Source organism: Aliiroseovarius crassostreae, assembly GCF_001307765.1.
GTDB lineage: Bacteria > Pseudomonadota > Alphaproteobacteria > Rhodobacterales > Rhodobacteraceae > Aliiroseovarius > Aliiroseovarius crassostreae.
On record NZ_LKBA01000006.1, the window covers coordinates 626,109 to 681,700 of the forward strand.

Sequence of the window (55,592 nt, forward strand, 5' to 3'; positions counted from 1 at the left end):
CGACCGAATTAACATGGCAATGACGATGGCAGTAATGACAGAAAGTACAGCAATCAGCGCTATTCTTTTTTGCTTGTGCCAAGTTGTCCATATCCAAAAGTGGAACAGAGCCACCGCAATAAGCAGCGGCCACTGAGCACCCCACAATGCGAGGGAAGTTGTCCACATTGCCGTTGTCGTTTCTGCATTCAGTGCCAGAAACATTTGTTCGTTCCAATTGCTCATCAGTGTCTCCCCTCCTCTTTCATTCCCTGGCTCAAAGCTAACTGCCGCGACATAAGCTCACCGATACGGTTGATCTTGTGATCCGAGAGGCGCTCAAGCCCCATGTGAGCCAGACTTCGGGATCGACGTTGTTCATCTTGGCGATCTCAATGAGGGTATATGCGATGGCGGCAGCTTTGCCACCACCGACGGCCCCCATGAAAAGGTAGTTTTTGCGTCCAAGAGTGATGGGGCGGATCAAGCGCTCACATATGTTTTTGTCCAGCTCCAAGCGCCCATCACTGAGATAGGCGCGCGCCTTGGGCATGCGGTTCAATGCATAGCTGATCGCTGCGGCCAGTTTGATTTTGCCCGAGATTTTAGGGAGTTGGGTTTGCAGCCAGGCTTCCAACTCATTGAAGATTGGCTTCGCCTTCTCCTGGCGCAGGGCACCGCGCTCTTCAGGGGATTTGCCCTTGGCTTCCTTCTCAACCGCGTAAAGCTCCGCAATCTGCCTGATGGCGTGTTTTGCGATATCCGAGCCGGTACGCTCGAATTTGCGGTGAACATGCACCAAACAGGCTTGTTCATCGGCTTTGTCTTTACCAAACAGCCCGTTGCCCCCCGCATAGCCATCTGCATACACAGTGCCGGTATAGCCCGAGAGGTGATTGAGTAGGTGTTCGCCCTTGCGGTCCGTGCTGAACTGATACCACGCGCAGGGCGGCACGTCTCCACACCACGAACGTTCATCGCGCACATAACTCCAGAGCCGGGCGGTTTGGATTTTCTTGGGATTGAGCCTGCTTTGCAGTTTGCCGGACATGTCATCGACAAAGAGTGCGTGGCCCGCCCTGACCAGTTTGCCGACATGATCGGCCAGCGGCGTCTCATGCTGGTAGGGTAGAGATTGAACCTCTGCCATCAAACGCTCGCTGACAGCACGAGGCTCAGCGGGGTCTTCTGGCAAGGATTTGAGGGCATTCAACATGCGCGGCTTATACCGGAATGCGTTTCTGGATGGAATGCAAAACCGCGCCAAAGCCCATGTTTTTTCGGGCTTTATCCTATCCCACCGTGGTAGGCGTCCAGGTCTTCTGCGGCATACGCCAGTCGATACCTTCCAGCAGTATCGACAGCTGGGACAAGGGTGATGAAACGCGCCAGTTCGTGCTTGATCTGGGCATAGTCCGGCTGTTCCGCCAAAGGCGATGTGAACCGCGGCGGGTTTTACCGGAGGCTCCAACTCATGAGTAGGATGGAGCATCATGAACAAGACAACGAACAAGTATTCCCCGGAAGTGCGCGAACGAGCCGTGCGGATGGTTTTGGACAGTGAATGACTACCGGCTGACGCCGGTAGCATCATTTGGAGGAATGTAATTCCAGATACTGCATGATGATGTCGTCGGAGACATTGCCCGAAGTGGTGGAAAAGTACCCACGCGCCCAAAAGCGCCTGCCCCAGTAGCGTTTGCGCAGTTCGGGAAATTCCATCTGGATGCGGCGGGAGGAACGGCCCTTGATCCTCTGCATGACATCCGACAGCGACAATTTCGGCGGGATCGACAGGAACATGTGGACATGGTCTCGCGCCAGCACACCGCGCACGATGTGAACGCCCATTTCGGCGGAGTCCTGAATGCTACCGCCATCTTCAACGCCCGGATCGCCAAATCGCGCTTCATGCGATTGCTGACTGCCCAGCCGATCACACGCCGGGAATGCAGGCCCAGAACGACGGCCAGATACAGCCATCCCTCACGCGTCCCGACATAGCTGATATCGCCCGCCCATTTTTGGTTGGGCTGGTCAGCAGTAAAGTTGCGATCCAACAGGTTCGGCGCAATGTTGAACGTGTGAGTGCTGTCGGTTGTCACCTTGTGTTTGCGGGTTCTCACAACGGATATGCCGTTCTGACGCATCAAGCGGCCTACACGGCGGTGCCCGACGTTCAGGCCAATCTCTTTCAGCTCTTCCGTCATGCGCGCTCTGCCATAGCTGCCCAAACTGAGACGCGACTGCTCTTTGATATGTGCCAGCGTCACCAGATCGGACCGCTGCCTGCGGCTGGCGGGACGACTGCGGAAGGCCCGCAGACCACGTGAACTGACATCCATGACCTCGCAAAGACGGTTGGTCGGGAAATCGCGGTATGCTCTTCCCCTCTCGGGATCATGCTGCGCATGACCCTGCCGGGCAGTGGATGAACCTAAACCTCATGGCTTTTGGCCCGCGAAGAACTGCGTTGCTTTTTTAAGATCTCCCTCTCCTCCTTGAGGATGCGGATCTCGCGCCGAAGTCGTTCGTTCTCCCGCGCAAGCTCGAGGTCTTTGTCCGACACCACCTCAGTGTCGCGATGCGCCGTGCCCCACTTGTTCAATGTCGATAGGCCAACGCCCAGATCGTGAGCCACCTGTTTACCCACGTGAGCTTTCAACACTGTAAGCGTCTTACATGGCGATGCCGTCTGGCGAGAGCGGCATCCTCCCCAACTCCAGTAAGTAGGTGTCTTCTATTACCGCTGGACCGTGCAAAAATTGACGATTCCACGCTGCGCAAATCTGATGCGCCGTGAAAAGGCGTCCGATCAACCGAGCCCGAAATCTTCCCCAAACCGGTCGATCTGATGCATGCGCTCATGCAGGATGGTCACGATCCCGATGTCGCCATTCGATAGATGACGCCAGTAGACGAAATGACGCTCGTATCGAAAGAAGAACCCTTCAACACCAAACTCGGCTGGGATCGGTTTCGACGCGACACCGTGTGCTGCTATCTTGTCGAAGGCGGCGAACAGGCCGGTTATGTATATCTCGGCTTGATCATCTCCCCACCTGTCACGGGTGTAGCGGTAGATGTCATCGAGGCGATGGGACGCTCCTTCTTGAATACGAATGGCGGCCACGGAGTCAGGTCCGGTTCCGTGCGATCACCTCGGCTGCCGTCAGCGCCTGATACGACTCCTCCGAGGACGCGAAGGCATGGGTCAGCTCGCCCTTCAGCCGGTTGAAGGCTTCCTGCTCCACCCTCTCCTTGTCACGCCGGATCAGGTCACGGATGTACTCGCTGACGTTCTCATAGGACCCGTCATCGCCTACGTTGGCCGACACGAAGTCACTCAGTGCCCCACCAAGGCGGACGGTCATCGTGGTCGTTCGGGACATGGCACGGCACCTCTCATCTCACCCGTATTCAATATAACCAAAAACGCACACAAAACAAGAGTGAGCTGCACCCTGCTCCTGCAAATCATCGTTCGCCCCTCAATCGTCTGCCTCCTCGACAATGTGGCGGCCCGCAAGTGCAAGAACAACATAGAGCACAGCATCCGAATGCCGCGCGAGGGCGATCAGATGGTCGCCGCTCGGCCCCCGCTCACCCGAGAACCAGTACTTCACGGTGCGTTCGCTGGCACCCGTCCAGCGCATGGCCATTTTGATTGCCCTGTGTGTGTCGTCCAACTCCTCGTGCAGAGCCATCGCTATGGCGGTTCGATAATCGGTTGGTTCGTCGACCAGGTGCACAAATGTGCCCATTTTCGGCACAACTGTGCCCATCTTCACGCGCATTTTCACGTCCTTCTTCGTTAAACAATTGAAGAACTATGAAAACGGCGGGCGTCGATTTTGTCCGTTGCGGGTCATTGAACCGCGCTTGACGGACACTACTGATTTCAGGAGCGAAGTAATGAATTGGAATTTGAAAAATGACTGCCGGGCAAACGGAAAGTCCTTGCCCGTTTCAGGAAACGACTTTCCAGACGCGCTTGCGTCAGATGGAAAAATAGAAACCAAACAATGCTGAAAAGGAAAACCCGATTTGAATAACGGTCGATACAACAGCGAGGGCAAAGGTGACGAGGCCGGACAGGATATTCCGGCGGTCGCCTATGTGCGGATGTCGACTGATCACCAGAAATACTCTACGGAAAACCAGCTCGACATCATTCGGGGTTACGCCACCGCCCGGGGTTTGCAGATCCTGCGCATCTTCGAGGACTCCGGTCGGTCCGGGTTGCGGTTGGACGGCCGCGAGGCACTGCAGAAGCTGATGGCCGAGGTCCGAGCCGGTCAGGCGGATTTCAGGGCCATTCTGGTCTATGACGTCAGCCGCTGGGGCCGGTTTCAGGATGCAGATGAAGGTGCCTACCACGAGCATGTCTGCTCCCGTGCCGAGATCCGCGTCCACTATTGCGGCGAGCAGTTCGAAAACGATGGCAGCATCGGCTCCAACCTGCTGAAAACCGTCAAGCGGGTGATGGCGGGCGAATACAGCCGCGAGCTTTCGGTAAAGGTCTTCGCCGGGCAATGCCGCCTGGTTGAGCTTGGATACCGCCAAGGCGGTGCGGCTGGATATGGGTTGCGCCGGGTACTGATCGACGAACACGGCAACCCGAAGGGTGCCTTGTCCCGCGGCCAACAGAAGAGTTTTCAGACCGACCGTGTCGTTCTCGTTCCGGGCCCTGAGCAGGAACAGGATGTCGTGCGCCGCATGTACCGAATGTTCGTCGAAGATGGCCGCTCGGAGCGTGAGATTGCGGAAACCCTGAATGCCGAGGGGCATCTGACGGATCTTGAGCGGCAATGGTCCCGGGCATCGGTGCACCAGGTCCTGACCAACGAAAAATACATCGGCAACAACGTTTACAACAAGGTGTCCTTCAAGCTGAAGCACAAGCGAGTGGTGAACCCTCGCGAGATGTGGATCCGGGCCGAGGGCGCCTACCCCGCCATTGTGGACGAGGTGCTGTTTCTGCGCGCACGCGAAATCGTCGACGCGCGCAGCCAGCATTTCACGGACGCAGAACTGCTCGAAGCCCTGCGCGCCGTGCTGAAACAGAAAGGCGTACTGTCAGGACTGATCATTGATGAACAGGACAACGTGCCATCCTCCAGCGCGTTCCGGAGCCGCTTCGGCAGCTTGCTGCGCGCTTACCAGATGATCGGTTACGAGCCAGAGCGCGACTATCGCTACGTCGAGATCAACCGGGCCTTGCGGCAGGCCCACCCCGGCATCGTAGCCCGGATCCTCGACGGTGTCGCGGAACGTGGAGGACAGGCGGCGCAGGATCCGGACACCGACCTGATCCGCATCAACGACGAGTTCACGGCGTCGGTGGTGTTGGCACGATGTTTCGAGACGCAGGGCGGTTCCCTGCGATGGCGCATCCGTCTCGATACTGGCCTGGTGCCCGACATCACGATTGCCGTGCGAATGGACGAATTGAACGAAGCCCCGCGGGATTACTACCTACTGCCGAGCATCGACATGACCATGGCCAAGTTGAGGTTGGCCGAGCAGAACGGGCTGTCGCTGGACGCCTACCGCTTCGACACGCTCGACTATTTTTATGCGCTCGCTGGCCGGGCCCGGATCACGGAGGCCGCCTGATGCCAGACGACGCCCAAGACATCGCCCGGAAACAGGTCACTCTCATCCCCACCGACCGGATCCGCATCCTCAATCCCCGTGTGCGCAACCGGCGCACTTTTGAGGAAATGGTCGAGAACATCGCGAAAATCGGTCTGAAGCGACCCATCACTGTAGCGCAGCGCGCCGGAACAGACCCTGCGGAATATGATCTCGTCTGTGGCCAGGGGCGGCTTGAGGCGTTCATGGAGCTTCAGCAGCATGCCATACCGGCCATCATCATCGACGCCGACGAGAGCGATTGCCTGGTCATGAGCCTCGTGGAGAACTGCGCGCGCCGCCAGCACAACCCGATCGACCTGATGCGCGAGATCGGTAACCTGCGCAAACGCGGCTACAACGACCGCCAGATCGCCAACAAGATCGGCGTCACGCCAGACTATGTCGGCATGATTGCGGGGCTTCTGGAGCGCGGGGAAGAACGGCTGGTCTCGGCCGTCGAAACCGGCCTTCTGCCGCTGAACCTCGCCATCGACATTTCAAAGACAGATGCCGAGGGCGGGCAGCGCGCTCTGATGGACGCCTACACCCAGAAAAAGCTGCGCGGTAAGAAACTGGCCGCCGTGCGCCGTCTCATCCAGCAGCGCGACGCACAGGGTCCGCACCTTCATCGCAACCGATATGGCAGAAGCGACGGTGCCAAGCGGCCCCTGACCAGCGACGCGCTTGTACGTGCCTATCAACAGGAAGCGGAGCGACAGAAGGTGCTGATCAAGAAGGCCGAGCTGACGCAGGGCCGCCTGATGTTTGTCGTAGAGGCATTTCGCTCGCTGCGCGATGATGACCACTTCCTGACGCTCCTGCGCGCGGAAGGACTGGACACCCTACCCACATATCTCGGTCAATCGCTGGATGCGGGAGCGGCAGAATGAGCCGGGGCAAGCGCAAAACCCCGGACGCGGTCACGCTTGGCTTCGAGAGCGATTGCGTCACGGTGCCGGTAGAGGCCGTCCTGCCTGCGCGCGCCCTCAGCGCATCCGTCAAATCCAGCCGCAAGTACCGCCAGATCACCGCGTCGATCAAAGAGGTTGGCTTGGTCGAACCGCCGGTGGTCACGCGATCCGCGGGTGAGGAAGACACCTACATGCTGCTCGATGGACACATCCGGATCGAGGTGCTGAAGGATCTCGGCATCGAACGGGTCGAATGCCTGATTTCCACGGACGACGAGGCCTTCACCTATAACAAGCGGATCAGCCGTCTTGCGCCCATCCAAGAGCACAAGATGATCCGCAAGGCCATCGAGCGCGGTGTCTCCGAGGAAAAGATCGCCCTGGCGCTGGACCTCAACCCGCGCAGTATTGTGCGCAAAGCCAAATTGCTCGACGGGATCTGCGAAGAGGCCGTCGGCATCCTGAAGGACAAACACTGTGCGACCTCCGTGTTCGAAATCCTGCGCAAGATGAAAGCCATGCGCCAGATCGAGGCGGCAGAGCTGATGATGAACGCGAACAATTATTCTCCGGCTTACATCTCTGCAATTCTGGCGGGGACGCCCCAGGCGCAGCTGGTGGACACCAAGAAACCCAAGAAGATGAGGGGCATCACCCCCGAGGCCATGGCCCGCATGGAGCGCGAGCTGGCCCGGCTGCAGGAAGGGATCACATCGATCCAGGCCTCCTACGGCCAGGACCACCTGCAGCTGACCGTCATCAAGGGGTATCTGGCAAAGCTGCTCGGGAATGCCAGGATCGTCCGGTATCTGATGCAGCATCGGCCGGAGTTTCTGACAGAATTTCAAGCCATCACTGAGATGGCATCTGCCCCACCGCCCGAGGCGGAATAGCCAAAGCGGCCACAACTGATGGGGACCCGGACCCGACAAGCGCGGGGACCGCAGGAGACGCCGGACAGTGGGCCGGATCGAGCGCGGCGGTGGGGATGGCGGCAACCCACCAAATTTCGTGCGCGTAGCGGGTCCGTTACTTTCGCCTTCCCCAACTGGGTCCAGAATTCATAGTGGGCTTGGATCATGCAGGCCCTCAAGACTTCTCCGGGCGTTTGCTGGGCTTGGCTTCGCGCAGATAAACCAGCAGGTTCTTCAGCATCTCCAGAACCTCATCAAACGTGACGATCCGCACCCCGTGGGAGTTCTTTCGATATAGCTGAAACGACCTGCGCTGATCCTTGTCTGTGGGCATCGTGCCAACGATCAGAACACAATCAATCTCATAGTCCGCGACTTCGTTTTCCCCATGCCAGTCGTTGTCAGACTGATGCAACGGAAACTTGCGGGTGAAGTGATACCGCTGATCAAGAACCTGCGTCACGCCGCCTGACAGCTCATCATGCGGGCCAAAGACGCCATCCCGGCACCTCTTCACCACAGGCGACTGAGGCTTTTTAATCTCGACAAGCGCAGCGTTGTTGTTGACGCTGTTCTTGTACAGAAAGTCTCCGATCTTCTCGCCCTTTCCGTCTATGCGCCGCCCGCCGACATAGGACTGCCCATTGACACAAACCAACGGATACCCAAACGCGAAAGACAGCAGGAAGGGGTCATCCTCAAAGAATTTTTGCCACTTATTTTCGTTGTGGTTCTTGCCCATCAGCTCTTCGAACTCTTGGATCGCCAGCTCCAGCCGGGTCAGTTCCAGCTCTGAAATCAGCTGCTCGGTGGCTTCGGGGGCTTGCTGGGCGAAGGTGCGGGCTGAACGGCCAAGCTCCGTAACGAGCGCCTTCTGTGCCTCTGGGTCTCGGAAGTCTGGATCAGCGGCGTAGTTCTGGATGAGCTGCCGAATTTCGTTTCGACCGAGCCTGAATGGGCGTGGCTGCTTGCCTGCTTGCTCGGCCAGCGCGTTGAAAACCGTCGTATCCTTGACTTCGCTCTCGGCTTTCTTCGCCCTTTGGTCGATGCGCTTCTCCAAGCGCTGCAAGACGAAGGCAAGCTTTCCCCACAGGAGCGGGAAATACTGAACCCGGTAGTGGAAGCCGGAAATGCCGCCGCACACCGAGGGTGGGCACCTACCAAAGAACAGCTAGCCGTCATTCTGGATACGGTTGAAGGGCTTCTTCACCGGCTCTTGGTACTTCCTACTCTCGCCGAAGAACTGAAAGAGGCGGTTCCAGATCGTGGCGGCAATGCTTCTGCTAAACCCGGCAAGCCTGTTGTCACAGTGAAGGACAAAATCGACGCCGCGCCGAAAGACGTTCGTGCAACGTACGATGAGCTTGCGAAGAAACTGGTGGCATTGGCGATGACGTTTCATTGCATCCACAGAAACACTACATGGCCTTTCGACGGAACAGGAATTTCGCTTCGGTCCAAGTCTACAATCAAAAGCGCGTCGTTCGCGTGTATCTGAACCTTGACCCTGATACAGTCGCACTTGACGCTTCCATGATGCGCGACGTTCGCCAGATCGGGCATTTTGGGACTGGTGATCTAGAAATCACGCTAAAAAACAAGAATGACATCACCAAGATAGATACGCTCATTGCCGCTAGCTATGCGGCTTCATAGCCATACATGAACTATGGGTAGGGCGTGGGTAGAATTGCCGCGCATCCAATTCCTTCAATGAAATCAATGTATGGTGGCGGAGACGAAGGGATTCGAACCCTCGAGACCCTTCCGGGCCTACTCCCTTAGCAGGGGAGCGCCTTCGACCACTCGGCCACGTCTCCGTCGACCCGTTTAATGGGATGCGACGGGGGGGGCAAGAGGGAAAAGTGAGAAAACCATGAAGCTTGTGCAATCCCCGACTTTGCGGGTCAACCGTCAGGCCTGGACGGATCGCGGGGCGGGAGCTTATGTGCAAACTTCTCTGCTATTTCATCGGAAAGGAGGTATTGCAGCCCCTGCCCCAAAGCATGAGCCAGATCTGCCGGCAGTTTTTCTTCGATTTCAGAGATCATCAACCCGCCATAGATCTGCCACATCCTGGCCCGCAGATCGCGCCCCGCCGCTGTGATGCGCAGCACCCGGCCCCGTCCATCATTTTCCGCGGCGCATTGGGTAACCAGGCCCGACGCGACCATTCGCTTGAGCGTGCGCGACAGGTTGGGTTGATCAAACAGACTGAAGCTTTCCAGCTCAAACTGGCGCAGCCCCTTGTCGCCGCCATTTTTTTCAAGCGCCCACAGGACATCATACCAGCGTGCATTGGGCAGGCCGGCACGCTTGAGTGCAGCCTCAAACGTGCCGGTTACCTGTCGGTGTGCCAAGTTTAGCAGCACCCAGATTGCTGTTGTACTGTCATTTGGGTTTGGTGTGTCCATCTCACATTCCAGTTATGACACCCTCGTTTCGCTTGCAAGGGCACAATTATTTAGATACATGCACATGCATCTAAATAACACAACACTGCTTGGAGTGATTCCATGAAACAGATCCTGCTTGGCACCGCCCTTGCCTCTTTGACCTTCACAACCGCCGCCAGTGCGGACATCTACAAATTTGATCCGGGCCATACCGAAATCCATTTCTACTACAATCACGCTGGCCTTTCCGATCAGCACGGCCAGTGGAAAGTGATCGACGGAGAGGTGGATTTCGACCCGGCCAATGTCGAAGCCACCAAAGTCACCGTCACCATTGATCCGGCCTCGATCGACACCGGCGTGACCGCGCTGGACGAGCATCTGAAAAGCGCCGATTTCTTTGATGTGGAAACCTATCCCACAATCACCTTCACCTCGACCGGGGTAGAACAGACCGGTGACAACACCATCAACCTGACCGGCGACCTGACCATCAAGGACAATACCAAGCCGATCACGATGGCTTTCACCCTCAACCATAATGGCGCCCACCCGCTGGGGGAATTCGTCGAATTCTATCAAGGCGACTGGATCGGCGTGCAGGGCACGGGCGAGATGCTGCGCTCAGATTACGGGGTGGGCATGTTTGCGCCGCTGACCTCGGATGAGGTGCGCCTGGGCATTTCGGCTGAACTGCGCAAAGGCGGATGGCCGGAGTAATGATCCGCAACACGCATACCAGTTGGGGGGCGCCTGCGCGCCTCCTGCATTGGGCCACGGCCGGGGTGATCCTGTTTTGCCTCGGGCTGGGGATATACATGACACAATGGGTCACCGATGCGCTGACCCAGTTTCCACTGATCCAGACACATAAAAGCTGGGGATTTGTGGCCTTTGTTCTGGCGGGATTGCGCATTGTCTGGCGGCTGATGAATCGCGCGCCCGATATGCCCGACCACATGCCGGCCCATGAACGTCTGGCCGCCCATCTGGGTCATCTTGCGCTTTACGCCCTGATGCTGATCATGCCGCTTTCCGGCTGGCTCATGGCGTCGGCCTCTCCCTTGCAGGATACGTTTGGCATCAAGAACAAGGTGTTTGACCTGTTTGAGATGTATGACCCGTTTGTGCCGGGCGACAAGGCGCTGTCTGAACTGTTTTCAACGGTTCATTTCTATGCGGCATGGGCGCTGGTGGCCGTTTTGATCGGCCATATCGGGGCGGCACTCTATCACCATCTCTACCACAAGGATGACGTGCTGAAACGTATGAGCTTCGGACGGTTTGACTGACCCTGAAACAAAAATGGCCGGAGCAATGCCCCGGCCGTTTTCATTGATCTTGCGCCCGATCAGGCGTTGAACAGGAAGTGCAGCACGTCACCATCCTTGACCATATAGCTCTTGCCCTCAGCGCGCATCTTACCCGCTTCCTTGGCCGGCCCTTCGCCCCCCAAAGCCACGTAATCATCATAGGCAATGGTCTCGGCACGGATGAAACCGCGCTCAAAATCCCCATGGATCACACCAGCTGCCTGCGGCGCCAAAGTGCCTTCGCGGATGGTCCAGGCCCGCGCCTCTTTCGGGCCAACCGTGAAATAGGTTTCCAGGTGGAGAAGTTCGTAACCGGCACGGATTAGCCGGTCGAGCCCCGCCTCTTCCAGCCCAAGCTCCTCAAGGAACATCTCCATGTCATCCGCGTCGAGCTGGCTGATTTCCTCTTCGATTTTGGCAGAAATCACCACTGAGGCGGCACCCTGTTCTTCAGCCATTTTCGCAACGGCATCCGAGTATTTGTTACCGGTCGCCGCATCGCCCTCATCCACATTGCAGACATAAAGGATCTTCTTGGTGGTCAGAAGCTGAAGCATGTTCCATGCTTTGCGGTCCTCGTCGTCCACCTCAACCGTGCGGGCGGGCTGACCGTTTTCCAGGGCCGCCATGGCCGCCTTCATCAACCGCTCCTGCTGAACCGCTTCCTTGTCGCCCCCACGCACCTTGCGCACGATGTTCTGAAGGCGCTTTTCGATCGATTCCATGTCGGCCAGCATCAGCTCGGTTTCGATCACTTCCGCGTCTTCGACCGGGTTCACGCGGCCTTCGACATGGGTCACATCGCCATCATCAAAACAGCGCAGGACATGGGCAATGGCATCCACTTCGCGGATATTGGCCAGAAACTGGTTGCCAAGACCTTCCCCCTTGGAGGCCCCTTTCACGAGCCCCGCAATATCGACAAAGGTCATCCGGGTGGGAATGATTTCCTTGGACCCGGCAATCGCCGCCAGCTTGTCCAGACGGCTGTCCGGGACCGCCACTTCCCCCACATTGGGTTCGATGGTGCAGAACGGAAAATTGGCCGCCTGTGCCGCAGCCGTTTTGGTCAGCGCATTGAAAAGCGTCGACTTGCCCACATTCGGCAGGCCCACGATGCCCATTTTGAAACCCATCACGGCCTCCGTTCATAGTATAACACGTATCTGTCGCCATAATTCGGCTGGACGCGTTCTAGGGCTTTGACCGTCAGGGCGCAAGTGGGCTGGCCCCACAGGAGAGGCAACGTTCCATGAAAATGCCCCCCTATGTGACCTTCAACAGCACATGCCGCGACACCTTTGAAACCTGCGCCCGCATTTTGGCGGAGAGGAGCTGTTTTTCCAGCTTTATGATGAAATACCCGGCGCTGAGACGCGGCCCAGGGCGAGCCTGCCCCTGCATGGACAGGCGCCCCCTTGATACGAAGACAAAAGACAGCCGGGATTGATTTCCCCGCCCGCTTCCGGCACATCGGTGAAGAGACAAGAACAGGGAACCACCGATGACACGCCCAGCAACCCGTATTGACGCCAAATTCGCCGAGCTGAAAGCTCAGGGCAAAAAGGCATTCGTTTCCTATACCATGGCCGGGGACCCGGACGTGGCCACGTCACTTGAGGTCATGAAAGGCTTGCCGGGGGCTGGCGTGGACGTGATCGAGCTGGGCCTGCCCTTCACAGACCCGATGGCAGATGGCCCGACCATCCAGCTGGCGGGGGGGCGTGCGCTGGACGGGGGCATGACCCTGCAAAAGACACTCGATATGGCGGCAGAGTTTCGCAAGAGCGACGACACCACCCCCATTGTGCTGATGGGTTATTACAATCCGATCTACAACCGCGGGGTCGACACGTTCCTGAAAGACGCCAAAGCCGCAGGCATCGACGGGCTGATCGTGGTGGACCTGCCGCCCGAAGAAGATGACGAGCTGTGCATCCCGGCGCAGGCCGCGGGCCTGAACTTCATCCGCCTCGCCACCCCCACCACCGATGACAAGCGCCTGCCCACCGTGCTGCAAAACACCTCGGGCTTTGTCTATTACGTCTCGGTCACCGGCGTCACCGGGTCGGCCGAAGCGCAAGCTGTCGACGTTGCCCCGGAAGTGGCCCGGATCAAGGCCAAAACCGATCTTCCCGTGATTGTCGGCTTCGGCGTGAACACGCCCGAGAAGGCCGAAGCCATTGCAGGGGCCGCCGATGGCACCGTGGTCGGGAGCGCCATCGTCAGCCAGATCGCCGCCGGGAAACCGGTGCGGGACGTGCTGGAATTTGTCAAATCCCTGGCCGACGGCGCCCATCGCGCCTGATCCGGCGACAGATACGCATGCTGCCCCCGGCGCTTCAGACGGGGGCAGGTTTTTTTAGGTGGACCGGGCAATTCCTCGCCGCCACCTTCTCCCCCCCTTCAAAGATGACCTCCTTTGACCGCAGCCCCCTGTGCCGCCCCGATCCGGGCGACACAGGGGGCTGTGGCTGGCCCAAGTCGTATGACATGGCTTTGCGCGCGAAACCCATGAGCCCATTTCCGCACGCGACCCCGAAGGGAAACAGCAGGCGAAAACCGCAGGACAGAAGAGGATTGCATAACCACATCTCAAGTGGTAAATAATTTTTACCAATTCAAGAAATGAGCCGATCATGCCCCTTCTCAACCCTGTCATCACCGAGGTCGAAGACCTGAAACGGATCTACAAACGCCGCGTCCCGAAGATGTTCTATGATTACGCTGAAAGCGGGTCCTGGACGGAACAGACCTTCCGCGAGAACACATCGGACTTCAACCGGATCTACTTCAAACAACGGGTCGCGGTGGATATGGACGGGCGGTCGACCAGGACGCAGATGATCGGGCGGGATGTGGAAATGCCTGTGGCACTTGCGCCGGTGGGGCTGACTGGCATGCAATGCGCCGATGGCGAAATCAAAGCGGCGCGCGCTGCGGAAAAATTCGGTGTGCCTTTCACCCTCTCCACCATGTCGATCTGCTCGATCGAAGATGTGGCGGAACACACCAACACGCCCTTCTGGTTTCAGGTCTACACGCTGAAAGATGATGATTTCATGCAACGTCTGTTTGATCGCGCCAAGGCGGCGGGATGTGACACGGTGGTGATTACGGTTGATCTGCAAATGCTGGGCCAGCGCCACAAGGATCTGAAAAACGGTCTGTCAGCCCCCCCCAAGCTGACGGTGAAATCGGTGGCCAACATGATGACCAAAGTGCAATGGGGCCTTGGCATGCTGGGCACCAAGCGGCGGTTTTTCGGCAATATCGTGGGGCATGCCAAAGGGGTCGAAGATCCCTCATCGCTCGCCACCTGGACCGCCGAGGCCTTTGACCCGTCCCTGGATTGGGACCGCATCCGCCAGTTCCGAAAAATGTGGGACGGCAAGCTGATCATCAAGGGGATCATGGAACCGGTGGACGCGCTGGAAGCCTGTAACGTCGGGGCGGATGCCATTATTGTCTCGAACCATGGCGGGCGCCAATTGGATGGAGCACTGTCTTCGATCCGTGCTTTGCCTGCCATTCTGGACGCGGTGGGCGACAAGATCGAAGTGCATATCGACAGCGGTATCCGCTCGGGGCAGGACGTTCTCAAGGCCGTCGCCATGGGGGCCAAAGGCACGTATATCGGCCGTGCCTTTGTCTATGGCCTCGGCGCGCAGGGCGAGGCCGGCGTGACCAAAGTCCTTGAAATGACAAAGAAAGAGCTGGAGGTGTCGATGGCATTTTGCGGCCATACGGACATCAACACCGTGACAAGGGATATCCTTTATGTCCCCAAAGGATTTTCGGGCGACTGGGAGTAGCCACCCCTCACGGATTTCCCAATCGACCCCCTGCCTGAGCCATCAGGCGGGGTTTTTCGTCTGACCGTCAGCGACCGTGCGGGCCAGATCCCGCAATAGCGCCATCGCCTCTTCGGCACGGTGTTCCGGCACGAACAGATGATCATGATAAAACCCGGATACCGGGTTCACCCCCATTCCCAGCGCGGCAAGCTCGGAGGCGATACGCGCGATAAGCCCCACCGCCTCAAGCGAGGAATGCACCTCAAGTGAAATCATCCGACAGGGAAAGACATGGTCGAGCCCCGCTGCCCGGGCCTCAGCCTGCGTGAGGATGAGTGTCACCCCCTCCGCCTCCTGAAAGGACATCCGTGGAGACACCCCCGCCGGGCAGGCCCCTTTGAGCGTTGCAAACACATATGTTTCCCCGTCGAGCCGGGGCGACAGGCTTGCCAGCAGCGTCGCCAGATCCGTTTCACCCGGTGTGCCGGGAGAAGCGGAAGTGGGGGAAGGAGAATTCAGTGACATGTAAACCTCGCCAATTGCGGGTCGTCCCGGATCGCCCTGTCAAAGCCGGGTCGTCCCGGCGGGCCTTGATCTTTCCTAAAGCGTTTCCACAGTCCGTTGCAACAGCGAGATATGGAGCCGCCGCGCGCCGCGGTAAGGATAGCCGACATTTCCGGTTCGTGCTTTGACCCGCGCCAGCCATCAGATCAGGCGCAGACCCCACATCGCAATCTGCCTCTATCCTTTTGCCTCGAAACCCTGTATGCGCAGGTCTTTCGCGCCTGCACCCTGCCCGGCGCCCCGATGAAAGACGCCGCCATGACGACCCCGACCCCTGCCCCCAACCTTGTTCCCACCCTTGCCCAGGCCCTTGCGGACAAAGGGTATGAGACCCTGACGGATGTGCAGGAGGCGGTGACCAACCCGGAGCTGGCCGATCAGGATCTTCTGGTTTCAGCCCAGACCGGTTCGGGTAAAACCGTTGGGTTTGGCCTGGCAATTGCCCCAACCATTCTGGAGGGTGACCGCTTCGGCCCCGCCGCCACGCCGCTGGCGCTGGTGATCGCCCCAACCCGCGAACTGGCCATGCAGGTGAAGTTTGAGCTGAGCTGGCTCTACGCCCATGCCGGCGCGCGGATCGCATCTTGTGTGGGGGGGATGGATCAGCGCACAGAACGGCGTGCCCTTGAGCGCGGCGCCCATATCGTTGTCGGCACACCGGGCCGCCTGCGCGACCACATCACGCGGGGCGCCTTGGTGCTGGACGCGCTCAAGGCCGTGGTGCTGGATGAGGCGGATGAGATGCTGGATATGGGGTTCAAGGAAGATCTTGAATTCATGCTGGACGCCGCCCCTGAAGAGCGCCGCTCGCTGCTCTTCTCAGCCACGGTGTCACCGCTGATCTCGAAACTCGCCAAGCAATACCAGCGCGACGCGGTGCGGGTCTCAACCGTGTCGAAGGAAAAGCAACACGCGGACATCGATTATCAGGCGTTGCGCGTGGCGGATAAGGATGAAGAACACGCGATCATCAACCTTCTGCGCTTTCACGATGCGCAGAATGCGATCGTATTTGCCAATACCCGCGCCACGGTAAACCGCCTGACCTCACGCCTGTCAAACCGAGGCCTGTCGGTGGTGTGCCTGTCCGGTGAACTGACCCAGTCCGAACGTTCCAACGCGCTGCAATCCATGCGCGACGGGCGGGCGCGGGTCTGTGTGGCCACCGACGTGGCCGCGCGCGGTATCGACCTGCCGATGCTGGATCTTGTGATCCATGCAGAGCTTCCCACAAACACCGAAGGTCTGCTGCACCGCTCGGGCCGCACCGGGCGCGCCGGGCGCAAAGGCGTGTCTGCGCTGATCGTCCCCCCCCGCATGGTCAAACGCGCCGAACGCCTGCTGGGTTGGGCCAAGATCACCGCAAAATGGAACTTCCCCCCCTCCGCTGACAACATCCGGGCCCGCGATGTGGAACGCCTTATGGACCACCCGATGTGGCAGGAAGGCCAATCCGGTGATGAAGGACAGCTGGCAGGTGACCTGATCGCCCGCTTCACCCCGGAACAGATTGCCACCGCCTGTATCCGCCTGCACCGCGAACAGTTCTCAGCCCCTGAAGAACTTGCTGAAATCGCGGCCAAACCGGCACGCCGGGAAGAGCGGGATTTTGGCCCGTCGACCTGGTTCTCCCTGTCGGTCGGGCGCAAGCAGAATGCCGAGCCGCGTTGGCTCCTGCCGATGCTCTGCCGGTCAGGCAATCTCGACAAAAACGACATTGGCGCCATTCGGGTCCAGTCGCGTGAAACCTTTGTCGAACTGACCAATGACGCGGTTGAGAAATTCCTGGCTGCAGCCCAAGGGGGGGAGCTGGAGGACGGCATCCGCGCCACGCAGCTGGACGGCAAGCCGGACCTGACCCCTGCCCCGCGCAAGACCGGTGGAAAGCCGGGCGGAAACTATGGCGACAAGCCCGGTTACAAGGGCCCCGGTTACAAGGGCAAGGACAGGTCAGATCGGGAAGATCGCGCGCCGAAACCGCACCGCAAGGGGGATAGCTCCGAACGCCCTGCAAAACCCAAGAAATCGCTGCGCCCGCAAAACCAGCGCGATGACCGCGCCACGGCCCCGTCAGCCAACACGCCTGCGCAATGGGCTCCCGCACTGGCCCCGGAAGTGAACCCCGAAACACGCAGCGAGTATCAGCCGCCCAAATCGCGTGACGAGAAAAAAGCCACCACGCCGGGCACATCCCCCAGCAAGAAACGCGATGCGGAGGGGAAGAAACAGCGCTGGAAAAAAGACAAACCCAGCAAGACAGGCAAAGCGGGTAAACCCGAAGGCAAGTTCGGAAAACCGGTCGGAAAAACGGCCAAATCGCCCTCCAAATCACCGGCAAAATCACCGGCCAAGCCGCCAAAAGCCCGCAAGGACCAGCCGCGCGGAGCCAATGCCCTGCCGCGCCGAACCAAGAAATAACAACCGAAGGCAGCTCCTGCAAAGGGGCTGCCTTTTTCGCGCGCCCGACTGCGCGCGAACCCAGTTGGAACAGGGCAGTCTGATCGGTAAGTTGACACGAACCCATGTCTTACCGAGTATCAGCCATGTATTTATATTTAACCTAAGGCTTTTTGCCCCAAGTTTTTGCAATGCGCCGCACCCTGTTTTCACATGCCGCAACCATCCTCTTGTTTGCCATCGCCTTGACACCCAACGGTGTCATTGCCGGATCCTGCATCTGTTTTTCCTGCGCTGTTAACCCAAAACTGGAAAATTTCCGGGCATCCTCCGCGGCGATGGCGCCCACGATGATGACCGGGGACTGCGCCGTCATGCGCCATATTGACCCGCAAATAGATCAGGTTCAGCGCGGCGACATCATCGGCTTCACGCATCCGGTGCAGCCCGCCACGCTTGTTTTCAGGGTGATGGGGATTGCCGGGGACCGAATCCAGCTAAAGGATGGGGGTGTCGTGCTGAACGGACACCCTTTGCCGCAGGTGATGCTGAATGAGGACATATCCACGGTTCCAACAACACCCCCCTTCCCGCGATGCGCTGAGCGCCCTGCCATTCCGGGGAAAAGCTGCACCCGCTTTCGGCTGCGTGAAACCCTGCCATCAGGCAAGAGCTACGAGATCTGGAATGTCGGGACGTCCAGATTTGACACCACCCTCGAATTCATTGTTCCACCGGAGCATGTTTTTGTCCTGGGGGACCATCGCGATAACGCCGCAGACAGTCGCGTCCCTCAAGCCGCCGCCGGCCTTGGCATGATCCCGGTTGAAAACATTCTCGGCATCTTTGAATAAGCGCAGAAATACCTTCCCTTTTGAATGATTCCCCTGTATGGGCAGGGCTTCATCGCGGGGCTACAGCCTTGGAGGAGCCCCGCCCTATCTATATTGGAGAATTAAAATGGCAAAAGAGATCCCTGATCTTGTTGCTCAGAAACGCGCGGGGACGGGCAAGGGCGCCGCTCGCCAGGCACGTCGTGACGGGCTGGTTCCGGGTGTGGTTTATGGTGGCGACGCCGATCCCCTGTCGATCAACATTCCGTTCAACGACCTGCTGAAGAAACTGAAAGCTGGCCGCTTCCTGTCGACCCTTTGGAACCTGAAGGTTGAAGGTGAAGAAGATGTGCGCGTGATCTGCCGCGGCGTTCAGCGTGACGTTGTGAAAGACCTGCCGACCCATATCGACCTGATGCGCCTGCGCCGCACCTCGCGGATCAGCCTGTTCATCCACGTGGAATTTGAAAACCACGATGATGCGCCGGGCCTGAAAAAGGGTGGCGTTCTGACTGTTGTGCGTCCGGAAGTCGAACTGAACGTTGTTGCCGGTGACATCCCCGAGCAGATCGTTGTCGACCTGGCCGGCCGTGACGTGGGTGACGTGATCCACATTTCGGACGTGACCCTGCCGTCGGGCGCCAAGCCGACCATCGACCGTGACTTCGTGATCGCCAACATCACTGCACCGAGCTCGCTACGCTCGTCGGATAACGAAGACGAGGGCGAAGGCGAAGAGGCCGCAGCTGAAGAATAAGCCCTGGGCGCAAGCCGAGGCGGAAACGGGGCCCAATCGGGCCCCGTTTTCTTTTACCCAAACGACTGCGCAGTACAGGAGCTGTTCACACATTTTCGTGAAATTGACACAGGTCAACACATCAGGGGATCTGGCAAGGGTAGCAATGGACAAACCTATCCAGACGACAGGACACTCCATGACACAGAACCTTATCACGCGCCGCCACATCCTAGCTGGTCTTCTAGCAACCCCGGCACTTTCCGCCCTGCCCGCAATCGCGGCCACCCCACACCTGATTGTTCACAAGGATCCAAGCTGCGGCTGTTGCGGGGCTTGGGTCAAGGTGATGCAACGCAGCGGGTTCACGGCCGAAATCAACAACATGGATTATGATACGCTTTATGAATTCAAGCGTGCTGGCGGCATTCAGGATGATCTGATGTCCTGCCACACTGCCGAGGTCGAAGGCTATCTGATTGAGGGTCATGTGCCGGCGTCGGATCTGAACCGCCTGCTGGCGGAGCGTCCTGAGGCCATTGGCCTGACGGTTCCCGGCATGCCTTATGGTGCCCCCGGCATGGGGCCGGAAAGCGAGCGGGACGCCTATGATGTGCTTTTGATACGCAAAGATGGTTCGACCGAACTGTTCGCACGCTACCCAGCGGCCTGATCTCCTCAGGCCGGACCAGGGCAGCCCCCTCAAACAGGGGCGCTGCCCCTCGGACTTCGTCCTCACCCCGAGGTATTTGGGGCAAGAAAAAGCCCCACGCTCCCCATGGAAAGCGGTTGCAGACGCAGTTAGATGCGGCATCAGTTGAGCCGTGGTGACAGTTGCGCTACATCAGGCAGATAAATTTCTGCTCATGTGGAGAATGCCATGCGACTTTTTGTTGGCCTTGGGAACCCTGGACCGAAATATGCGGGCAACCGGCATAATATCGGCTTTATGGCCCTGGATCAGATCGCCTCTGATCATGGGTTTTCTCCGTGGCGGGCGAAATTTCAGGGGCAGCTCTGCGAAGGCAAGCTGGGTTCCGAGAAGGTGATCTTGCTCAAACCCGAAACCTTCATGAACCTTTCGGGGCAATCCGTCGGAGAGGCGATGCGGTTTTACAAACTGTCCCCCGCGGATGTGGTTGTGTTTCATGATGAGCTGGATCTGGCGCCGGGCAAGTGCCGGGTCAAGACCGGGGGCGGGCATGCCGGGCATAATGGGTTGCGCTCCATCCATCAGCATATCGGTGCCGAATATGACCGGGTGCGGATGGGGATTGGCCATCCCGGTCACAAGGATGCGGTTTCGCGCTATGTGCTGAATGACTTTGCCAAGGCGGATCAGGGGTGGCTGGACGATGTGTTACGGGGCTGCGCAGATGGCGCGCCTGACCTTGCGCGTGGGGATAGCGGGAAGTTCATGAACGCCATCGGCCTGCGCGTGAACCCGCCCCGCTCGTCAAACGGGTCAAAGACGCCCCCCGAGAAAAAGCCAGAAAAAGCGACGCCCGCTGAGGACACGCGGTCGCCATTGCAAAAACTGATGGACAAGTTCTCTTGACCTTGCGCGCCGCCCTGGAGCAACAGGCACGCAGCAATGCCAGTCTGGGGTCGCCTTTTACCGCACGTATTTTACACCTTCTTGCACAGCGGCTGACCCCGGGCACCGAATTGACCGACAGGCTGTTTCATTGGCCCGGCGAACTGGGGCCCCTTGGGCAGTCCGTCCCCTTGCGCCTTTTGGCAGGGCTTCATGCGCTGGTTCTGACCGGAGCCTGCCCGGAGCTTGTGGCAGTGTACCCACCCCATCCTGCCCCGGAGGAGGATGACAGGCTTTGGGCAGCCCTTGAGAGTGCCCTGCACGAGCAGAGCACGCTGCTGCACCACTGGCTCGACAATCCCCCACAAACCAATGAGGTGCGCCGCGCGGTGGTGATGATCGCGGCGGGGCATTTTCTGGCATCCCACTTTGATCTCCCCTTTCGAATGCTGGAGCTTGGCGCCTCTGGCGGGTTGAACCTGATGTGGGACCGGTTCGCGCTTATGCTTCCAGACGGGCAAATGGGACCGGCAGACGCGCAAGTGGTGCTCAGGCCTGACTGGCGCGGGGACCTTCCGAAACAGGCGGCACATGCCCCCGTTATTCTGGACCGCCGTGGGGTGGATATCTCTCCGTTAAATGTGCGCAACACCGATGATGCGCTGCGCCTGCAATCCTATCTTTGGGCAGATCAGCCGGAACGTCTGGATCGGACCCGCGCCGTGATCGGAGTTTTTGATGCCAAGGTCGATCAGGGCGACGCGGTGGATTGGCTTGCGGACCAGCTGACGCGCACGGCGCCGGACCACCTGACGCTGATCTATCACACCATTGCATGGCAGTATTTCCCAACCGAAACACAAACGCGCTGCCTGTCCGCGATCAAGGCCGCAGGCAGGCGGGGGCCTGTCGCCCACCTGTCGATGGAGGCCGATGAGCATATTGGCAAGGGCGCCGCCATCACGCTGACCTTGTGGCCTGACGGGCAACGCCTGACGTTAGGTCGTGTGGATTTTCATGGACGTTGGATCGATTGGGCGGCACCTTAAAGCATTTCGAGATTAACTTGAGACACAAGTTGATTTCGAAACGCCCACAACATCAGTAGGTTTCGAGCGTTCAACCCCATTCTCGCAAACCCGGAGACCTCATGGAAAACCTGTTTAAGCGCATCATCAAGCTGCTGTTGGCTGCTTTTGTCCTGGTGGCCTTTCTAGGGCTGTGGAAAGCCGAGGAACTGAAGCGACTGCTGGCGGTTAACACGCTGTTTTCCGCAGAAAAGATCGTGCAGAACTTCTCACATATGAAGGACGCTTTTCTGACGGTGCCATTGTCGCGAGGCGACGGCCCGGTCAGCCCGCTGCCAAAAGGCGACGATCTGGAACTGCCCGACGGGGCCCAGGCGTGGATCACGGATCGCTCTGTCACTGCGCTTGTCGTCCTCCAAGGGGGGAAGCTGCGCCATGAGAGCTATCACCTTGATACCCAAGCCGATGACCTGCGCATCAGTTGGTCGGTGGCCAAAAGCTTTCTTTCCGCCCTGATGGGGGTGCTGGTAGAGCAAGGCTCTGTCGCCTCTCTGGACGACCCGGTGACCCAATATGCACCCAGCCTGATTGGGGGCGCATATGATGGGGCAACAATCCGCAATGTGCTGAACATGGCCTCGGGCGTCACCTTCAACGAAGATTACCTGGACAGCGGTTCGGACATCAACAGGATGGGACGGGTGCTTGCGCTTGGAAAATCCATGGATGATTTCACCGCAGAGCTGACCGAACGTTTCGCCCAACCAGGAGAGACCTGGCAATATGTCTCGATCGACACCCATGTGATCGGCATGGTCATCCGCGGGGCCACCGGGCGCACAATCCCGGACCTGATGAACGCCTATATCACCGGCCCGATGGGCTTTGAAATGGCCCCCTATTATCTGAGCGATGGAGAGGGCGTGGCCTTTGTGCTGGGGGGGCTGAACCTGCGCACCCGAGACTATGCCAGGTTTGGGCAGATGTTTTTGCAAAAGGGTGAATGGCAGGGGCAGCAGGTGGTGCCAGCGCAGTGGATTTCTGCCTCTACCATACCCTCGGCCCCCACAGAACCGGGTGAACAGCAATATGGCTATCAATGGTGGATTGCGCCGGATGCTCCCAAGGGGGAGTATTTTGCCCGTGGTATTTATGGCCAATACATCTTCATCGACACGAACCGAGATGTGGTTGTCGCGGTGAACGCAGCGGACCGTGGTTTTCGGGAACAGGGAGCACATGAAGCGAATATCAACATGATGCGCAAAATCGCTGCCGCAGCAGGATCATAACCTGCCTTTAAGCTGGCAAGAACGGGGGTGCCCCAAAACAGGTAAAACCAGAATACTAGTTTTCTAGTTTTGCGGCCCGAGATCTGAGGGGCAACCACGTTCCCCCTGATCCGCAATTTTAACCTGTCGGATATGACAAAAAAAGCCGCGCTGGATTTGCGCGGCTTTCTCTTTGACCGTTGATCGCGTGGATCAGTCCACCTCGCGCCCTTCTGTGTCAGACATATCGAACCCAAGGTATTTCGCCACTGTGAAAATGTCCTTGTCGCCGCGGCCACACATATTCATGCAAATGATGTGATCCTCGGGCAGTTTGGGCGCAATTTTCATCACATGGGCCAGAGCATGGCAGGGTTCCAGCGCCGGAATGATCCCTTCGGTCGAACAGCTGAGCTGAAACGCCTCAAGCGCCTCTTTGTCGGTGATCGAGACATATTCTGCGCGACCAATTTCATGCAGCCAACTGTGTTCAGGACCAATCCCCGGATAATCCAGACCCGCCGAGATCGAATAGCCGTCCAGAATTTGACCGTCATCATCCTGAAGCAGGTAGGTCCGGTTACCATGCAACACGCCGGGGCGCCCACCGGTCAGCGAGGCGCAATGCTCCATGTTTTCATCCACACCTTTGCCGCCGGCTTCAACGCCAATGATCTGCACGGATTCATCGTCAAGGAACGGATAGAAAAGACCAATCGCGTTGGACCCCCCCCCAATAGCGGCAATCACCGTGTCGGGCAGACGACCTTCGGCTTCCTGCATCTGGGCTTTGGCCTCTTTGCCTATGATCGACTGGAAGTCCCGCACCATGGCCGGATACGGGTGCGGCCCTGCGGCCGTGCCGATGCAATAGAACGTGTCATGCACATTGGTCACCCAGTCACGCAGCGCGTCATTCATGGCGTCCTTAAGCGTGCCGCGACCACTTTCCACCGCGATCACTTCCGCACCAAGCAGGCGCATCCGGAACACGTTCGGGGCCTGACGCCGCACATCATGCGCACCCATATAGACCACACATTTCAGACCGAACTTGGCACAGACCGTGGCGGTAGCGACCCCGTGCTGCCCAGCCCCCGTTTCGGCGATGATCCGGGTTTTTCCCATACGTCGCGCCAGCAAAATCTGCCCCAGCACGTTGTTGATCTTATGCGCGCCGGTGTGGTTCAGCTCGTCGCGCTTCATATAGACCTTTGCCCCCCCCAGATGCCGGGTCAGACCCTCGGCAAAATACAGCGGCGAGGGGCGGCCCACATAATGCTTCCACAGGTAGTCCATCTCGGCCCAGAAACTGGCTTCCGTCTTGGCCTTCTCATATTCGGCCTCGAGATCGAGGATCAGCGGCATCAGCGTTTCCGACACGAAGCGGCCACCGAAATCACCAAAACGGCCACGCTCATCCGGGCCATTCATGAAGCTGTTGAAAAGATCATTGGACATGAGGTCCCCCTGTTCACGTTGCCGGACTTTGATAGGCGTCACGGCGTGTCAGTTCCAGTGGTTTTTGATGGGGGATAAGGTCAAAAGGGGCTCTGCCCCTCGGCCCCCCTCTTCGAGCGGTTCCTCACCCCGGAGTTTTTGGCCAAGAAGAAAGGGTCAGGCGAAGGAGCCTGTCGCGTTTCGGACAAAGGCGCGCATCAGATCGGGGTCCTTCACACCAGGCGCACTTTCCACCCCCGAGGCCACATCCACCTGTTTGGCGCCGGTCAGGCGCATGGCTTCAGCGACATTGTCAGGGTTGAGGCCACCGGCGAGCATCCATGGGCAGGGCCAGTATTTTCGTTGCACCAGCCGCCAGTCGAAGCTGATTCCGTTCCCGCCCGGCAGGTCCGCCCCTTTTGGCGCCTTGGCATCGATCAGTAACTGGTCGGCGACGGGGGCGTAGCGGTCGATCTCGCCCACGTCTTCCGGTCCGGCAATTCCGATTGCTTTCATCACCGGCAGCCCGAACCGCGCCTTGACCTCGGCCACCCGCTCCGGCGTCTCAGACCCATGCAGCTGTAGGATCTCGGTGGTGGTGCCATCGACAATTTGGGCGATTTCATCATCGGTCATGTCCACCACAAGCGCCACCTTGGCCACGCCGATGGGCATATCGAGCATGAGGGATGCGGCCTGATCAATGCTGACCGAGCGCGGGCTTTTTTGGAAGAAATTGAAGCCAATGTAACGGGCACCGGCCGCGCAGGCAGCCTGCACGGTTTCAGGCGTTTTCAGCCCGCAAATTTTCACGGCGGCGTCAGGTTTTCCGCCCGGAAGGACAAATCTGCTCACTTGGCCTCTTCCAGAAGCGCGATAATATCGTCACCGGGGTTGGCCTTGGGATCCTTGAGCTTTTTCACTTCACGGATCAGGGCGTCGCGTTCCTTGCGGGTCCGTTTGCCAGCGGCACGAAACTTATGTTCGCGCAGATATTCCCAGACAAACCCAATCATGACCCCGGCGATAATGCCCAGAAAGATCACGATAAACAGTGGCAGGGAGATCGACCAGCTGAACCCGAGGAAGCCGGACAGCTCGGCTGGCAGCAGGTGAAGGGTGACCATGCCACGGTTCGCCATGGCGATTGTTACCAGGCAAACCGCGAGGGCCGCCAGAAACAGGTAACGGATATACCGCATATTGACCTCTTATTTGCCGTTCAGACGGTCACGCAGGAGCTTGCCTGTCTTGAAGAAGGGGACATGTTTCTCTTCGACCTGAACAGATTCTCCGGTGCGTGGGTTCCGCCCGATACGAGCATCTCTTTTCTTGACGGAGAATGCGCCAAAGCCGCGCAGTTCAACCCGGTCCCCACGTGCCATAGCCTCGACGATTTCGTCAAAAATCGTGTTGACGATGCGTTCGACATCCCGCTGATAAAGATGCGGATTTTCATCCGCGATTTTCTGGATCAGTTCCGACCGGATCATGAATATCCCCCCAAAAAGTGCTTTTGGCGCGAGGCAGGGCTTCGCGCCGCTTTGTTGTTCCAACTATAGGAGCAAAGGGATTGTTGATAAACAAGCCCTTAGAGGGGCCATCGGCATTTTTCCGGCAAAAAACCGGTCCATGGGGCGGTTTGCCCACCTCAAACGCGGAAATGAGCGGGATTTGCATCTGTCTGACGGGGTGGGTTTGCAGCGGCTTTCCGGTCAAATACATGATTCGGAACCAGAAGTTTCCCCCGGTGACCACGATAGGTGCAAAAGAAAACGGCCCCGCATGAGCGAGGCCGTTTCAAGATCTTTCGAGAGACTAAGGATTAGTCTTTCTTCAGGGCTGCGCCCAGAATGTCGCCGAGCGAAGCGCCGGAGTCGGACGAACCATACTGTTCCACGGCCTCTTTCTCTTCTGCGATTTCGCGGGCTTTGATCGACAGGCCCAGGCGGCGCGATTTGCTGTCCACATTGGTCACGCGAACGTCCATCTTGTCACCGACATTGAAACGCTCGGGGCGCTGTTCGGCACGGTCACGCGACAGGTCGGAGCGGCGGATGAAGGATTTCATGCCTTCGTATTCCACTTCGATGCCACCATCTTCGATGGCGGTCACTTCGACGGTGATGATCGAACCGCGCTTCACGCCACCAATGGCTTCGGCGAAGGGGTCACCTTCCAGGGCTTTGATCGACAGCGAGATACGCTCTTTGTCGGTGTCAACTTCCGAAACAACAGCCTTGACGATGTCGCCCTTCTTGAAGTTCTGGATGGCGTCTTCGCCACGCTCATCCCACGAGATGTCCGACAGGTGGACCATGCCGTCGATTTCGCCGTCGAGGCCGATGAACAGACCGAATTCGGTGATGTTCTTGACTTCGCCTTCCACTTCGGTGCCGGCCGGATGGGTTTCGGCAAACACTTCCCACGGGTTGCGCATGGTCTGCTTGAGACCCAGCGACACGCGGCGTTTGGCGCTGTCGATTTCCAGAACCATGACCTCAACCTCTTGCGAGGTGGACACGATTTTACCCGGGTGGACGTTTTTCTTGGTCCAGGACATTTCCGACACGTGGACCAGACCTTCAACGCCGGCTTCCAGTTCAACAAATGCACCGTAATCGGTGATGTTGGTCACGCGGCCGGTGTGAACCGACTCAAGCGGGTATTTGGCAGCCACCAGATCCCACGGATCGTCCTGCAGTTGCTTCATGCCCAGCGAGATGCGGTGGGTCTCTTTGTTGATCTTGATGACCTGAACCTTGATGGTTTCGCCGATCGTCAGGATCTCGGACGGGTGGTTCACACGGCGCCATGCCATGTCGGTGACGTGCAAGAGGCCGTCAACGCCGCCCAGGTCAACGAACGCACCGTATTCGGTGATGTTCTTGACAACACCTTCCACGGCCTGACCTTCGGACAGGTTTCCGATGACTTCTGCGCGCTGTTCGGCACGGCTTTCTTCCAGGATGGCGCGGCGCGACACAACGATGTTGCCACGGCGACGGTCCATTTTCAGGATCTGGAACGGCTGTTTCAGACCCATCAGCGGGCCTGCGTCACGCACGGGGCGCACGTCAACTTGCGAACCGGGCAGGAAGGCCACGGCGCCGCCGAGATCAACGGTGAAGCCACCTTTGACGCGGCCGAAGATAGCACCTTCAACACGTGCATCGTCGGCATAGGCTTTTTCCAGGCGATCCCAGGCTTCTTCACGGCGGGCCATCTCACGCGAGATGACGGCTTCGCCGCGGGCGTTTTCAGCCGCGCGCAGGTAGACTTCCACTTCGTCGCCTTCGGCGATTTCCGGGGCTTCACCAGGATTTGCGAATTCTTTGATGTCGACGCGGCCTTCCATTTTGTAGCCTACGTCGATGATGGCCTGGCCGTTCTCGATGGCGATGACCTTGCCTTTGACAACCGAACCCTCTTCGGGGGTGTCCATTTCGAAGCTTTCGTTCAGGAGGGCTTCGAATTCCTCCATCGTGGTTTTAGCGCACATATGCGTTTTATTCCTTTACAAGTCGCTTTTCGGGCCGTGCGGTTGGCTCCGCAGGTCTTGGATTTTCCAATTTGGTCAACAGGTTAACCGCAAAACAAAGAGGGCCGGCACATCCGACCCTGCTCGTCTTTCCCTGTATCGCGGTGTTTTCACCTTGTCGACAGGGCGTCTTTAGGCGGATTCTGTCAATAAAGCAAGGGGCAAGAGCCTCCTATTCACCGCCCACCATTGATCCGCAACCGCATCCGTTCCTCGCCAGATGACAGCCGACATCGGGCAAGCAGGGCGCAGCCGGATTTGCCACGCCCCACCTCGAAATCCCGGGTTTAGTCGATCCGGGTGAACAGTTGCGCCTGGGGCTTGCGCACCTTTTTCAGTGGCGCAAGCCAGTCCTGTTCCGTGTGCCGGTAGCCCAGAGGCAGCAACAGAACCGAACGCAAGCCGCGCTCTTTCAAGTCGAGGATGTCATCCACTTTTTCCGGCGTGAACCCTTCCATTGGCGTGCAATCCACTTCCAGCTCCGCCGCAGCGGCAAGGGCAAACCCCAACGCAATATAGGCCTGACGCGCGGCGTGATCGTGGTTCACCCCCGCCTCACGCGGCAGATAAGCCCCCTTCAGATTGTCGTAATACTGCGTCAGCAACGGGTTGCCCCCTCCGCGCTCTTCTTCCATCTGCGACACCACCGCATCAATGCGATCCGCCGAGTAATTATCCCAGGCGGCAAAAACAAGAAGATGGGACCCTTCGGTGATTTGTGCCTGGTTCCACGCATGAGGCTGGATCTGCGCACGGATCTCGGGGTTGGTGATGACAAAAACCTCAAACGGCTGGGTGCCGGAAGAGGTGGGGGCAAGGCGGATGGCCTCAAGGATCTTGTTGACCTTCTCTTCGGGCACCGACCGGGTCGGGTCCATTTTTTTGGTCGCGTAGCGCCAGTTCAGTTTTTCGAGCATGGGGATTGTCCTGTCATCAACGGGTGAAGACCGGACAGCTAGGCATTTGACTTTGAGGATCAAGAGGGAGGCCGGACTAACCTAACGGCAGGTTTCAATCACCGCGACCGCCCGGGCCACCGCGTCGTCGATCGACAGATCGGACGTGTCGATCAGCACCGCATCCGTTGCTGGTTTCAACGGGGCCTCCGCCCGCTCGCTGTCGCGTTTGTCGCGCGCAATCACATCGGCAAGAACCTGTTCGCGCGTATCTGACAGGCCTTTTGCGTTCAATTCCAAAAACCGCCGCTCGGCCCGCACCTCGGCGCTTGCGGTGACAAAAAGCTTCACATCCGCATCCGGGCAAATCACCGTGCCAATATCGCGCCCATCCAGAACCGCGCCGCCGTCCTGCAGGGCAAAGTCGCGTTGAAACGCAACCAGCGCCGCCCGTACATCCGCCAGCACCGCAACGCGGCTGGCCGCCTGCGCTACCTCAGGGGTGCGCAGCTCCCCCATCATATCCGCCGGTGTCAGTTGTTTGGCAGCAACCACGGGATCCCCCCCGGCCAGCACCTTGGCCCCAACCGCACGATAAAGCAGCCCGGTGTCGAGATGGGCAAAACCGAAATGCGTGGCAACCGCCTTGGAGATCGTGCCTTTACCAGCGGCGGCGGGGCCATCAATGGCAACTGTGAATGACATGGCATCTCCTTCCTAAAGCGTTTCGCCTTATTATTGAGACACAATAATGAGGCGAAACGCTCGAAACCTACTGATGTTGCGGGCGTTTCGAAATCAACTTGTGTCTCAAGTTAATCTCGAAACGCTTTAAAACGTTCCGACACCTACGGTCGCAGGGCAAAACCGAAACCTTTCTGCTGCCCTTCCATCGCAAATCGCGGGGGGGAAGGGAAGCCTCCTTATTGACAATATACATGTCAATTTGGCATGTGTATTGTCATGATAGATGCCCTCAGATCCCTCCTCTGGCTGACACGCCCGCTCATGCAACGGGTCGAAGCACAGGTTGAGCATGGCCTGACCGGAACCGAGCTCACCGTGCGGATGCGCGCTGTTCTTGAGATCCTGCACCACCATGGCCCCCTGCCCGTGCCCGACCTCGCGCGTCTGTTGGAAATCCAGCGCCAATATGTGCAGGTGATGGTCAATGACACCATAAAGGCCCACCTGACTGAGAAATCCCCCAATCCCCGCCATACCCGCTCGCCCCTTATCAGACTGACCCCGAAGGGAACGGACTGCATCCGCATGATTTTGGAGCGGGAGGCAGAGATCCTCGATCTGGTCTCTGACGGGCTGTCACCTGATGAGGTGGCCATCGCGCTCAGGGTGCTGCGCCACTGCCATGCAAAACTGGAGAAACAGATATGATTGCCTTGTGGACCAGCCTTGCCCTTCTGGCTGCCGGAGTGATCTGGGCCGCATTGGTCTATCGTCACATCAGCCATGTCAGTCAGGGCGACAAGATCCCCGAACGGTCAGGAACGGCCCTGCTTCTGGTGGATCTGCAAGAAGATTTCTGGAACAGCGGGCAATATGATGAGGCAGACAAAACCCAAGCCACACAGGCCATTCGTGCCGCCGTCACCCGCGCAAAATCCGAAGACCAGCCCGTGATCACCCTTCGCCAGGAGTGGAGCACCCCCTCAACCCGCACCTTTGCGCGTATCTTCATGAAAGGTCAGGGGCTTGCCGGACAACCCGGTGCCGAACTGGCCAGCTCCTTTGTCGACATGGGTGAATACGAGGTGATCAAGCGCGTTCAGGACGGGTTTGAAACCGGCGCTCTGGACACGCTGCTTGATCAGCTGGACATCGGCCATGTTCAGATTGCTGGGCTGGATGCTGCCCTTTGCGTCAACAAGACAGCACAGGCCGCCCTTGCCCGCGGCTATAAGGTCACCTTGCTGCAAGACGGAACTCTCGGCGCGCTGCCGAAAGCGACCGAAAAAGCGTTCGAGACCTTGAAAGACGCCGGGGCGGAGGTGATCTGACCCCGTCAGATCTCTGTCAGCGCCGGATCCCACTTGTCCGATTTCGGAAGGTCGTCGCTGATCTCATAGTAATCCCCCTTGTCGGCGCAATAGATATGCGCCGCCATCCTGAGGTCAGGCGTTTCATCCAGCGTTCCCGCAAAGATCGAGATCCGCTCGCCACCGCCATCCCAAAACAGGTTTGACCCGCAAGTGGGGCAAAACCCGCGCGACGCCGTTTCAGAAGAGGCAAACCACTTAACTGTCCCGCCAACAGCCAGATCTTCGCGCCGGGCGGCCGTGGCCGCGACGTGATGGCCCGAGGTCTTTCGACACTGGTGGCAATGGCAGGCGATAACCGGACGCAAGGGGCCGCTCACCACATATTGCACGGCCCCGCACAGACATCCGCCTTTGGCCGTCCGGGTCATATATTCTCCCGCGTCAGCTGTGCCCCCAATTTGGCCATCAGACCCTCAAACACCGGGAAACTGGTTGCGATCGGGCCGCCATCATCCAGATGCACTGGCTTCTGGGTCGCCATCCCGAGACAGGCAAAACTCATCGCGATCCGGTGGTCAAGCACGGTTGCCACCGTTGCCCCACCAGGAACCCCGCCTCCGTTTTCAGCCGGGCCAAGCCCGTCAACCGACCACCAGTCCTCACCTTCCTCAACCGTAACGCCATTGGCGCGCAACCCTTTGGCCATCGCATCAATCCGGTCACTTTCCTTGACCCGCAGCTCATGCACGCCCGGCATTTCGGTCTTGCCGGTCGCAAAAGACGCAACGACAGACAGGATCGGGTATTCGTCGATCATGCTGGCCGCACGTTCCGGCGGCACAACGATCCCCTTCATGTTGGGCGAAAACTTCGCGCGCAGATCCGCAACCGGTTCTCCGCCCTCTTCACGCGGGTTCTCAAACGTCAGATCCGCACCCATATCCTGCAACGTATAGAACAGGCCAGCCCGTGTCGGGTTAAGACCGATATTCGGCACAAGCACATCCGACCCCGGCACAATCAGCGCCGCACAGACCGGAAACGCCGCCGAAGACGGATCGCGTGGCACCACAATGGTCTGCGGCTTCAGCTCGGGCTGCCCCTTAAGGGTAATCACATGCCCCTCTTCGGTGTCTTCCACAGTAATCTCGGCCCCGAACCCAGCCAGCATCCGCTCCGTATGATCGCGGGTGGCTTCCTTCTCGACCACCACGGTTTCACCCGGCGCATTCAGACCCGCCAGCAAGACGGCCGATTTCACCTGCGCGGAGGCCATTGGCGTTACATAGCGCACCGGCACCGGATCGGCTGCTCCGATCACGGTCATCGGCAAACGCCCCCCCTCCCGGCCGTAGGATTGTGCCCCAAACAGCGCAATCGGGTCCGTCACCCGCCCCATCGGACGCGAACGCAGTGACGCGTCCCCGGTAAAGGTTGCGGTGATACCGGTTGAAGCCATCGCCCCCATGATCAGCCGCACGCCGGTGCCCGCATTGCCACAATCAATCACGTCCTCAGGTTCGGCAAACCCGCCAACGCCAACACCGTTGACGCGCCATTCCCCTTCACCAAGCCGCTCTACATCCGCTCCAAAGGCTTTCATCGCGCTGGCCGTCCCCAACACGTCCTCCCCTTCCAGAAGACCGGTGATGTGGGTTTCCCCAACGGCCATCGCCCCCAAAATCAGGGAACGGTGGCTGATGGATTTGTCACCCGGAACATGGGCTTCGCCTGTCAGCGGGCCACATTTTCGTGACGTCATGGGAATAGCAGGGCCATGGCCGGACATATGAGTTCTCCTCCTGAAGCGTTTCGAAACCCATCACAGGGATTGCCGAAAACACCCACAGTGTTGCAGCGCCCCTACCAACCCTATTCAGGCTCTCGGAAACGCGTCGTGTTCAAGATCTGATAGCGCACCCATTCAGGAGTTTCCAGCGGGGAGTTCCCTCAGACAGGGTTCGCTATTTTCTGGTCAGAAATATCCTGAGGTGAATTGCCCACGAAGGGGGCAAGAGGAGCAAAGCTCCTGACAGGCTCATCGCAGATGAGCCACCGCCGCTGCGCGGCCCGAGGCGCAGGCCGAGGGCGCTGGTCCGCAAGCAGAAAACCCCATCAGGGGCGCTGCCCCTCGCCTCTTCGAGGCTCACCCCGAGGTATTTTCGGCAAGAAAAAGGGCGCGACTGGTCGGAGACGACCTCAGATCCGGCGGAAGGTCAGGTAATGCGGCGTGCGGCCTTCACGAAGGGCCTTTTGTTCATAACGGGTTGAGACCCAATCGCTCCACGGATTGCGCCAGTCCGAAGGGCCTTCGCCGAGCCACTCGAACCCCGCTTTCGGCACCTCTTCCAGCGTCTGGCGCACGTAATCGGGAATGTCGGTGGCCACCCGGAACTCAGCGCCGGGTCTGAGCACTTTATGGAAGGGTTCCAGATATTCCGGCGTCACGAAGCGGCGGCGATGGTGCCTTTTTTTCGGCCAGGGATCCGGGTAGAGCAGGAAGGCTTTGCTGATCGACTGCTCTGGCAACACATCAAACAGGTCACGCACATCGCCGGGATGCACGGCAACATTGTCGCATTTCGCGTCACGAATCTTGCCCAGCAGCATGGCCACGCCATTGATATAGGGTTCGCAGCCGATGATGCCGACATCAGGGTTGTTCGCTGCCTGATGCACCATATGTTCGCCGCCACCAAATCCGGTTTCAAGCCAGACCGGCCTTTCCCCAAACAGGGATTTCAGGTCGATGGGCGCGCGATCGGGGTTCACATCCCAGTCCACGGCGCCGGGGCTGAGGGCGGCCAGATCCTCATCCAGATAGCCTTGCTGGCTATCGCGAAGGTGCTTGCCCTTCAGGCGACCATAGAAATTGCGCCACGGGGCGCCCGATTGGTGATGTGTCTTTTCCGTCATGGCCGCGCCTGTCGCATGAAGTCCTCTCTGCGTCAAGGCCGCATAAGAAAAGCCCGCCGGGAAAGGCGGGCTTTCAAATACGTCATCCGTCACGCTCAGAGCGCATTTTTGAGCGCATCCACCAGGTCCGTTCGTTCCCAGCTAAAGCCACCGTCATCGGAGGGGGCGCGACCAAAATGCCCATAGGCAGCAGTGCGCTGGTAGATCGGTTTGTTCAGCCCCAGATGTTCACGAATGCCGCGTGGGGTCAGATCCATGGCCTCCATCACGGCCTTTTCGATGGCGCTTTCGTCCACCTCACCCGTGCGATGGGTATCGACCAGAATAGACAGCGGGCGCGCCACGCCAATGGCGTAGGAAAGTTGCAGGGTGCAGCGTTTTGCCAGGCCTGCAGCCACGATGTTCTTGGCCAGGTAACGCGACGCATATGCAGCCGAGCGGTCCACTTTTGTCGGATCTTTGCCCGAGAAAGCGCCCCCCCCATGGGGTGCCGCACCGCCATAGGTGTCCACGATGATCTTGCGCCCGGTCAATCCCGCATCGCCATCCGGGCCACCAATCACGAATTTTCCGGTCGGGTTCACGTGCCAGACCGTATTGTCGGTCAGCCAGCCGTCGGGCAGCACGTCACGAATATAGGGCGCAACGGCGTCGCGCACATCATTCGGCGTCATGCTTTCATCCAGATGCTGGGTAGACAAAACCAGTGAGGTCACCTCGACCGGCAGGTCATTTTCATAGCGCACGGACAATTGCGACTTGCTGTCCGGGCCCATCCAGCTTTCGGTGCCGTTCTTGCGCACTTCTGCCAGACGACGCAGGATTGCGTGGCTGTAGTGCACTGGGGCCGGCATCAGCGCATCGGTCTCAACCGCAGCATATCCAAACATGATGCCCTGGTCACCTGCGCCTTCGTCTTTGTCTTCACTGGCATCCACCCCCTGGGCGATGTCGGCAGACTGGGCATGCAGGTAATTCGAGACCTTCATATTGGCCCAGTGAAACCCTTTCTGCTCATACCCGATGTCTTTGACACAGTCGCGAGCGATTTCTTCCACACGCTCGATCACACTGGCCGGACCGCGGACTTCGCCGCCGATCACAACACGATCGGTTGTGGCAAAGGTTTCACAGGCCACGCGCGAATGCGGGTCTTCGGCAAGGAAAGCATCCAGCACCGCATCAGAGATACGGTCACAGACCTTGTCGGGATGGCCCTCGGAAACGGATTCCGAAGTGAATACGTGGGATTTGCGGGTCATGAGAAGTGCTCCATTGATACAATCCCCATCACGCCAGGAAGCCGTTGTGACGGGGGGATGCCTGTCCGATACATGCCCCCCGTAAGGAGGTCAATTGCTTTTGCCGCGTCGCCGGGCAACAAAAACACCAAGAGCGACTAGCACGAGCACGGTTAATGGAAGATCACCGTGGCGAGAATAAGGCGTTGCAGCACGCTTTCCGGGAATTTTCGTGTCAATCTTTCCAGACTGACCCAAAGGCAGCGCCTGCCCGATTTCACCATAGGCATTGATCACCGCAGAGACCCCGGTATTGGCCACGCGGATCATCGGAAGGCCAAATTCTATTGCCCGGAATCGCGCCTGCGCCAGATGCTGCTGCGGGCCTGAGAAATTGCCAAACCACGCATCGTTTGTGGCATGCAAAATCCAGTCGGCCCGCTCGGGGGCAGCGCGCAGATCCTGAGGGAAAACAGCTTCGTAGCAGATCAGGGGCAAAACCTTGCCCGCCTTCCCCAGATTGATCACATCCGCGCCCTGCCCCGCAGAATAGCCCTGTCCGAGCTGGGCTGCAAAGGCGGTAACACCAAGCCCCGCCAGCTGATCCCCAAAAGGAACATACTCGCCAAAAGGCACGAGGTGATGCTTGTCATAAACCGGGGTCAGCTTTCCATCAGGGCTGGCCAGCGCGAGGCTGTTGAAAAACCGCGCCCCCTCCCCTCGCTGGGCACCGAAGAGAATAGGAGCCCCCTGCCCAGCCTCGGCCATGGCCTGCCCCAATCCGCCTGTATCCCCCAACCGATAAGGCACAGCGGTTTCGGGCCAGAGGACCAGATCGGGGCGCGCGCCGTTTTTTGCAGGAGCGCGGGTCAGTTCCAACTGGCGCAGGACAAAATCCCGCGCATATCGCGGATCCCATTTCTGGTGCTGCGGTGCGTTGGGCTGCACCAACCGCACGATGATTTCCTGATCCGGCAAAGGAGGTTTCGGCAGCGTCACCGCAAAGACAAAAACCAGAGCAGACAGCGCGGCAAGGGCCGCAAACATTCGGCCAGAGCGGAGCTGGGCTGCGCGGGCTACACCAGCAGAGACAAGGAAGGACAGCGCCGACAGGCCATAAACCCCAACCACCTCGGCAATCTGCGCCAGTGGTGTGTCGATCCAGGCAAGCCCCGGCCCGCCCCAGGGAAACCCTGTCAGAACATAACCACGCAACAGTTCTGCCCCGGTCAGCGCAGAGGCCAGCGCCATCCAGCGGGCTTGAGCCATCCGGCTCCCAAAGGCCAGTCCCGCGGCAAGGCTCCAAAAAAGGGCAAGCCCCCCGGCCAGTCCGAACACCGCAAAAGGGGCCATCCAGGCGTGGCGGGCAGCATCCACGAAAAACGGCTCAACCAGCCAGTTCAAGGTGGCGGCAAAATAGCCAAGCCCCAAAAACCACCCCCGCAACGCGGCCTGTTTTGCACTGGCGGCGCACAACACGTAAAACAGCCCGGCGCTCAATCCGCCAAGCATGGCCCACCAAAGACCAAATGGCGCCTGCCCCAAAGCGGCAACCGCCCCGGACAAAAGAGGCACAAGGGGGACGCGGGTCACCACGGATTGCAGCACTTTGCGCATTTCGCCCCGGATCAGCCCGGCAGACCGGTGGGGATCCGAACGCGCAGGCGCTTGATCCGCCGTGGATCGGCATCCACCACTTCAAATTCCGGTCCGGCCGGATGCTGGATGACTTCACCGCGTGTCGGCACGTGACCGGAAAGCAGAAAGACCAGCCCCCCCAGAGTGTCGATCTCCTCGTCTTCCTGATCATCATGCAAAGGCAGCCCAATTTCCGCCTCGAACTCCTCCAGCGGCGCTTTCGCCTCAACCAGATAACAACCCGGCTTTTCCTCGGACCAGAGGGCGGTTTCCTCGGTGTCATGTTCGTCTTCGATTTCGCCCACAACCTGTTCGATCAGATCCTCGATGGTGAGCAACCCATCCACACCACCATATTCGTCGATCACCAGCGCCATGTGGATCCGTTCGGTTTGCATTTTCTGCAACAGCACCCCGATCGGCATCGAAGGCGGCGCATAAAGCAACGGGCGCAGCTGCGCCTTCAGATCATAGCTGTCCTGCCCTGTCGCCCCGTTGAAACCATGGTTGAGGGCAAAATCCTTGAGATGCACAAGACCAATTGGCGTGTCCAGCGTTCCTTCGAAGACCGGCAAACGGGTCAGCCCGCTGTCGCGAAACACTTCCACCAGCTCGGATTTGGCGATATCTACCGGGACGGAAACAATTTCAGATTTCGGGATCGCCACATCCTCGACCCGCATCCGGCGCAGATTGACCATGCCCGGAACTGTAAGCTGCGGGGCGCCATTGACCGGCGCTGCGACTTGCACCGGCGCTTCTCTGGATTCGTCCGACGGGCTGAGCGCCCCGAACACTCGGCTGAAAAACCCGGATCTGGCAGATCGAGGCTCAGCCCCTTCCGATCCGTCTTTGTCCCGCGCGCTTTGCGCTGCGTTAGAAGAGCCGTCCTGGCCCTCATCCATGTGACTTTCGCCCATTTGACCTTTTCCGTTGTCGCGGGAAATCCGCGTTTCAACCCCGGCGCTCCACTTTCAAGCGCGGAGCAACAGTGTTTCACTCATTCATATATGGGTCTGAAATGCCCATCTTGCCAAGAATTTCAACCTCCAGCCCCTCCATAAGAGCGGCATCTTTATCAAGAATGTGATCATAACCCAACAAATGCAGCGTAGCATGCACCATAAGATGGGTCACATGGGTTGAAAATTCCTTACCCTGCTCCGCTGCTTCGCGCATACAGGTATCATAGGAAATCGCAATATCCCCCAATTCAAGCGGCGCACCGGGAAAATCGGGCTCCGGCGGCAAAGGGTGATCACCCGGCTCCTCTGCTGCCCGCTCCTCGGACGGCCAGGACAACACATTGGTCGGCTGCCCCTTGGCGCGAAACTCGGCATTCAACTCGGCAATACGGGTGTCATCGCAGGCCAGAACCGCAACCTCCGCGTCCCCGACATCCAGATACCCAAGCGTCTTTTCGCAGGCGTGTTGCGCCAACGCCTCCAACCCCGCCTCTTCCCAGCGGGGATCTTCAAAAACGATATCGACGTCCATCTCTTTTTTCTTGTCTCAAATATCCCGGGGAGTCCGCTCAGGGAGCGGACGGGGCAGCGCCCCCTGCCTCGGTGGCCCGGCGCGCCTGTTCACGTTCACTTGCCGCGTCATAGGCCTCAATGATCTTGGCCACAAGCGGATGACGCACCACGTCTTTTGACGTGAAATAGTTGAACGAGATTCGATCAATGCCGCCAAGAAGCCGTTCCGCATCCCGCAGCCCCGACTGCACACCACGCGGAAGGTCAACCTGGCTGCGGTCGCCGGTAATCACCATGCGCGATCCTTCACCCAAACGGGTCAGGAACATCTTCATCTGCATGGTGGTCGCATTCTGCGCCTCATCAAGCACCACAAAGGCATTTGACAACGTACGCCCACGCATGAAGGCGAGTGGCGCGATTTCGATCCGCTTTTCTTCAATAAGCTTGGCCACCTGCTTACCGGGCAGGAAATCCCCCAGCGCATCATAAAGTGGCTGCATATATGGATCAACCTTGTCCTTCATGTCACCGGGCAAAAAGCCCAGGCGCTCGCCCGCTTCCACTGCGGGGCGCGACAGGATGATCTTGTCCACATGACCGCCAAGGAACATGTTCACCCCGACAGCAACCGCCAGATAGGTCTTGCCAGTGCCGGCCGGGCCGATTCCAAAGGCCAGTTCGTTTTCAAACAGATTCTGCACATAGGCTTTCTGCGCTTCAGTGCGGGGTTCAACCGTTTTCTTGCGCGTCTTGATCTCGACGCCGCCACGTTTGAACATCTCCATCTGATCGCCTTCGCGGGTGCCGGTATCTTCGCCCGACCCTCCCATGCGAATCTCGGCATCAATATCGCCGGGTTCAATCATGCGTCCCGCTTCAAGCCGCTGGTAAAGCGCGCTCAGCACTTCACCCGCCTTGTCGCGCACCTCCCCCAATACAACAAGATGATTTCCGCGTCGAATGATCTGCACCCCAAGGTGGCTTTCGATCTGGGTCAGGTTGCGATCGAACTCTCCACAAAGATCAATCAGCAGCCGATTGTCCGGGAAATCCAGCAACACCTCATGCTCGTGTTCAACGGCGGGGGGGGCTGCGGTCATGTTTTCAAATCCCAAGACGGTCTCCGTTAGCGTGTGTCCTATCTGAAAGTGTGCCGAGAGCCGGGCAAGAGTGCAAGCCCTCTCACGAATTCTTCATGAACCTGACACAAAAAGGCCGCCGGAAACCCGACGGCCTTTCTTTTTGCAAATTCTACAACCATTCCGGTCAATTGCCATTGCTCGGCACATAGTCCCGGATGCCCGGGCTATCGGACTGATATTGCCCAATCACAGTGCCCGGCGGGTATTTCTTGTTGCAGATTGGCAGACCGGACTTCGGATCAAAACGACGTCCTGAATACCCTTCAACCCCGTCATCAATCATCCACCCCTGACACCCGTCCGGATCATAAACGATGGCGGCATGGCCGTCAGCAATCGACACCTTGTCTCTGCCGCGGTCCTCACTGGTTGCGATAATTGCGTTTGGATTGCCGTTATATTGCTGCAGGCCATCGCCCCCCACACAACCGGACAGCACCAAAACAACACCGCCCATCACCAGCAGAAAAGAAGATTTCACCATCATTTGTCATCCCACGTATAGCATACCACTTCGACGCGGCGGTTTTTCTGCATATTGGCGGCAGAGGTGTTGGGCACAAGCGGCTGACGTTCACCAAACCCGATCTCTCGCTCGACCACGGCGCCGACCGAGCGGGCAACCTTGGCCACGGCTGCGGCACGACGCTTGGACAGACGCATATTGTAGCTGTCCGATGCACGACTGTCGGTGTGGCCGTAAATGCCGTACCCAAAGGCGTCCGACGAAGAGAAAAACTGCTCCAGACGCTTACGTCCCGAGGTTGTCAGACGTGCGCTGTCGGTTGCAAAGAGCGTATCGGTATTTTCGACCAGGCATGTATTCTTAGCCAGACAGACGGGGTTGCCGGTTTTCGGATCCACCCGGTCAAGCATGTAGCCCTCAAGCCCACCATCAGCCCACCAATGCATGCAGCCATCGTAATCGACCCAGACGCCCCAGTTCACGCTACCATAGACCGGCGGCGCAGATTGAGCCAGCGAAGGTGCGGCCCCCAGACCCAGCGTCACCGCTGAGACCATGGCGGCACCCGTGAAAATTTTTCGAAGAAACGTCACCACTATCCCTCTTCCATTTAACAGATTGGCATGGCAACGCGGGGCAGACACAGGTGTGCATCCTTCAAAAAAGCACAAACGACCTGCAAACCATACGAAGCGGACAGCCAAATTTACTCCCTATTAGAGAAGGTTTTAGCAAATTTTGTGTTTACAAAAAAGGGGTTTCCCCGGGGTATTGTGTTTCTTTTCAACACAATACCCTAAAGCCCATCGAACTGTTGCTTCTTGAACCCTAAACACGCCGCGATCTAGTCAACCAGCTCACCCGCCAGGGAATTGGCGCCGCTCTCGGTGATTCTCACGTGACGCAGGTCACCAACGCCCACCTCACCTTTGACATGCACCGCATGAAGGTAGTCGGATTTTCCCACCATCTGCCCGTCAAATCGCCCCTGTTTTTCGAACAGAACGCCCACTTCCCGGCCGACCATACCATCCTGCACTTCGCGCTGCTGCTCGGTGATCAGAGCCTGCAGGCGATACAGCCGTTCCGATGCAACATCATCCTCCACCAGCGCCCGTTCCGCAGCTGGCGTGCCGGGGCGGGTTGAGTATTTGAAGCTGAAAGCCTGACCGTATTTCACTTCACGGATCAGCGCCATCGTATCTTCGAAATCCTGATCATTCTCCTCCGGGAAACCGACGATAAAGTCACCGGAGATCAGGATATCGGGACGTGCGGCCCGGATCCGTTCGATCAGGCGCAGATAGCTTTCGGCTGTGTGGCTGCGGTTCATCCGCTTGAGGATCTTGTCAGACCCCGATTGCACCGGCAGATGCAGGTAAGGCATCAGTTTCCGGCATTCCCCATGGGCGGCAATCAGATCCTCTTCCATGTCGTTGGGATGTGACGTGGTGAAACGGATCCGCTCCAGCCCGTCCACGTCATTCAATGCCCAGATCAGGCGCGCCAGCGACCAGTCTCCGCCCCCCATATTGGCCGGCCCCTGCCCGTGATACGCATTCACATTCTGGCCCAGAAGGGTGATTTCGCGCACGCCACGTTCGACCAATTCATTGGCCTCGCGCAGGATCCGTTCCACCGGGCGGCTGACCTCCGCCCCGCGGGTATAGGGCACCACACAGAAGGCGCAGAACTTGTCGCACCCCTCTTGCACGGTCAGGAACGCCGCCGGATTGCGCCGGGCCTTGGTGCCGCGCAACTTGGGCAGGTGTTCAAACTTGTCCTCTTCCGGGAACTCGGTATCCAGCGCCTTTTCCCCCCTGGCCACCTGTTCCATCATCGCAGGCAGGCGGTGATAGGTCTGCGGGCCAACCACCAGATCCACGAGCGGCTGGCGGCGCATGATTTCTTCCCCTTCGGCCTGGGCAACACAGCCCGCCACACCGATCTTCAGGTCCGGCTTTTCCGCTTTCAGCCCCTTGAAGCGGCCCAGCTCGGAATACACTTTCTCGGCGGCCTTTTCGCGGATGTGGCAGGTGTTGAGCAGGATCATGTCCGCATCATCGGCACTGTCCGTCTGCACATAGCCATCCGCGCCCAGCGCCTCGGCCATGCGTTCGCTGTCATAGACATTCATCTGGCAGCCATAGGTGCGGATGAAGAGTTTCTTCGGATCGGTTTTCTGGTCGGACATGATGGCGTTCCCGATGGGTCTGGCTGGCGTGACGTTGGATCATCGCCGGGGTCAAGGCGCTCTCCTACACAAAAGCGCCCCGCGCTGCAACGCCCAGCGCGTTCACGATCGCAGCTCCCCCATCCGCAAGGCCGGCCTCTTGCCCCGTCGCAATCCCCACCCTTTCAACACGCCCCCTTGCAAATACCCGCAATTTCGTGATTTTTTAACCGGGCGCCCCCAGACTGTGCGTCAGGTGGCCGACTGGGAGCCTTTGATGCGTTACGCCAATCTGAACGAGTTCTTGACCTCCACCCCTGCGGCCCTGGCCAAAGGGCCCGTCGGCATGATCTTTGTCGAAGATCTGATCGAAGTGGAAAGCACCATTCGCCATCACCATCTGGCCGGCTTCAAATCGCTTCTTGTTTTCGCACCAACGCAACTGAGCCTGCCACCCAGCCTGTCCGACCTGATCCACCGGATCGATTTCGATATTTCACACGATAATGCCATGGTGGACGCCGTGAACGCGGTGATCAAATCTGCGCCGGGGATCTGGCTCTATTACTGCTTCAATGCCGAATACCTGTTCCACCCATTCTGTGAAACCCGCTCGATCGGTGAATTGCTGTCCTTCCAGACAGAAGAACGACGCAGTTCGGTCCTGACCTATGTTGTTGACCTCTACGCGGATGATCTGGAAACCTATCCCGACGCGGTCTCTCTGGAACATGCCTGGCTGGACAGATCCGGCTATTACGCCCTTGGCCGCCCGGACCCGGACAATGAGGGCCACCCCAAGGAACGGCAACTGGATTTCTTTGGCGGGCTGCGCTGGCGGTTTGAAGAGCATATCCCAGCCCCCCGCCGAAAGATTGACCGAATTGCCCTGTTTCGCGCCAAACCGGGACTTACCCTGCGCGCAGATCACACATTCAACGATGAAGAATACAACACCTACGCCTGCCCGTGGCACAACAACATCACCACCGCGATCGCCAGTTTCCGCACTGCGAAAGCCTTGAAATCCAATCCGGGCTCGACCTTCGATATCGAAACTTTCAAATGGCACAACTCCACCGAATTCGACTGGTCCTCCCAGCAACTTTTGGATTTGGGGCTGATGGAGCCGGGGCAGTGGTTCTGACGCGACGACGCGTTTCGAACGAGACCCATTTCCGCGCAGGTGGTTTACTTTGCGGGCCATTTGTTTAGGGTTGCCCCCCTCATCTTGAGCACCCGTTGCGCAACACGTAAGGGCCTCATCCATTCATCCCCCCCGACATCAAGAGGTTTTCATGACGGAAGTCACATCCGGCGCGCAGGTCGCCATTCACTATACCGGCACATTGGAAGACGGATCTGTCTTTGACAGCTCCGAGGGGCGGGACCCGCTGTCATTTACCGTGGGGTCCGGCATGATCATTCCCGGTCTCGACAAAGCACTGCCCGGCATGACGGTTGGCGAGAAGAAAAAAGTCACCATCGCCCCGGAAGAGGCCTATGGCCCGCGCCACGATCAAGCTGTCATGGATGTGCCGCGCTCAGATATCCCGGCCGAGATTCCGCTGGAGGTTGGGCTGCAATTGCAAATGTCCGGTCCGCAAGGACAACCGATCCCGGTGACCGTCACCGCCCTGACCGAGGAGAGCGTCACGCTGGACGCCAACCACGCGCTGGCGGGCAAAACCCTGATCTTCGATTTTGAGCTTGTATCCATCGGCTGATACGAGCCCTGATCTTGCCCCTCTGCGCGACCTGAAAAGGGTATCGGCGAAGGGGGGCAGGTGCTCGGTGGCTCACGTCGTGAGCCTTTTGAGGGGCTCTGCCCCTCGCCGCGTGCGCGGCTCACCCCGGGATATTTCTGACAGAAAATGGGATAAGCGGCCCCGCCCCGCCCTGCGGGCAGGCAAACAGCTTACCGGAGGCACGGTGCGGACGGTGCGTGATGTTGAGTGCTCAGCTGCGGCGCAGCCGGATGACCACATCAACCTTGCTGATTTCAGCCCCTTTCGGTGCGTCTGGCAGGCTGGCGATTTTCAGGTCCTGAGCGGGCGCGTCCATCAGCTCTTCCGTGTCTTCCCAGAAGAAGTGGGGGTGGTTTGAGACGTTGGTGTCAAAATAGCTGCGCGCACCGTTTACGGTGATTTCGCGCAGAAGTCCTGCTTCCGAAAAGACCCGGAGCGTGTTGTAGACGGTCGCAAGGGACACTTTCTCACCGCTCTCACGAGATGCCTCGTAAAGGCTTTCTGCGGTGACGTGGCGATGCTCTCCGTCGCCCACCAGAAGATTGGCAAGAGACAGGCGTTGCCGCGTCGGGCGCAGACCGGCACTGGCCAGCCAGGTTTCTTCAAGAGGGGATGCTGTGACGTTCATGACTCGGATCCGTTTCGTGGACCGTAATATAAGGGGGCTTTGCGCGGGTTTCCATGTTTTTTTACATGTGCATTATAAATGCCCAGTAAATGTCCGCCCCGGGCCCCGGTTTTCTGGGACTTGCATGCGCCCTGCCCTTGCGTCCGCCTTGGCGCGGATGATAGAGGAGAGAGGATGAAATGACACAAGATATGGGGCGGCTGATGGCGGACTATCCGACAAGCTTTGACAAGGAAGATCTATTGAAATGCGCACGCGGAGAGCTGTTTGGCCCGGGCAATGCGCAGCTTCCGGCGCCGCCCATGCTGATGATGGACCGGATCACCGAGATTTCCAGCGACGGCGGAGCGCATGGCAAAGGCCATGTTCTGGCTGAGTTCGACATCACCCCGGACCTTTGGTTTTTTGACTGCCACTTCCCCGGCAACCCGATCATGCCCGGCTGCCTTGGCCTTGACGGTCTGTGGCAGCTGACCGGCTTCAACCTGGGCTGGCGCGGCTGGCAGGGGCGTGGCTATGCGCTGGGGGTCGGAGAGGTAAAGCTGACCGGCATGGTGCGCCCGGATCGCAAGATGCTGACCTACAAGATCGACTTTACCAAGGCGATCCAGACCCGTCGCCTGACCATGGGTGTGGCTGACGGGATCGTCGAAGCCGATGGCGAGGTGATCTATCAGGTCAAAGACATGAAAGTGGCTCTTTCCGAGAGCTGACCCCAATACCCTGCCCCGGTGACCTTTGCGAGGTGTCGGGGCAATCAGAGGAGTGCGCATATGCGTCGTGTAGTCGTCACCGGTCTGGGCATCGTCTCGGCCATCGGGAACAATGCCGAAGAGGTTCTGGCCTCGCTGAAAGCCGGGAAATCCGGCATCACTGCAAATCAGGACATGGTGGAGCACGGGTTCCGCAGCCAGATTGCGGGTATGCCCAATATCGACATCACGGAATATGTGGACAAACGCACGCTACGCTTCATGGGGCCAGGCGCCGCTTACGCGCATATCGCGATGAGCCAGGCCATCGAAGATGCCGGTCTTGGCGAAGACGACGTGGTGAACCCGCGCACCGGCCTTGTGGCAGGTTCCGGCGGCCCGTCGACCAGCGCGATGTTTGCCGCCCACCAGACCGCGCTGAAATCCGGCGCAACCAAGCGGATCGGGCCGTTTGCGGTTCCGAAATGCATGGGCTCGACCATTTCCGCCAACCTCGCGACCGCGTTCAAGATCAAGGGTGTGAACTATTCGATCACCTCGGCCTGTTCGACGTCGCTGCACTGTATCGGCAACGCGGCGGAACAGATCATGATGGGCAAACAGGATGTGATGTTCGCCGGCGGTGGTGAGGAACTGGACTGGACGCTTTCGTGCCTCTTCGACGCGATGGGCGCCATGTCATCGAAATATAACGACACGCCCGAGAAAGCCTCGCGCGCGTTTGACGCCGACCGCGACGGGTTCGTGATCGGTGGTGGCGGGGCCATTCTGGTGCTGGAAGAGCTTGAGCACGCAAAAGCCCGCAGCGCGAAGATCTATGCGGAAGTGACCGGCTATGGCGCGACCTCGGATGGTCACGACATGGTGGCGCCGTCCGGCGAAGGCGGTGAACGCGCCATGCGTCTGGCCATGGACATGCTGCCCGAGGGCCGCAAAGTTGGCTATATCAACGCCCACGGCACCTCGACCCCCGTTGGCGATGTGGGCGAAGTGGAAGCCGTGCGCCGCGTCTTTGGGAAAGGCTCGACCCCGCCGATCAGCTCGACCAAATCCATGACAGGTCACAGCCAGGGCGCCACCGGCGCACAAGAAGCCATCTACTGCCTCTTGATGCTGAAACATGACTTTATTGCGCCGTCGATCAACGTGGAAAATCTGGATCCGGCGATCAATGAGGGCGAGATTGCAACCTCGCTGGTCGAAAACGCTGGTCTGGACAGCGTGATGACCAACAGCTTTGGCTTTGGCGGCACCAATGGCTCGATGATTTTGAGCACGTTCAAGGACTGATTTCAGAACCTGTATTAAGAGGCCCTTCAGATCGCGTGAAATGGCGTGGCAGGGAGGGCCGGATTTAAGGAGCAAGATATGGCGGGATTGATGCAAGGGAAACGGGGCCTCATCATGGGGGTCGCCAACCAGCGGTCGATCGCATGGGGCATTGCGCAGGCGATGGCAAATGAGGGCGCGGAGCTGGCTTTCAGCTATCAGGGCGAGGCCTTTGGGCAGCGCGTGGCGCCGCTGGCCGCCAGCGTCGGGTCCGACCTGCTGGTCGACATGGATGTGACGGATGACGCAGCCCTGGACAAGGGCTTCGACGACCTGTTTTCCAAATGGGACAGCATTGATTTCCTTGTCCATGCGATTGCCTATTCCGACAAGGACGAGCTGACGGGGCGTTTTGTCGACACCTCGCGCGCGAATTTCAAGAACTCGATGGATATCAGCTGTTATTCCCTGATCGAAGTCTCGCGTCGCGTTGCCCCAAAAATGACCAATGGCGGCACGATCCTGACGCTGACCTATGGCGGGTCGAACCGGGTGACGCCGTTTTACAACGTGATGGGGGTTGCCAAAGCGGCGCTGGAAGCGTCGGTGCGGTATCTTGCCAATGACCTTGGCCCCGATGGTATCCGCGTGAATGCCATCTCGCCCGGTCCGATGAAAACGCTGGCGGGTGCGGCCATTGGTGGCGCGCGCAAGACCTTCCGCCACACCGAGGCCAATGCGCCGCTGCGCCAGAACGCAACGCTGGAGGCCGTGGGGGGCACCGCAGCATACCTTGCCTCGGATTACGGCAAGTGCACCACGGGTGAGATTATCACCGTGGACAGCGGGTTTCACGTTCTGGGCATGCCGCAGCCGGACAACCTGTGACAACACCCGGACAATGGGTTTGCAAGGCCACCTTCGGGTGGCCTTTTTCTTGTGAGGTGTGAACTGGCCTGCACCTATTATCACCCCTCCGGGGGCGCGTCGGGCTTGCGGTGGCCTCGGCTACGCCTCGGCAGGGGCCCTGCCCCTCAGCGCCACTTTGCAAGTGGCCCCTCACCCCGGGATATTTGAAGCAAGGGGAGGAGAGGAGTGTGGACCCTTGTCAGGTTCCATGCTTTTGTGCGGCAAAGGTTTCAGGAGGTGGTGATGCAAAGATTTCAGGCGGCGGACGGCGTACAGATAGCCTATCGGGACGAGGGAGATGGCCTGCCGGTCCTGGCTTTGTCGGGACTGACGCGCAATTCAAACGACTTCAACTTCCTCGCCCCGCATCTGAAAGGCATACGCCTGATCCGCATGGATTACCGGGGGCGCGGCCAGTCGGACTGGGCCCCTCACGCGACCTATACCATACCTCAGGAAGCTCAGGATGCGTTGGGATTACTGGATCATCTGGGGATTGAGAAAGCCGCAATTTTGGGCACCTCTCGCGGCGGGTTGATTGCGATGGGTCTGGCAGCAACCGTGCGGGAGCGATTGTTGGGGGTTTGTCTGAACGATATCGGTCCTGATCTCGACCCAACGGGTCTGACCTATATCATGTCCTATCTCGGCCGCCACCCGGCCTGGCGCGCCTTTGGGTCGATTGTCGCCATGCGCAAGGCGGCGATGGAGCAGGCAGGGTTTCACAATGTCCCGGACACGCGTTGGGAAGAGGAGGTTTCCTACCTTTATGAAAACCGCGAGGGGCGCTGGGAAAACCGCTATGATCCCAAGCTGCGCAACGCCGTAGAGGAGGCAGGGGCGCAACCGATGCCCGATCTCTGGCCGCTATATGATTGTTTTGCGGGGCTGCCGCTGGCGCTGATCCACGGCGCAAATTCCGATCTGCTGACAGATGCAACCGTTGCGGAAATGCGCCGCCGCATTCCGGCGCTGCGCTATGCCCATGTGGCGGATCGGGGGCATGTGCCTTTTCTGGACGAGCCGGAAGCGCTGATCGTCATTCAGGACTGGATCAACGACATGAAGGAGCGCGCGGCGTGAGCGTTTCCATTCATGATATCCGCGCAGCCGCCCGCCACTTGGCAGGTCATGTCCGGCAAACCCCGATCCTGTCCTCACCCGCACTGGATGCCATTGCCGGGCGGCGGGTTCTGGTCAAGGCCGAGAACCTGCAGGAAACCGGAAGCTTCAAGGCCCGCGGTGCTTGGGCGGCCATTTCGCAATTATCGGATCTTCAGAAAGAGCTGGGCGCGATTGCCTATTCCTCGGGCAATCACGCCCAGGGGGTGGCGCGCGCGGCACGGGCCCACCAATGCCCTGCGGTGATCGTGATGCCCTCGGATGCGCCAACCGCCAAGATCAATGGCACGCGCGCCCTTGGGGCGGAGGTGGTTCTGTATGATCGGGCGCACGAAGACCGCGATGCAATTGGCGCGCAAATCGCGCAGGAACGCGAGCTTACCCTGATCAAGCCCTATGACGACCCACGCGTCATCGCGGGTCAGGGCACTGTTGGGCTTGAAATCGCCAATGCCGCCCGCCCGCTGGATGCCGCATCGGCCGAGGTGCTGGTGCCGTCAGGTGGCGGGGGATTGCTGGCGGGGATTGCCCTTTCGCTGGAACATGACGCGCCCGGAATGCGGGCGCGCCCGGTCGAACCTGACGGGTTTGACGACATTGCCCGGTCGCTCGCCAGTGGAACGGTTCAGCGCAATACCCAGCTCTCAGGATCCATCTGCGATGCGATCCTGACCCCGGAACCGGGGGCACTGACATTTCCAATCATTCAACGCCTCTGCGGCCCCGGTCTGGTGGTCCGCGAAGAAGAGTGCCTGCGCGCCATGGCCCTGGCCTTTCACCATCTGAAAATTGTTCTGGAACCGGGCGGGGCCACCGCCCTTGCCGCCGCCCTGTTTCACCCCGGCACGCTTGAGGGGGACAGCGTGTTTGTCGTCGCCACGGGCGGCAATGTGGATGTGCCAATCTTTACCCGTGCCCTGGAGTATCTTGACCAATGACCGACTTCACCATCGCCTCGTTCAACGTGAAAAACCTGATCGGAGCAGACCAGGAATTCTATCGTTTCCTGTCCTACACCCCGGAAGAATACGCGTGGAAACGGGATTGGATGGCCGACCAGATGCTGTCTCTGGACGCAGATATCATCGGCTTTCAGGAAGTGTTTGAAAAGGATGCCCTGCTGGATGTGGTGAAAGAGGCCAACAGGCGGGCGGGCGCGCTGAACGCCGCCACCATCCCGGACCGTTCAAAACGCTATCACCGGAAAGCGATTTTTCGCAGGCTGGAAGTTGATCCCTGGAGCATCGACAATATCGCCTTTGCCCCCAACGCAAATGACGGCGCTCCCGGCGCGCGGCGACCGGGGCTTGCGGTGCTGTCGCGGTTCGGTTTTGTCGGCCAGCCAGAAGTCATTCAGGATCTGGATACCCCGCTGGAAATCCCGTTTGGGGAGGGTGGCGGGATGTTCCGGCTAACCCGCCTGTCCCGCCCGATCCTTAAGGTGCGGGTCCCTGTCGGGGAGGGCCAGAACCGGCAGATCCTCACCCTGTTCAACTGCCACCTGAAATCCAAACTGGGTGAGTTTATCCGCCCGGAAGGCGCTGAATTTGCCCCCGAAGCGGACCTCACCGCCTATGATCCCGTGTCTCGGGCCCTGGGGGCGGCTCGCTCTGCCATGCGCAGAATGGCCGAAGCCTGGGTGCTGCGCAAACTGGTGGTGGAAGAGATCACAGCCGGTCACCCGGTGGTGGTTCTGGGCGATTCCAACGATGGCGAACACTCGGTCAGCTCTGAAATCATTGCAGGAGAGGTCCCGTTCAAGAACTACGCCTGGATGCTGCGCCATGATGCAAAGACCGCAAATGACCGCTATTCCCGTGACGAAAGCGCCGCCATCACCGACGCGATCGAGAAGGTGCGGCTGCATTCGGCGGAAAAGCTCTTTGTGCGAAAATCCCTGCGCGACATGGTCTATACGGCAAGTTTCGGCGGTGTGTTCGAAAGCATCGACCAGATTTTCCTCAGCCGTGATTTTCACCCGGACAATGGCGATCGGATTGCCGACATGACCTATTTCAGCGTGCTGAACGATCACATCACCGATGGCTCTCACCCCGAGGCGCCATATAACAAGCTCGCGTCGGATCACGGTCAGATCATGGCCCATCTTACGCTGAGAGGTGACACATGATCCTGCCAGGAGAGGCCCCCGTTCCGCTTTTCACCACCGACACCGGCCCGCGTGAGGCCCCCGCGCTGGTCTTTGCCCATGCGCTCGGGGCGGATCTGACCATGTGGGACGCGTTGTTGTCGCGGCTTCCAGATGGGCTGCGGGTGATCCGTATGGATATGCGCGGCCATGGGCAAAGCCCCTGCCCGCCCGCGGAACAGGGCGATGCCTACCCGATGGGAGATCTGGTCAGGGATGCGGCTGCCACGCTGGATCGGCTGGGGGTGAGGGACTGCACCTTCGTCGGCATCTCGATTGGCGGGATCATCGCGCAGGGGCTGGCTGCGGAACGCAAGGATCTGGTGCGCGCGCTGGTGCTCTCCAACACCGCAGTCAAGATCGGCACCCCCGCCCTGTGGGATGCCCGCATGGAGGAGGTGCGCCGGGGCGGGATTGCCGCCGTGATCGGCCAGAACATGCAGCGCTGGTTTGCCAAAAGCACTCATCGAGACCATCCCGAACTTGTGATGCGCGCAGCCGAGGTGATGCAGGCCACCCCATTGGCGGGCTATCTTGGCTGCATGGGCGCGATTGCCGAAACGGATCTTTATGAAAGCACGGCGCGCCTGACCCTGCCCACCTTGGTCACAGCGGGCAGCGAAGACGGATCCACCCCCGCCGATCTGGTGCGCGAGCTGGCGGATCTGATCCCCGGCGCAGATTTCAAACTGATCCGCAGATCCGGGCATATGTCACCCATCGAGCAACCCGAAACCTATGCCAAGGCTCTGGAGGACTTCCTGCATATCACCAAACATATCTGACCCCACACCGATCGTGACACCACGTCACGCCCATTTCCCTTGCCCCCTGCCTGCCCCTGGAAAGCGGCCTATAAAGTGGCAGGAGGGGGCGCAGACGCGGTGTTTGTCACCGTTGGGGCCATTCCCGCCTATGACAGCGCCCATCGCTTTCTTGCCCCCGGCGGGCGGATCATCGCGGTGGGCCTGCCGCATTCCGGTGAAAAGGCCCAATATGAACCGGTGGTGATGGGCGTGCCTGGGCAGGCATTCAGGCCAGCTACATGGGTGACGTCGTGATCTCACGCGATATTCCGTGGATGGTAGAGCTTTACAGGCAGGGGCGGTTGAAACTCACGAACTGATTTCAGGATGCTGGCCTTTTGAAGAGATCAACGACGCCATCGCAGATACCAGAACCGGGGCCGCGCGGCGCAATGTGATCGTGTTCTGAGACGGGGAATCACCCCCTGACACCCCGCCCGGCGCCCCGAATTCGCCCGCACGAAATTTCTCTGCTACACTCCCCTGACCCTCCCCTAAGGTGAAACTGTCTGTTTCGCCCTATTTCCAGTCGGTTTCCAATCCGACGCGCGGGCAAAAATCGCGCCTGCTATGGGGGAACCCGATACACGAGTTTTGGAAAGGAAGATGCCCATGCAGATTTACCCGTTGATCGAATTGCTTGAAGGACGGTGTGTCAGCCTCTATCGCGGCCGCACCGAAGAGCCACAGATCTGGCATGTCGATCCGGTTAAACGCGCGCAGGAATATGCGGAAGCGGGGGCCGAAGCGATCCAGATCACCGACTTCGACGCCATGTCGGGCGATTACCGCAATGATGAAATCATCCGCGAGATCATCCGCACGGTGGGCATCCCGGTACAGGTCGGGGGCGGTTTCAAGACCTTGGAACGGATCGCTGAGTGGATTGACCATGGCGCGGCGCGCATTATTGTCGGCTCGCTCGCCGTCTATCAGCCGGATATCGTGAAAGAGGCGGCCCGCCTGCACCCGGACCAGATCATTCTGGCCGTGGATGTCTTTGAAGGCAAAGTTGTCAGCGATGGGTGGAAAAACCAATCCGCCTTTGACGCCTCAAGCTTTCTGGCCCGCTTTCAGGGCGATCCGCTGGCCGCAATCCTCATCACCGATATCGATGCCGATATCGGGGACGCCGAGGATACGCTTGCCCTGATCACTCAGTTGGCAAGCGAGGCCAATGCGCCCGTGATTGCGCGCGGCACCATCAACGACATCGACGACGTGTCCCGCCTGCACTATGTGCCGCATGTCGCGGGAACGATCATCGGTCGCGCCCTGTTTGACCGCAGCGTGGACCTGGCCGAGGCGCTGGCCGTGGCAAAGCCGGAAGCAACCGCCAAGGCAGAGTTCATCTGACCGGGGTGTGAGCAATCGGTCCAAGATCAACCCGGCATCGAAAGATGCCGGGTTTTTCATTGTCGAACTTTGTGGTTTTCTGAACAGCAGACGCACGCAGGCGACCCCCATGCTGACCATCGGCACCATGGCCCGGCACCAAGATGCAGACCATTCGCTATTACGAACAGATCGGCCTGTTGAAAGAACCCGGGCGCAGCGCGGGTGCGAAATCGCATCGCGCGGTTGCAGGCGCTGGAGCAGGAACTGGCCCGCATGGTCTCGGATTGCGGCCATGGCAGAACCGGGGACTGCCGGGTGATCGAAGTGCTGCGTGACCATTCCGAATGCCTGACCAATCACGATGAGATCGGCGCGTGATCCTCTCACATATTGAAGCGCATTGAAGAAAGGCCCCGCACCGGGCCTTTCTTGTCGCGTTTATCTGCCGTCACCCTGCGGGCTTCTCCCCGGCAACACGCAGCGCCTCATCCACGCTGCTTTTGTCAAAGGCGCGGGTCCAACGCGCAAGTGAGGCCCAGTCGAAATAGATCGAAATCAGGGACGGGAACACCAGCACCACCATCACCATCGAGGCCAACAGGCCAAAAGCCACCGAGACCACCAGCGGCACCAGGATCTGCACCTGAGGGCTGCTGTCGAAAATGATCGGCACCAACCCGGCAAATGTGGTCAGCGTGGACAGAAGAATGGGGCGGAACCGCGCCCGCGCCGCATTCAGCGCCGCCTTCTGATAATCCCCTTTCTCCAGATGGGTCTGGAAAAAGGTCAGGAACAGGATCGAGTTGTTCACGACAATCCCCGACAACGAGGCAAACCCGATCATCGATGGCATGGCGATGGCCAGCCCCAACGCCCAATGGGCGAGGATGGACCCAACCAGCGCAAAGGGGATAGCAGGCATGACCACCAGCGGAAGCGCGTAGGACCGGAACTGGAACGCAAGGATCATATAAACCCCGATCAATCCCAGCCCCATCAGCTTGCCCAGCGAGGACTGGCTTTTGTTCTGCTCTTCCGTGGCCCCGCCGATGCCGATCTCAATACCCGGATATTTCGCCACCAGCGCAGGGCCAAGCTCATCTGTCACCACTTTGGAAATCTGCGCCGAGGTGACCTTGCTGCCGTCAATCTGGCCGGTCAGCCGCGCCATTGCCATGCCGTTTTTGCGCGAGATCACCGGATAGCCGCGGGTCATCTTCATCTCGGCCACCGAGGACAGGGCGACCTGCTCGCCACCTGCCAGCCGGATCGGAAACTGCTCCAGCTCGGACAGGGTCTGCACCGTTTGGGACAATTGGGCCCGGACGGTCAGGTTCGACTGGTTGACACGGAAACTGTCGGTTTCTGCCCCCTCGAAAGCGGCGCGCAGCTGGTCTGACAGCATCTTCGGCGTCAACCCCACGGCATAGCCATAGGTGGTCAGCGCAAACTGCAATTCCTGCTGCCCCCCGTAAAGATCCTGATGCGCTTCGATCACATCTTCTCGTTCCAGGAGACGGGCCAGAAGCTCAGACGCGGCGGTTTCCAGCTGGTGCAGGTCATGGCCTCGCAGCTCAACATCCAGATCCGCCCCGGCCGGACCGCGAACCGATTGCGCAAAACTGCTTTGTACCAGATCCGGCATTGGCCCCGTGGCCCGCCGCCATGCCTCGACCACGTCATCCGCCGCGACGTTCCGCTGCGAGCTGGGCAGCAGGTCCACCGTCACCGTGGCGGTGTTCGACCCGTTGTTCTTCACCTCTGAATTGGTGCCATATTCCACCAGCACACGATCCACGAGAGGGGCCTGCCCCTGTGTGTTCGGGCTCAGATCGGCATTCACCCTGATCAGTCCGGCCACAAGCTGTTCGACCGTTTGAATGGTGCGCTCACGCGCAATCCCGTCGGTCAGCGCCACCCTGGCAATGATCGTGTCACTTTCGGATGAGGGGAACGGGATCACCTTGATCGTGCCTGATACCACAAGACTGAGGGCCAGCATCAAAAGCGCAATCACACTGCCCAGCGTGGCATAGCGCCATTTGGCAAGCCAACCGGCCACCGGCAGGACCACCCCTTCCTTGAACCGTTTAAGCATCTGCGCCGCCCGCCGGTTTTCATGACCTTCCGGCCCATCCCCGCCTGCATGGCTCAGGTGATGCGGCAGGATCAGGAACCCTTCGATCAGAGACAGGGCCAGCGTGATCAGCAGCACGGTCGGGATGAATTTCAGGATGACACCCAGCCGCCCGGTCATGAACATCAACGGCCCAAACACCGCCACCGTGGTCAGGAAGGATGACACGACACCCGGCATCACCTCAACCGTGCCACGCCAGGCAGCCTCGGTCGCACTGGCCCCTTTCCGCCGCCAATTGTCGATGTTTTCCGCAATCACGATGCTATCATCCATGATCAGCCCCACCGCCATGAGTAGCGCGACAAGCGTGATCATATTGATGGTGATCCCGAACACACTCATGATAAACAGGCTGCCCAGAAACGACACCGGAAGGGCGGCGGAAATCCACAGGGCTTCCCGGATCGAGAAAAACAACCACATGGTGGTAAAGACCAGCACCAGCCCCATGGCGATATTCTTGACAATCAGTGCCAGGCGCTCATTCAATTCGGTTGTATTGTTGGCAATCACGCTGAGG

General features: G+C 59.1%; 58 protein-coding genes, 1 tRNA gene, 4 pseudogenes and 1 riboswitch (2 of these 64 cut by a window edge). Of the genes and pseudogenes, 30 read left to right on the plus strand and 33 right to left on the minus strand.

The window, feature by feature from the left end; translation table 11 throughout:
- The 7 genes and pseudogenes from AKJ29_RS09385 to AKJ29_RS09420 form a co-directional block, all read right to left on the minus strand.
- Positions 1-225: the start of an SMP-30/gluconolactonase/LRE family protein gene (locus AKJ29_RS09385; RefSeq protein WP_083432495.1), read on the minus strand. 1,422 nt of this gene lie to the left of the window's left edge; 225 of the gene's 1,647 nt are visible here — the first part of the coding sequence; its start codon is at positions 223-225; its stop codon lies off the left edge, out of view.
- Positions 225-1,090: pseudogene (gene tnpC, locus AKJ29_RS20665) on the minus strand (IS66 family transposase); the annotation flags it as partial. The pseudogene tnpC and the gene AKJ29_RS09385, both read right to left, overlap by 1 nt.
- 479 nt (positions 1,091-1,569) lie before the next feature.
- The gene (gene tnpA, locus AKJ29_RS09395) at positions 1,570-1,911 is read right to left on the minus strand and encodes an IS200/IS605 family transposase (RefSeq protein WP_235477396.1); all 342 of its coding nucleotides are present in this window, start codon (positions 1,909-1,911) and stop codon (positions 1,570-1,572) included.
- Positions 1,830-2,647, minus strand: a pseudogene (locus tag AKJ29_RS20560) (IS3 family transposase); the annotation flags it as partial. The pseudogene AKJ29_RS20560 and the gene tnpA, both read right to left, overlap by 82 nt.
- A 147-nt stretch (positions 2,648-2,794) precedes the next feature.
- Positions 2,795-3,112 carry a type II toxin-antitoxin system RelE/ParE family toxin gene (locus tag AKJ29_RS09410; protein WP_055190161.1) on the minus strand — a complete coding sequence of 106 codons (318 nt, stop codon included), beginning with the start codon at positions 3,110-3,112 and terminating at the stop codon, positions 2,795-2,797.
- A 4-nt stretch (positions 3,113-3,116) separates the two neighbouring features.
- Complete coding sequence (locus AKJ29_RS09415) at positions 3,117-3,371, minus strand: ribbon-helix-helix domain-containing protein (protein ID WP_055190162.1); 255 nt, start codon at positions 3,369-3,371, stop codon at positions 3,117-3,119.
- 99 nt (positions 3,372-3,470) lie between these two features.
- Positions 3,471-3,776, minus strand: a complete 306-nt coding sequence (locus AKJ29_RS09420) for an XRE family transcriptional regulator (RefSeq protein WP_175502282.1) — start codon at positions 3,774-3,776, stop codon at positions 3,471-3,473.
- Between the two features lie 250 nt (positions 3,777-4,026).
- On the opposite strand from AKJ29_RS09420, the gene AKJ29_RS09425 reads away from it, so the two are divergent.
- The 3 genes from AKJ29_RS09425 to AKJ29_RS09435 are packed head-to-tail and all read left to right on the plus strand — an operon-like array spanning position 4,027 to position 7,423.
- Complete coding sequence (locus tag AKJ29_RS09425; RefSeq protein ID WP_055190164.1) at positions 4,027-5,598, plus strand: recombinase family protein; 1,572 nt, start codon at positions 4,027-4,029, stop codon at positions 5,596-5,598.
- The gene (locus AKJ29_RS09430; RefSeq protein WP_055190165.1) at positions 5,598-6,509 is read left to right on the plus strand and encodes a plasmid partitioning protein RepB C-terminal domain-containing protein; all 912 of its coding nucleotides are present in this window, start codon (positions 5,598-5,600) and stop codon (positions 6,507-6,509) included. The genes AKJ29_RS09425 and AKJ29_RS09430 overlap by 1 nt, the downstream gene beginning before the upstream one ends.
- Positions 6,506-7,423, plus strand: coding sequence for a plasmid partitioning protein RepB C-terminal domain-containing protein (locus tag AKJ29_RS09435; RefSeq protein WP_055190166.1), 918 nt, complete (start codon positions 6,506-6,508; stop codon positions 7,421-7,423). The genes AKJ29_RS09430 and AKJ29_RS09435 overlap by 4 nt, the downstream gene beginning before the upstream one ends.
- 196 nt (positions 7,424-7,619) lie before the next feature.
- On the opposite strand, the gene AKJ29_RS09440 is transcribed toward AKJ29_RS09435, so the two are convergent.
- Positions 7,620-8,504 carry a Shedu immune nuclease family protein gene (locus tag AKJ29_RS09440; RefSeq protein WP_161805395.1) on the minus strand — a complete coding sequence of 295 codons (885 nt, stop codon included), beginning with the start codon at positions 8,502-8,504 and terminating at the stop codon, positions 7,620-7,622.
- Here AKJ29_RS09440 and AKJ29_RS19295 point away from each other — a divergent pair.
- Positions 8,484-8,942 (plus strand): DUF4145 domain-containing protein, encoded by a 459-nt coding sequence (locus AKJ29_RS19295; RefSeq protein ID WP_161805396.1) that lies wholly within the window; start codon positions 8,484-8,486, stop codon positions 8,940-8,942. The two genes, AKJ29_RS09440 and AKJ29_RS19295, sit on opposite strands and share 21 nt — an antisense overlap.
- On the plus strand, positions 8,867-9,100 hold the full coding sequence (locus AKJ29_RS20565) for a DUF5655 domain-containing protein (RefSeq protein ID WP_074963727.1): 234 nt from the start codon (positions 8,867-8,869) through the stop codon (positions 9,098-9,100). The genes AKJ29_RS19295 and AKJ29_RS20565 overlap by 76 nt, the downstream gene beginning before the upstream one ends.
- Before the next feature lie 74 nt (positions 9,101-9,174).
- On the opposite strand, the gene AKJ29_RS09455 is transcribed toward AKJ29_RS20565, so the two are convergent.
- Together AKJ29_RS09455 and AKJ29_RS09460 are read right to left on the minus strand one after the other, a co-directional pair.
- Positions 9,175-9,264: transfer RNA gene (locus tag AKJ29_RS09455), tRNA-Ser, on the minus strand.
- 87 nt (positions 9,265-9,351) lie between these two features.
- Positions 9,352-9,858, minus strand: coding sequence for a MarR family winged helix-turn-helix transcriptional regulator (locus tag AKJ29_RS09460; RefSeq protein ID WP_055190171.1), 507 nt, complete (start codon positions 9,856-9,858; stop codon positions 9,352-9,354).
- 102 nt (positions 9,859-9,960) lie between these two features.
- Here AKJ29_RS09460 and AKJ29_RS09465 point away from each other — a divergent pair, with 102 nt between their 5' ends.
- Together AKJ29_RS09465 and AKJ29_RS09470 are read left to right on the plus strand one after the other, a co-directional pair.
- Positions 9,961-10,560 (plus strand): YceI family protein, encoded by a 600-nt coding sequence (locus AKJ29_RS09465; protein ID WP_055190173.1) that lies wholly within the window; start codon positions 9,961-9,963, stop codon positions 10,558-10,560.
- Positions 10,560-11,132: a cytochrome b gene (locus tag AKJ29_RS09470; RefSeq protein WP_055190175.1), complete on the plus strand. Its 573-nt coding sequence runs from the start codon at positions 10,560-10,562 to the stop codon at positions 11,130-11,132. The genes AKJ29_RS09465 and AKJ29_RS09470 overlap by 1 nt, the downstream gene beginning before the upstream one ends.
- Before the next feature lie 59 nt (positions 11,133-11,191).
- Here AKJ29_RS09470 and ychF read toward each other — a convergent pair whose 3' ends face one another.
- Entirely contained in the window at positions 11,192-12,289 is a 1,098-nt protein-coding gene (gene ychF, locus AKJ29_RS09475; protein WP_055190177.1) for a redox-regulated ATPase YchF, read from the minus strand.
- A gap of 368 nt (positions 12,290-12,657) precedes the next feature.
- Here ychF and trpA point away from each other — a divergent pair, with 368 nt between their 5' ends.
- Positions 12,658-13,461: a tryptophan synthase subunit alpha gene (gene trpA, locus AKJ29_RS09480; RefSeq protein ID WP_055190179.1), complete on the plus strand. Its 804-nt coding sequence runs from the start codon at positions 12,658-12,660 to the stop codon at positions 13,459-13,461.
- 331 nt (positions 13,462-13,792) lie between these two features.
- Positions 13,793-14,968: an alpha-hydroxy acid oxidase gene (locus AKJ29_RS09485; protein ID WP_055190181.1), complete on the plus strand. Its 1,176-nt coding sequence runs from the start codon at positions 13,793-13,795 to the stop codon at positions 14,966-14,968.
- A gap of 42 nt (positions 14,969-15,010) precedes the next feature.
- Here the strand turns inward: AKJ29_RS09485 and AKJ29_RS09490 are convergent, their stop codons facing one another.
- Positions 15,011-15,475, minus strand: a complete 465-nt coding sequence (locus AKJ29_RS09490; RefSeq protein ID WP_055190183.1) for an ACT domain-containing protein — start codon at positions 15,473-15,475, stop codon at positions 15,011-15,013.
- Between the two features lie 297 nt (positions 15,476-15,772).
- Here AKJ29_RS09490 and AKJ29_RS09495 point away from each other — a divergent pair, with 297 nt between their 5' ends.
- The 7 genes from AKJ29_RS09495 (at position 15,773) to AKJ29_RS09525 (ending at position 23,337) form a co-directional block, all read left to right on the plus strand.
- Positions 15,773-17,932, plus strand: a complete 2,160-nt coding sequence (locus AKJ29_RS09495) for a DEAD/DEAH box helicase (protein WP_082392569.1) — start codon at positions 15,773-15,775, stop codon at positions 17,930-17,932.
- 170 nt (positions 17,933-18,102) lie between these two features.
- The gene (gene lepB, locus AKJ29_RS09500) at positions 18,103-18,765 is read left to right on the plus strand and encodes a signal peptidase I (protein ID WP_055190185.1); all 663 of its coding nucleotides are present in this window, start codon (positions 18,103-18,105) and stop codon (positions 18,763-18,765) included.
- Between the two features lie 106 nt (positions 18,766-18,871).
- The gene (locus AKJ29_RS09505; protein WP_055190187.1) at positions 18,872-19,501 is read left to right on the plus strand and encodes a 50S ribosomal protein L25/general stress protein Ctc; all 630 of its coding nucleotides are present in this window, start codon (positions 18,872-18,874) and stop codon (positions 19,499-19,501) included.
- Positions 19,502-19,679: 178 nt separating this feature from the next.
- A complete protein-coding gene (locus AKJ29_RS09510) occupies positions 19,680-20,153 on the plus strand; it encodes a DUF411 domain-containing protein (RefSeq protein WP_055190189.1) in 474 nt (157 codons plus the stop codon).
- Between the two features lie 207 nt (positions 20,154-20,360).
- Positions 20,361-21,038 carry an aminoacyl-tRNA hydrolase gene (gene pth / locus AKJ29_RS09515; RefSeq protein WP_055190191.1) on the plus strand — a complete coding sequence of 226 codons (678 nt, stop codon included), beginning with the start codon at positions 20,361-20,363 and terminating at the stop codon, positions 21,036-21,038.
- On the plus strand, positions 21,035-22,066 hold the full coding sequence (locus AKJ29_RS09520; RefSeq protein WP_055190193.1) for a DUF2332 domain-containing protein: 1,032 nt from the start codon (positions 21,035-21,037) through the stop codon (positions 22,064-22,066). The genes pth and AKJ29_RS09520 overlap by 4 nt, the downstream gene beginning before the upstream one ends.
- A 101-nt stretch (positions 22,067-22,167) precedes the next feature.
- Positions 22,168-23,337: a serine hydrolase domain-containing protein gene (locus tag AKJ29_RS09525; RefSeq protein ID WP_055190195.1), complete on the plus strand. Its 1,170-nt coding sequence runs from the start codon at positions 22,168-22,170 to the stop codon at positions 23,335-23,337.
- A gap of 192 nt (positions 23,338-23,529) precedes the next feature.
- Here AKJ29_RS09525 and trpB read toward each other — a convergent pair whose 3' ends face one another.
- From trpB to cmk, 8 genes are all read right to left on the minus strand, one after another.
- A complete protein-coding gene (trpB, locus tag AKJ29_RS09530) occupies positions 23,530-24,777 on the minus strand; it encodes a tryptophan synthase subunit beta (protein WP_055190198.1) in 1,248 nt (415 codons plus the stop codon).
- Between the two features lie 156 nt (positions 24,778-24,933).
- Complete coding sequence (locus tag AKJ29_RS09535) at positions 24,934-25,611, minus strand: phosphoribosylanthranilate isomerase (protein ID WP_235477378.1); 678 nt, start codon at positions 25,609-25,611, stop codon at positions 24,934-24,936.
- A complete protein-coding gene (locus tag AKJ29_RS09540) occupies positions 25,608-25,958 on the minus strand; it encodes a lipopolysaccharide assembly protein LapA domain-containing protein (protein ID WP_055190199.1) in 351 nt (116 codons plus the stop codon). The genes AKJ29_RS09535 and AKJ29_RS09540 overlap by 4 nt, the downstream gene beginning before the upstream one ends.
- Positions 25,959-25,967: 9 nt before the next feature.
- Positions 25,968-26,249 carry an integration host factor subunit beta gene (ihfB, locus tag AKJ29_RS09545; RefSeq protein ID WP_055190201.1) on the minus strand — a complete coding sequence of 94 codons (282 nt, stop codon included), beginning with the start codon at positions 26,247-26,249 and terminating at the stop codon, positions 25,968-25,970.
- The gene (locus AKJ29_RS19660) at positions 26,212-26,436 is read right to left on the minus strand and encodes a hypothetical protein (RefSeq protein ID WP_161805397.1); all 225 of its coding nucleotides are present in this window, start codon (positions 26,434-26,436) and stop codon (positions 26,212-26,214) included. The genes ihfB and AKJ29_RS19660 overlap by 38 nt, the downstream gene beginning before the upstream one ends.
- A 145-nt stretch (positions 26,437-26,581) precedes the next feature.
- Positions 26,582-28,258, minus strand: coding sequence for a 30S ribosomal protein S1 (rpsA, locus tag AKJ29_RS09550; protein ID WP_074963728.1), 1,677 nt, complete (start codon positions 28,256-28,258; stop codon positions 26,582-26,584).
- A 326-nt stretch (positions 28,259-28,584) separates the two neighbouring features.
- Complete coding sequence (locus tag AKJ29_RS09555; RefSeq protein ID WP_055190203.1) at positions 28,585-29,214, minus strand: NAD(P)H-dependent oxidoreductase; 630 nt, start codon at positions 29,212-29,214, stop codon at positions 28,585-28,587.
- 81 nt (positions 29,215-29,295) lie between these two features.
- Entirely contained in the window at positions 29,296-29,898 is a 603-nt protein-coding gene (cmk, locus tag AKJ29_RS09560; RefSeq protein ID WP_055190205.1) for a (d)CMP kinase, read from the minus strand.
- Positions 29,899-30,144: 246 nt separating this feature from the next.
- On the opposite strand from cmk, the gene AKJ29_RS09565 reads away from it, so the two are divergent.
- Together AKJ29_RS09565 and AKJ29_RS09570 are read left to right on the plus strand one after the other, a co-directional pair.
- Complete coding sequence (locus tag AKJ29_RS09565; RefSeq protein WP_235477381.1) at positions 30,145-30,588, plus strand: MarR family winged helix-turn-helix transcriptional regulator; 444 nt, start codon at positions 30,145-30,147, stop codon at positions 30,586-30,588.
- Positions 30,585-31,211: a cysteine hydrolase family protein gene (locus AKJ29_RS09570; protein ID WP_055190207.1), complete on the plus strand. Its 627-nt coding sequence runs from the start codon at positions 30,585-30,587 to the stop codon at positions 31,209-31,211. Before AKJ29_RS09565 ends, AKJ29_RS09570 begins: the two co-directional genes overlap by 4 nt.
- 5 nt (positions 31,212-31,216) lie before the next feature.
- On the opposite strand, the gene AKJ29_RS09575 is transcribed toward AKJ29_RS09570, so the two are convergent.
- From AKJ29_RS09575 to miaB, 11 genes are all read right to left on the minus strand, one after another.
- Positions 31,217-31,621, minus strand: coding sequence for a GFA family protein (locus tag AKJ29_RS09575; protein WP_055190208.1), 405 nt, complete (start codon positions 31,619-31,621; stop codon positions 31,217-31,219).
- Positions 31,618-32,982: a 3-phosphoshikimate 1-carboxyvinyltransferase gene (gene aroA / locus AKJ29_RS09580; RefSeq protein WP_055190210.1), complete on the minus strand. Its 1,365-nt coding sequence runs from the start codon at positions 32,980-32,982 to the stop codon at positions 31,618-31,620. Before aroA ends, AKJ29_RS09575 begins: the two co-directional genes overlap by 4 nt.
- Positions 32,983-33,392: 410 nt before the next feature.
- The gene (gene trmB / locus AKJ29_RS09585) at positions 33,393-34,109 is read right to left on the minus strand and encodes a tRNA (guanine(46)-N(7))-methyltransferase TrmB (RefSeq protein WP_055190559.1); all 717 of its coding nucleotides are present in this window, start codon (positions 34,107-34,109) and stop codon (positions 33,393-33,395) included.
- Between the two features lie 95 nt (positions 34,110-34,204).
- A complete protein-coding gene (gene metK, locus AKJ29_RS09590; RefSeq protein ID WP_055190212.1) occupies positions 34,205-35,371 on the minus strand; it encodes a methionine adenosyltransferase in 1,167 nt (388 codons plus the stop codon).
- Between the two features lie 6 nt (positions 35,372-35,377).
- Positions 35,378-35,427: riboswitch (SAM-SAH riboswitch) on the minus strand.
- A gap of 34 nt (positions 35,428-35,461) precedes the next feature.
- Positions 35,462-36,967, minus strand: coding sequence for an apolipoprotein N-acyltransferase (gene lnt / locus AKJ29_RS09595; protein ID WP_055190214.1), 1,506 nt, complete (start codon positions 36,965-36,967; stop codon positions 35,462-35,464).
- Between the two features lie 11 nt (positions 36,968-36,978).
- A complete protein-coding gene (locus AKJ29_RS09600; protein WP_175502288.1) occupies positions 36,979-37,893 on the minus strand; it encodes a hemolysin family protein in 915 nt (304 codons plus the stop codon).
- Between the two features lie 91 nt (positions 37,894-37,984).
- Positions 37,985-38,485 carry an rRNA maturation RNase YbeY gene (gene ybeY / locus AKJ29_RS09605; protein WP_055190218.1) on the minus strand — a complete coding sequence of 167 codons (501 nt, stop codon included), beginning with the start codon at positions 38,483-38,485 and terminating at the stop codon, positions 37,985-37,987.
- Between the two features lie 37 nt (positions 38,486-38,522).
- Positions 38,523-39,569, minus strand: a complete 1,047-nt coding sequence (locus AKJ29_RS09610; RefSeq protein WP_055190221.1) for a PhoH family protein — start codon at positions 39,567-39,569, stop codon at positions 38,523-38,525.
- Positions 39,570-39,735: 166 nt separating this feature from the next.
- Positions 39,736-40,098 carry a hypothetical protein gene (locus tag AKJ29_RS09615; protein ID WP_139231408.1) on the minus strand — a complete coding sequence of 121 codons (363 nt, stop codon included), beginning with the start codon at positions 40,096-40,098 and terminating at the stop codon, positions 39,736-39,738.
- A complete protein-coding gene (locus AKJ29_RS09620; RefSeq protein ID WP_314732196.1) occupies positions 40,095-40,670 on the minus strand; it encodes an OmpA family protein in 576 nt (191 codons plus the stop codon). Before AKJ29_RS09620 ends, AKJ29_RS09615 begins: the two co-directional genes overlap by 4 nt.
- Before the next feature lie 251 nt (positions 40,671-40,921).
- Positions 40,922-42,271, minus strand: a complete 1,350-nt coding sequence (miaB, locus tag AKJ29_RS09625) for a tRNA (N6-isopentenyl adenosine(37)-C2)-methylthiotransferase MiaB (protein ID WP_055190225.1) — start codon at positions 42,269-42,271, stop codon at positions 40,922-40,924.
- Positions 42,272-42,527: 256 nt separating this feature from the next.
- On the opposite strand from miaB, the gene AKJ29_RS09630 reads away from it, so the two are divergent.
- Together AKJ29_RS09630 and AKJ29_RS09635 are read left to right on the plus strand one after the other, a co-directional pair.
- Positions 42,528-43,397, plus strand: coding sequence for a hypothetical protein (locus AKJ29_RS09630; RefSeq protein WP_055190561.1), 870 nt, complete (start codon positions 42,528-42,530; stop codon positions 43,395-43,397).
- 151 nt (positions 43,398-43,548) lie between these two features.
- Positions 43,549-43,977, plus strand: coding sequence for an FKBP-type peptidyl-prolyl cis-trans isomerase (locus AKJ29_RS09635; RefSeq protein WP_055190227.1), 429 nt, complete (start codon positions 43,549-43,551; stop codon positions 43,975-43,977).
- A 232-nt stretch (positions 43,978-44,209) separates the two neighbouring features.
- On the opposite strand, the gene irr is transcribed toward AKJ29_RS09635, so the two are convergent.
- Positions 44,210-44,626: a Fur family transcriptional regulator Irr gene (irr, locus tag AKJ29_RS09640; RefSeq protein WP_055190229.1), complete on the minus strand. Its 417-nt coding sequence runs from the start codon at positions 44,624-44,626 to the stop codon at positions 44,210-44,212.
- Positions 44,627-44,829: 203 nt separating this feature from the next.
- On the opposite strand from irr, the gene fabA reads away from it, so the two are divergent.
- The 10 genes and pseudogenes from fabA to AKJ29_RS18720 all read left to right on the plus strand — a co-directional run bounded on the left by fabA (position 44,830) and on the right by AKJ29_RS18720 (position 53,310).
- Positions 44,830-45,339, plus strand: coding sequence for a bifunctional 3-hydroxydecanoyl-ACP dehydratase/trans-2-decenoyl-ACP isomerase (fabA, locus tag AKJ29_RS09645; RefSeq protein WP_055190562.1), 510 nt, complete (start codon positions 44,830-44,832; stop codon positions 45,337-45,339).
- A 60-nt stretch (positions 45,340-45,399) separates the two neighbouring features.
- The gene (gene fabB, locus AKJ29_RS09650) at positions 45,400-46,629 is read left to right on the plus strand and encodes a beta-ketoacyl-ACP synthase I (RefSeq protein WP_055190231.1); all 1,230 of its coding nucleotides are present in this window, start codon (positions 45,400-45,402) and stop codon (positions 46,627-46,629) included.
- Between the two features lie 78 nt (positions 46,630-46,707).
- Complete coding sequence (locus AKJ29_RS09655; RefSeq protein WP_055190233.1) at positions 46,708-47,496, plus strand: enoyl-ACP reductase FabI; 789 nt, start codon at positions 46,708-46,710, stop codon at positions 47,494-47,496.
- Positions 47,497-47,760: 264 nt separating this feature from the next.
- Positions 47,761-48,600 (plus strand): alpha/beta fold hydrolase, encoded by an 840-nt coding sequence (locus AKJ29_RS09660; protein WP_055190564.1) that lies wholly within the window; start codon positions 47,761-47,763, stop codon positions 48,598-48,600.
- Positions 48,597-49,577 (plus strand): threonine ammonia-lyase, encoded by a 981-nt coding sequence (locus AKJ29_RS09665; RefSeq protein ID WP_139231409.1) that lies wholly within the window; start codon positions 48,597-48,599, stop codon positions 49,575-49,577. Before AKJ29_RS09660 ends, AKJ29_RS09665 begins: the two co-directional genes overlap by 4 nt.
- Positions 49,574-50,770, plus strand: a complete 1,197-nt coding sequence (locus tag AKJ29_RS09670; protein ID WP_055190235.1) for an endonuclease/exonuclease/phosphatase family protein — start codon at positions 49,574-49,576, stop codon at positions 50,768-50,770. The genes AKJ29_RS09665 and AKJ29_RS09670 overlap by 4 nt, the downstream gene beginning before the upstream one ends.
- Complete coding sequence (pcaD, locus tag AKJ29_RS09675; RefSeq protein WP_055190237.1) at positions 50,767-51,573, plus strand: 3-oxoadipate enol-lactonase; 807 nt, start codon at positions 50,767-50,769, stop codon at positions 51,571-51,573. Before AKJ29_RS09670 ends, pcaD begins: the two co-directional genes overlap by 4 nt.
- Positions 51,574-51,627: 54 nt before the next feature.
- Positions 51,628-52,003 (plus strand): annotated as a pseudogene (locus AKJ29_RS18715) (zinc-binding dehydrogenase); the annotation flags it as partial.
- A gap of 203 nt (positions 52,004-52,206) precedes the next feature.
- Positions 52,207-52,950 (plus strand): 1-(5-phosphoribosyl)-5-[(5-phosphoribosylamino)methylideneamino]imidazole-4-carboxamide isomerase, encoded by a 744-nt coding sequence (locus AKJ29_RS09685; RefSeq protein WP_055190241.1) that lies wholly within the window; start codon positions 52,207-52,209, stop codon positions 52,948-52,950.
- A gap of 109 nt (positions 52,951-53,059) precedes the next feature.
- A pseudogene (locus AKJ29_RS18720) lies at positions 53,060-53,310 on the plus strand (MerR family DNA-binding transcriptional regulator).
- A 70-nt stretch (positions 53,311-53,380) separates the two neighbouring features.
- On the opposite strand, the gene AKJ29_RS09690 reads toward AKJ29_RS18720, so the two are convergent.
- On the minus strand, positions 53,381-55,592 hold the 3' portion of the coding sequence (locus AKJ29_RS09690; protein ID WP_139231410.1) for an efflux RND transporter permease subunit. The gene runs 941 nt beyond the window's last position; only the last 2,212 of its 3,153 coding nucleotides appear in the window; the start codon falls outside the window, past its right edge; the stop codon is at positions 53,381-53,383.

Excerpts from the sequence above, each read along its gene's own strand:
- AKJ29_RS09415 (WP_055190162.1), bottom strand. The coding sequence starts at position 3,371 with ATGTCCCGAACGACCACGATGACCGTCCGCCTTGGTGGGGCACTGAGT.
- AKJ29_RS09420 (WP_175502282.1), bottom strand. The coding sequence starts at position 3,776 with ATGCGCGTGAAGATGGGCACAGTTGTGCCGAAAATGGGCACATTTGTG.
- AKJ29_RS09430 (WP_055190165.1), top strand. The coding sequence starts at position 5,598 with ATGCCAGACGACGCCCAAGACATCGCCCGGAAACAGGTCACTCTCATC.
- AKJ29_RS09435 (WP_055190166.1), top strand. The coding sequence starts at position 6,506 with ATGAGCCGGGGCAAGCGCAAAACCCCGGACGCGGTCACGCTTGGCTTC.
- AKJ29_RS20565 (WP_074963727.1), top strand. The coding sequence starts at position 8,867 with ATGGCCTTTCGACGGAACAGGAATTTCGCTTCGGTCCAAGTCTACAAT.
- AKJ29_RS09460 (WP_055190171.1), bottom strand. The coding sequence starts at position 9,858 with ATGGACACACCAAACCCAAATGACAGTACAACAGCAATCTGGGTGCTG.
- AKJ29_RS09465 (WP_055190173.1), top strand. The coding sequence starts at position 9,961 with ATGAAACAGATCCTGCTTGGCACCGCCCTTGCCTCTTTGACCTTCACA.
- AKJ29_RS09470 (WP_055190175.1), top strand. The coding sequence starts at position 10,560 with ATGATCCGCAACACGCATACCAGTTGGGGGGCGCCTGCGCGCCTCCTG.
- ychF (WP_055190177.1), bottom strand. The coding sequence starts at position 12,289 with ATGGGTTTCAAAATGGGCATCGTGGGCCTGCCGAATGTGGGCAAGTCG.
- trpA (WP_055190179.1), top strand. The coding sequence starts at position 12,658 with ATGACACGCCCAGCAACCCGTATTGACGCCAAATTCGCCGAGCTGAAA.
- AKJ29_RS09485 (WP_055190181.1), top strand. The coding sequence starts at position 13,793 with ATGCCCCTTCTCAACCCTGTCATCACCGAGGTCGAAGACCTGAAACGG.
- AKJ29_RS09490 (WP_055190183.1), bottom strand. The coding sequence starts at position 15,475 with ATGTCACTGAATTCTCCTTCCCCCACTTCCGCTTCTCCCGGCACACCG.
- AKJ29_RS09495 (WP_082392569.1), top strand. The coding sequence starts at position 15,773 with ATGACGACCCCGACCCCTGCCCCCAACCTTGTTCCCACCCTTGCCCAG.
- lepB (WP_055190185.1), top strand. The coding sequence starts at position 18,103 with ATGCGCCGCACCCTGTTTTCACATGCCGCAACCATCCTCTTGTTTGCC.
- AKJ29_RS09505 (WP_055190187.1), top strand. The coding sequence starts at position 18,872 with ATGGCAAAAGAGATCCCTGATCTTGTTGCTCAGAAACGCGCGGGGACG.
- AKJ29_RS09510 (WP_055190189.1), top strand. The coding sequence starts at position 19,680 with ATGACACAGAACCTTATCACGCGCCGCCACATCCTAGCTGGTCTTCTA.
- pth (WP_055190191.1), top strand. The coding sequence starts at position 20,361 with ATGCGACTTTTTGTTGGCCTTGGGAACCCTGGACCGAAATATGCGGGC.
- AKJ29_RS09525 (WP_055190195.1), top strand. The coding sequence starts at position 22,168 with ATGGAAAACCTGTTTAAGCGCATCATCAAGCTGCTGTTGGCTGCTTTT.
- trpB (WP_055190198.1), bottom strand. The coding sequence starts at position 24,777 with ATGTCCAATGATCTTTTCAACAGCTTCATGAATGGCCCGGATGAGCGT.
- AKJ29_RS09540 (WP_055190199.1), bottom strand. The coding sequence starts at position 25,958 with ATGCGGTATATCCGTTACCTGTTTCTGGCGGCCCTCGCGGTTTGCCTG.
- ihfB (WP_055190201.1), bottom strand. The coding sequence starts at position 26,249 with ATGATCCGGTCGGAACTGATCCAGAAAATCGCGGATGAAAATCCGCAT.
- AKJ29_RS19660 (WP_161805397.1), bottom strand. The coding sequence starts at position 26,436 with ATGCAAATCCCGCTCATTTCCGCGTTTGAGGTGGGCAAACCGCCCCAT.
- rpsA (WP_074963728.1), bottom strand. The coding sequence starts at position 28,258 with ATGTGCGCTAAAACCACGATGGAGGAATTCGAAGCCCTCCTGAACGAA.
- AKJ29_RS09555 (WP_055190203.1), bottom strand. The coding sequence starts at position 29,214 with ATGCTCGAAAAACTGAACTGGCGCTACGCGACCAAAAAAATGGACCCG.
- cmk (WP_055190205.1), bottom strand. The coding sequence starts at position 29,898 with ATGTCATTCACAGTTGCCATTGATGGCCCCGCCGCCGCTGGTAAAGGC.
- AKJ29_RS09565 (WP_235477381.1), top strand. The coding sequence starts at position 30,145 with ATGTGTATTGTCATGATAGATGCCCTCAGATCCCTCCTCTGGCTGACA.
- AKJ29_RS09570 (WP_055190207.1), top strand. The coding sequence starts at position 30,585 with ATGATTGCCTTGTGGACCAGCCTTGCCCTTCTGGCTGCCGGAGTGATC.
- AKJ29_RS09575 (WP_055190208.1), bottom strand. The coding sequence starts at position 31,621 with ATGACCCGGACGGCCAAAGGCGGATGTCTGTGCGGGGCCGTGCAATAT.
- aroA (WP_055190210.1), bottom strand. The coding sequence starts at position 32,982 with ATGTCCGGCCATGGCCCTGCTATTCCCATGACGTCACGAAAATGTGGC.
- trmB (WP_055190559.1), bottom strand. The coding sequence starts at position 34,109 with ATGACGGAAAAGACACATCACCAATCGGGCGCCCCGTGGCGCAATTTC.
- metK (WP_055190212.1), bottom strand. The coding sequence starts at position 35,371 with ATGACCCGCAAATCCCACGTATTCACTTCGGAATCCGTTTCCGAGGGC.
- lnt (WP_055190214.1), bottom strand. The coding sequence starts at position 36,967 with ATGCGCAAAGTGCTGCAATCCGTGGTGACCCGCGTCCCCCTTGTGCCT.
- AKJ29_RS09600 (WP_175502288.1), bottom strand. The coding sequence starts at position 37,893 with ATGGATGAGGGCCAGGACGGCTCTTCTAACGCAGCGCAAAGCGCGCGG.
- ybeY (WP_055190218.1), bottom strand. The coding sequence starts at position 38,485 with ATGGACGTCGATATCGTTTTTGAAGATCCCCGCTGGGAAGAGGCGGGG.
- AKJ29_RS09610 (WP_055190221.1), bottom strand. The coding sequence starts at position 39,569 with ATGACCGCAGCCCCCCCCGCCGTTGAACACGAGCATGAGGTGTTGCTG.
- AKJ29_RS09615 (WP_139231408.1), bottom strand. The coding sequence starts at position 40,098 with ATGATGGTGAAATCTTCTTTTCTGCTGGTGATGGGCGGTGTTGTTTTG.
- miaB (WP_055190225.1), bottom strand. The coding sequence starts at position 42,271 with ATGTCCGACCAGAAAACCGATCCGAAGAAACTCTTCATCCGCACCTAT.
- AKJ29_RS09630 (WP_055190561.1), top strand. The coding sequence starts at position 42,528 with ATGCGTTACGCCAATCTGAACGAGTTCTTGACCTCCACCCCTGCGGCC.
- AKJ29_RS09635 (WP_055190227.1), top strand. The coding sequence starts at position 43,549 with ATGACGGAAGTCACATCCGGCGCGCAGGTCGCCATTCACTATACCGGC.
- irr (WP_055190229.1), bottom strand. The coding sequence starts at position 44,626 with ATGAACGTCACAGCATCCCCTCTTGAAGAAACCTGGCTGGCCAGTGCC.
- fabA (WP_055190562.1), top strand. The coding sequence starts at position 44,830 with ATGGCGGACTATCCGACAAGCTTTGACAAGGAAGATCTATTGAAATGC.
- fabB (WP_055190231.1), top strand. The coding sequence starts at position 45,400 with ATGCGTCGTGTAGTCGTCACCGGTCTGGGCATCGTCTCGGCCATCGGG.
- AKJ29_RS09655 (WP_055190233.1), top strand. The coding sequence starts at position 46,708 with ATGGCGGGATTGATGCAAGGGAAACGGGGCCTCATCATGGGGGTCGCC.
- AKJ29_RS09660 (WP_055190564.1), top strand. The coding sequence starts at position 47,761 with ATGCAAAGATTTCAGGCGGCGGACGGCGTACAGATAGCCTATCGGGAC.
- AKJ29_RS09670 (WP_055190235.1), top strand. The coding sequence starts at position 49,574 with ATGACCGACTTCACCATCGCCTCGTTCAACGTGAAAAACCTGATCGGA.
- pcaD (WP_055190237.1), top strand. The coding sequence starts at position 50,767 with ATGATCCTGCCAGGAGAGGCCCCCGTTCCGCTTTTCACCACCGACACC.
- AKJ29_RS09685 (WP_055190241.1), top strand. The coding sequence starts at position 52,207 with ATGCAGATTTACCCGTTGATCGAATTGCTTGAAGGACGGTGTGTCAGC.